Annotated in this window: 51 protein-coding genes (1 of these 51 only partly in view); 28 read left to right on the forward strand and 23 right to left on the reverse strand. The window is 71.3% G+C overall.

The window, feature by feature from the left end:
* Positions 1-139 precede the first annotated feature (139 nt).
* Genes CSC64_RS07535 through CSC64_RS07565 form a run of 7 tightly spaced genes read right to left on the reverse strand, consistent with a single transcriptional unit; the run spans position 140 to position 5,928 of the window.
* A complete protein-coding gene (locus tag CSC64_RS07535) occupies positions 140-556 on the reverse strand; it encodes a hotdog family protein (protein WP_162434751.1) in 417 nt (138 codons plus the stop codon).
* Positions 557-612: 56 nt separating this feature from the next.
* Complete coding sequence (locus CSC64_RS07540; protein ID WP_238389804.1) at positions 613-2,961, reverse strand: MMPL family transporter; 2,349 nt, start codon at positions 2,959-2,961, stop codon at positions 613-615.
* Complete coding sequence (locus CSC64_RS07545) at positions 2,958-3,584, reverse strand: LolA-related protein (RefSeq protein ID WP_338014847.1); 627 nt, start codon at positions 3,582-3,584, stop codon at positions 2,958-2,960. The genes CSC64_RS07540 and CSC64_RS07545 overlap by 4 nt, the downstream gene beginning before the upstream one ends.
* On the reverse strand, positions 3,556-4,581 hold the full coding sequence (locus CSC64_RS07550; RefSeq protein WP_162434710.1) for a lysophospholipid acyltransferase family protein: 1,026 nt from the start codon (positions 4,579-4,581) through the stop codon (positions 3,556-3,558). The genes CSC64_RS07545 and CSC64_RS07550 overlap by 29 nt, the downstream gene beginning before the upstream one ends.
* Positions 4,574-4,894 (reverse strand): ApeI family dehydratase, encoded by a 321-nt coding sequence (locus CSC64_RS07555; RefSeq protein ID WP_162434711.1) that lies wholly within the window; start codon positions 4,892-4,894, stop codon positions 4,574-4,576. Before CSC64_RS07555 ends, CSC64_RS07550 begins: the two co-directional genes overlap by 8 nt.
* A 34-nt stretch (positions 4,895-4,928) precedes the next feature.
* Positions 4,929-5,684: a COG4648 family protein gene (locus tag CSC64_RS07560; RefSeq protein WP_238389814.1), complete on the reverse strand. Its 756-nt coding sequence runs from the start codon at positions 5,682-5,684 to the stop codon at positions 4,929-4,931.
* Positions 5,659-5,928 (reverse strand): phosphopantetheine-binding protein, encoded by a 270-nt coding sequence (locus tag CSC64_RS07565; RefSeq protein WP_162434712.1) that lies wholly within the window; start codon positions 5,926-5,928, stop codon positions 5,659-5,661. Before CSC64_RS07565 ends, CSC64_RS07560 begins: the two co-directional genes overlap by 26 nt.
* Before the next feature lie 280 nt (positions 5,929-6,208).
* Here CSC64_RS07565 and CSC64_RS07570 point away from each other — a divergent pair, with 280 nt between their 5' ends.
* A complete protein-coding gene (locus tag CSC64_RS07570; protein ID WP_425501687.1) occupies positions 6,209-7,231 on the forward strand; it encodes a chorismate transformation FkbO/Hyg5 family protein in 1,023 nt (340 codons plus the stop codon).
* Between the two features lie 18 nt (positions 7,232-7,249).
* On the opposite strand, the gene CSC64_RS07575 is transcribed toward CSC64_RS07570, so the two are convergent.
* On the reverse strand, positions 7,250-8,305 hold the full coding sequence (locus tag CSC64_RS07575) for a patatin-like phospholipase family protein (RefSeq protein WP_162434756.1): 1,056 nt from the start codon (positions 8,303-8,305) through the stop codon (positions 7,250-7,252).
* 147 nt (positions 8,306-8,452) lie between these two features.
* Positions 8,453-9,793: an AMP-binding protein gene (locus tag CSC64_RS07580; RefSeq protein WP_162434713.1), complete on the reverse strand. Its 1,341-nt coding sequence runs from the start codon at positions 9,791-9,793 to the stop codon at positions 8,453-8,455.
* 200 nt (positions 9,794-9,993) lie between these two features.
* On the opposite strand from CSC64_RS07580, the gene CSC64_RS07585 reads away from it, so the two are divergent.
* The 3 genes from CSC64_RS07585 (at position 9,994) to hemF (ending at position 14,083) form a co-directional block, all read left to right on the forward strand.
* Positions 9,994-12,420 carry a S9 family peptidase gene (locus CSC64_RS07585; protein ID WP_162434714.1) on the forward strand — a complete coding sequence of 809 codons (2,427 nt, stop codon included), beginning with the start codon at positions 9,994-9,996 and terminating at the stop codon, positions 12,418-12,420.
* Between the two features lie 77 nt (positions 12,421-12,497).
* Complete coding sequence (locus tag CSC64_RS07590) at positions 12,498-13,058, forward strand: hypothetical protein (RefSeq protein ID WP_162434715.1); 561 nt, start codon at positions 12,498-12,500, stop codon at positions 13,056-13,058.
* A 104-nt stretch (positions 13,059-13,162) separates the two neighbouring features.
* Positions 13,163-14,083, forward strand: a complete 921-nt coding sequence (gene hemF / locus CSC64_RS07595; protein WP_162434716.1) for an oxygen-dependent coproporphyrinogen oxidase — start codon at positions 13,163-13,165, stop codon at positions 14,081-14,083.
* Between the two features lie 294 nt (positions 14,084-14,377).
* Here the strand turns inward: hemF and polA are convergent, their stop codons facing one another.
* On the reverse strand, positions 14,378-17,185 hold the full coding sequence (gene polA / locus CSC64_RS07600; protein ID WP_162434717.1) for a DNA polymerase I: 2,808 nt from the start codon (positions 17,183-17,185) through the stop codon (positions 14,378-14,380).
* Between the two features lie 96 nt (positions 17,186-17,281).
* Between polA and CSC64_RS07605 the strand changes: the two genes are divergently transcribed.
* The 3 genes from CSC64_RS07605 to CSC64_RS07615 all read left to right on the forward strand — a co-directional run bounded on the left by CSC64_RS07605 (position 17,282) and on the right by CSC64_RS07615 (position 19,993).
* The gene (locus tag CSC64_RS07605) at positions 17,282-17,572 is read left to right on the forward strand and encodes a DUF2782 domain-containing protein (protein ID WP_162434718.1); all 291 of its coding nucleotides are present in this window, start codon (positions 17,282-17,284) and stop codon (positions 17,570-17,572) included.
* 7 nt (positions 17,573-17,579) lie between these two features.
* Entirely contained in the window at positions 17,580-18,038 is a 459-nt protein-coding gene (locus CSC64_RS07610; protein ID WP_162434719.1) for a GNAT family N-acetyltransferase, read from the forward strand.
* 101 nt (positions 18,039-18,139) lie between these two features.
* Complete coding sequence (locus CSC64_RS07615) at positions 18,140-19,993, forward strand: ABC transporter ATP-binding protein (RefSeq protein ID WP_162434720.1); 1,854 nt, start codon at positions 18,140-18,142, stop codon at positions 19,991-19,993.
* Between the two features lie 69 nt (positions 19,994-20,062).
* Here the strand turns inward: CSC64_RS07615 and CSC64_RS14020 are convergent, their stop codons facing one another.
* Positions 20,063-21,376 (reverse strand): NTP/NDP exchange transporter, encoded by a 1,314-nt coding sequence (locus CSC64_RS14020; RefSeq protein WP_162434721.1) that lies wholly within the window; start codon positions 21,374-21,376, stop codon positions 20,063-20,065.
* A 37-nt stretch (positions 21,377-21,413) separates the two neighbouring features.
* Complete coding sequence (locus tag CSC64_RS07625) at positions 21,414-22,355, reverse strand: aldo/keto reductase (RefSeq protein WP_162434722.1); 942 nt, start codon at positions 22,353-22,355, stop codon at positions 21,414-21,416.
* 335 nt (positions 22,356-22,690) lie between these two features.
* Between CSC64_RS07625 and CSC64_RS07630 the strand changes: the two genes are divergently transcribed.
* Positions 22,691-23,266, forward strand: coding sequence for a manganese efflux pump MntP (locus tag CSC64_RS07630; RefSeq protein WP_162434723.1), 576 nt, complete (start codon positions 22,691-22,693; stop codon positions 23,264-23,266).
* A gap of 153 nt (positions 23,267-23,419) precedes the next feature.
* Here CSC64_RS07630 and CSC64_RS07635 read toward each other — a convergent pair whose 3' ends face one another.
* The 3 genes from CSC64_RS07635 to CSC64_RS07645 form a co-directional block, all read right to left on the reverse strand.
* Positions 23,420-23,866: a universal stress protein gene (locus CSC64_RS07635; protein ID WP_162434724.1), complete on the reverse strand. Its 447-nt coding sequence runs from the start codon at positions 23,864-23,866 to the stop codon at positions 23,420-23,422.
* 66 nt (positions 23,867-23,932) lie between these two features.
* Positions 23,933-26,110 carry a DNA helicase II gene (gene uvrD / locus CSC64_RS07640; protein ID WP_162434725.1) on the reverse strand — a complete coding sequence of 726 codons (2,178 nt, stop codon included), beginning with the start codon at positions 26,108-26,110 and terminating at the stop codon, positions 23,933-23,935.
* A 47-nt stretch (positions 26,111-26,157) separates the two neighbouring features.
* On the reverse strand, positions 26,158-26,781 hold the full coding sequence (locus CSC64_RS07645) for a TIGR00645 family protein (RefSeq protein ID WP_162434726.1): 624 nt from the start codon (positions 26,779-26,781) through the stop codon (positions 26,158-26,160).
* 207 nt (positions 26,782-26,988) lie between these two features.
* On the opposite strand from CSC64_RS07645, the gene CSC64_RS07650 reads away from it, so the two are divergent.
* Positions 26,989-27,675: a glutathione binding-like protein gene (locus CSC64_RS07650; RefSeq protein ID WP_162434727.1), complete on the forward strand. Its 687-nt coding sequence runs from the start codon at positions 26,989-26,991 to the stop codon at positions 27,673-27,675.
* A 15-nt stretch (positions 27,676-27,690) separates the two neighbouring features.
* Here CSC64_RS07650 and CSC64_RS07655 read toward each other — a convergent pair whose 3' ends face one another.
* Positions 27,691-29,103: a glycoside hydrolase family 30 protein gene (locus tag CSC64_RS07655; RefSeq protein ID WP_162434757.1), complete on the reverse strand. Its 1,413-nt coding sequence runs from the start codon at positions 29,101-29,103 to the stop codon at positions 27,691-27,693.
* 140 nt (positions 29,104-29,243) lie between these two features.
* Positions 29,244-31,985 (reverse strand): TonB-dependent receptor, encoded by a 2,742-nt coding sequence (locus CSC64_RS07660; RefSeq protein WP_162434728.1) that lies wholly within the window; start codon positions 31,983-31,985, stop codon positions 29,244-29,246.
* Positions 31,986-32,198: 213 nt separating this feature from the next.
* Here CSC64_RS07660 and CSC64_RS07665 point away from each other — a divergent pair, with 213 nt between their 5' ends.
* Positions 32,199-33,656 carry a glycoside hydrolase family 30 protein gene (locus CSC64_RS07665; RefSeq protein ID WP_162434729.1) on the forward strand — a complete coding sequence of 486 codons (1,458 nt, stop codon included), beginning with the start codon at positions 32,199-32,201 and terminating at the stop codon, positions 33,654-33,656.
* Between the two features lie 94 nt (positions 33,657-33,750).
* A complete protein-coding gene (locus CSC64_RS07670; protein WP_425501688.1) occupies positions 33,751-36,003 on the forward strand; it encodes a S9 family peptidase in 2,253 nt (750 codons plus the stop codon).
* A gap of 99 nt (positions 36,004-36,102) precedes the next feature.
* Here CSC64_RS07670 and CSC64_RS07675 read toward each other — a convergent pair whose 3' ends face one another.
* The gene (locus CSC64_RS07675; protein ID WP_162434730.1) at positions 36,103-36,591 is read right to left on the reverse strand and encodes a DUF4156 domain-containing protein; all 489 of its coding nucleotides are present in this window, start codon (positions 36,589-36,591) and stop codon (positions 36,103-36,105) included.
* 178 nt (positions 36,592-36,769) lie between these two features.
* Between CSC64_RS07675 and hemB the strand changes: the two genes are divergently transcribed.
* The 4 genes from hemB to CSC64_RS07695 all read left to right on the forward strand — a co-directional run bounded on the left by hemB (position 36,770) and on the right by CSC64_RS07695 (position 40,858).
* Positions 36,770-37,759 (forward strand): porphobilinogen synthase, encoded by a 990-nt coding sequence (hemB, locus tag CSC64_RS07680; protein WP_162434731.1) that lies wholly within the window; start codon positions 36,770-36,772, stop codon positions 37,757-37,759.
* Positions 37,760-37,884: 125 nt separating this feature from the next.
* Complete coding sequence (gene aroE, locus CSC64_RS07685) at positions 37,885-38,736, forward strand: shikimate dehydrogenase (RefSeq protein ID WP_162434732.1); 852 nt, start codon at positions 37,885-37,887, stop codon at positions 38,734-38,736.
* Between the two features lie 52 nt (positions 38,737-38,788).
* Positions 38,789-39,943, forward strand: a complete 1,155-nt coding sequence (locus tag CSC64_RS07690; protein ID WP_162434733.1) for a DmpA family aminopeptidase — start codon at positions 38,789-38,791, stop codon at positions 39,941-39,943.
* A 129-nt stretch (positions 39,944-40,072) separates the two neighbouring features.
* Positions 40,073-40,858 (forward strand): ThuA domain-containing protein, encoded by a 786-nt coding sequence (locus CSC64_RS07695; protein ID WP_162434734.1) that lies wholly within the window; start codon positions 40,073-40,075, stop codon positions 40,856-40,858.
* A gap of 15 nt (positions 40,859-40,873) precedes the next feature.
* On the opposite strand, the gene CSC64_RS07700 is transcribed toward CSC64_RS07695, so the two are convergent.
* On the reverse strand, positions 40,874-41,107 hold the full coding sequence (locus CSC64_RS07700) for a hypothetical protein (RefSeq protein ID WP_162434735.1): 234 nt from the start codon (positions 41,105-41,107) through the stop codon (positions 40,874-40,876).
* Between the two features lie 69 nt (positions 41,108-41,176).
* Here CSC64_RS07700 and CSC64_RS07705 point away from each other — a divergent pair, with 69 nt between their 5' ends.
* Entirely contained in the window at positions 41,177-41,443 is a 267-nt protein-coding gene (locus tag CSC64_RS07705) for a YkgJ family cysteine cluster protein (RefSeq protein ID WP_162434736.1), read from the forward strand.
* A 21-nt stretch (positions 41,444-41,464) separates the two neighbouring features.
* Here the strand turns inward: CSC64_RS07705 and CSC64_RS07710 are convergent, their stop codons facing one another.
* Positions 41,465-42,016 (reverse strand): gamma carbonic anhydrase family protein, encoded by a 552-nt coding sequence (locus CSC64_RS07710; RefSeq protein ID WP_162434737.1) that lies wholly within the window; start codon positions 42,014-42,016, stop codon positions 41,465-41,467.
* Between the two features lie 48 nt (positions 42,017-42,064).
* Here CSC64_RS07710 and CSC64_RS07715 point away from each other — a divergent pair, with 48 nt between their 5' ends.
* Together CSC64_RS07715 and xth are read left to right on the forward strand one after the other, a co-directional pair.
* Entirely contained in the window at positions 42,065-43,633 is a 1,569-nt protein-coding gene (locus CSC64_RS07715; RefSeq protein ID WP_162434738.1) for a coniferyl aldehyde dehydrogenase, read from the forward strand.
* 51 nt (positions 43,634-43,684) lie between these two features.
* Positions 43,685-44,455, forward strand: a complete 771-nt coding sequence (gene xth / locus CSC64_RS07720) for an exodeoxyribonuclease III (protein WP_162434739.1) — start codon at positions 43,685-43,687, stop codon at positions 44,453-44,455.
* Between the two features lie 87 nt (positions 44,456-44,542).
* Here the strand turns inward: xth and CSC64_RS07725 are convergent, their stop codons facing one another.
* Positions 44,543-44,794 carry a GlsB/YeaQ/YmgE family stress response membrane protein gene (locus CSC64_RS07725; protein WP_162434740.1) on the reverse strand — a complete coding sequence of 84 codons (252 nt, stop codon included), beginning with the start codon at positions 44,792-44,794 and terminating at the stop codon, positions 44,543-44,545.
* A gap of 150 nt (positions 44,795-44,944) precedes the next feature.
* Here CSC64_RS07725 and CSC64_RS07730 point away from each other — a divergent pair, with 150 nt between their 5' ends.
* From CSC64_RS07730 to CSC64_RS07775, 10 genes are all read left to right on the forward strand, one after another.
* On the forward strand, positions 44,945-45,556 hold the full coding sequence (locus CSC64_RS07730; RefSeq protein ID WP_162434741.1) for a 4'-phosphopantetheinyl transferase family protein: 612 nt from the start codon (positions 44,945-44,947) through the stop codon (positions 45,554-45,556).
* 7 nt (positions 45,557-45,563) lie between these two features.
* Positions 45,564-46,205: a 16S rRNA (guanine(527)-N(7))-methyltransferase RsmG gene (gene rsmG, locus CSC64_RS07735; RefSeq protein WP_162434742.1), complete on the forward strand. Its 642-nt coding sequence runs from the start codon at positions 45,564-45,566 to the stop codon at positions 46,203-46,205.
* 58 nt (positions 46,206-46,263) lie between these two features.
* Positions 46,264-47,064, forward strand: coding sequence for a ParA family protein (locus CSC64_RS07740; RefSeq protein ID WP_162434743.1), 801 nt, complete (start codon positions 46,264-46,266; stop codon positions 47,062-47,064).
* A complete protein-coding gene (locus CSC64_RS07745; protein WP_162434744.1) occupies positions 47,064-47,984 on the forward strand; it encodes a ParB/RepB/Spo0J family partition protein in 921 nt (306 codons plus the stop codon). The genes CSC64_RS07740 and CSC64_RS07745 overlap by 1 nt, the downstream gene beginning before the upstream one ends.
* Positions 47,985-48,053: 69 nt before the next feature.
* On the forward strand, positions 48,054-48,776 hold the full coding sequence (locus tag CSC64_RS07750; protein ID WP_162434745.1) for a glycosyltransferase family 2 protein: 723 nt from the start codon (positions 48,054-48,056) through the stop codon (positions 48,774-48,776).
* A 1-nt stretch (position 48,777) separates the two neighbouring features.
* The gene (locus CSC64_RS07755) at positions 48,778-49,125 is read left to right on the forward strand and encodes a lipid-A-disaccharide synthase N-terminal domain-containing protein (RefSeq protein WP_162434746.1); all 348 of its coding nucleotides are present in this window, start codon (positions 48,778-48,780) and stop codon (positions 49,123-49,125) included.
* Between the two features lie 99 nt (positions 49,126-49,224).
* Complete coding sequence (locus CSC64_RS07760) at positions 49,225-51,039, forward strand: DUF885 domain-containing protein (protein ID WP_162434747.1); 1,815 nt, start codon at positions 49,225-49,227, stop codon at positions 51,037-51,039.
* Between the two features lie 231 nt (positions 51,040-51,270).
* Positions 51,271-51,507: a 50S ribosomal protein L28 gene (gene rpmB, locus CSC64_RS07765; protein ID WP_019398348.1), complete on the forward strand. Its 237-nt coding sequence runs from the start codon at positions 51,271-51,273 to the stop codon at positions 51,505-51,507.
* 13 nt (positions 51,508-51,520) lie between these two features.
* Complete coding sequence (rpmG, locus tag CSC64_RS07770) at positions 51,521-51,685, forward strand: 50S ribosomal protein L33 (protein ID WP_036191471.1); 165 nt, start codon at positions 51,521-51,523, stop codon at positions 51,683-51,685.
* Between the two features lie 292 nt (positions 51,686-51,977).
* Positions 51,978-53,588: an ArnT family glycosyltransferase gene (locus CSC64_RS07775; RefSeq protein ID WP_425501689.1), complete on the forward strand. Its 1,611-nt coding sequence runs from the start codon at positions 51,978-51,980 to the stop codon at positions 53,586-53,588.
* A 52-nt stretch (positions 53,589-53,640) separates the two neighbouring features.
* Here CSC64_RS07775 and CSC64_RS07780 read toward each other — a convergent pair whose 3' ends face one another.
* Together CSC64_RS07780 and CSC64_RS07785 are read right to left on the reverse strand one after the other, a co-directional pair.
* Positions 53,641-54,924, reverse strand: a complete 1,284-nt coding sequence (locus tag CSC64_RS07780; protein WP_162434749.1) for a sensor histidine kinase — start codon at positions 54,922-54,924, stop codon at positions 53,641-53,643.
* Positions 54,914-55,536 carry the 3' portion of a response regulator transcription factor gene (locus CSC64_RS07785; RefSeq protein WP_162434750.1) on the reverse strand. It continues 76 nt past the right edge of the window, so only the last 623 of its 699 coding nucleotides appear in the window; its start codon lies off the right edge, out of view — the gene reads right to left on this strand; its stop codon occupies positions 54,914-54,916. The genes CSC64_RS07780 and CSC64_RS07785 overlap by 11 nt, the downstream gene beginning before the upstream one ends.

Consider the following 55,536-nt stretch of genomic DNA (forward strand, 5'->3'; position numbering starts at 1 on the left):
CGGATCGCCCAGCCGCTCACGCTTGGCCTTGCGCTCGTCCCCGGCAAACAGGCTGATCATCGGTATGGACCTCGGTGCGATGCGAGGTGCTCAGGATACGGGGTGACGGGGGTTTTTAGAGGTGCCCTGAAGTGGGCTCCTACAGGGGAGCCACGGGCGGTGCGGTGGACTCGGGGGACGCCAGGAGCTTCGCGGTGGCGCGACCGCGGGCGAGCAGGCGGCCTTCGTGGAGGAGGCGGAAGGCGTACTGCTGGCTGGCTTCGCCGGCCGCGAGCAGCTCGGCCTCTCCGTCCAGCGCGCCGTACAGGTCGTCCAGGCGCGCCACCGCCAGTTCGATCCCGCGCAGCGCCACCAGCACGCCCGCAGCCGCGCGGCCACCCTGCGCGGAGGCCAGCAGGCCACCGTGCACGGCCATCGCCTGGGCGCCGTATTCGCACAGCGCCACCGCAGGCAGGCGGCCGCGGACACGCAGCGGATGCGCCGCACCGGTGTGGTTGCGCGCGCGCAGGCGGATGCGCTGCGCGTCCCATTCCAGCACTTCGTCCCACAGGCACATCGGGCCCTGGTGCGGGACCAGGGCGAGGATGCCGGCGCGATCCAGCACCGCCGCGCTCACGCCCCGCGCTCCATCGCCGGCGCACGCGCAACCAGCAGCGCCAGGGCGAAGTTGAACAGCACGCCCAGGGCGACGGTGCCGCCGATCGCGCGCAGCACCGGGATCGAGGACAGCGCCAGCAGGCTGAACACCAGCAGCGTGGTCAGGCTGCATACGATCACCGCGTGCAGGGTCCGCAGCTGTCCATCGCGATCGTCGCCGGCGTGGTCGAAGAACAGTGCGTAGTCCAGGCCAAGACCGGCGGCCAGCACCAGCGAGACCAGGTGGAACAGGTTCAGTTCCACGCCCAGGCCGCGCAGCACCGCCAGGATCAACAAGGTGGATACGGCCATCGGCGCGAGCACGCGCAGCACCCGGCGCGGCGCGCGCAGGGCCAGCCACACGGTGCCGGCCAGCAGCAGCGCGGCCACCGCCAGCGCGGCGAGCGCGCGCAGCCGCCACTGCGCGACCAGCGATTCGGAGGCCTGCTTCAGGTCCAGCAGTTGCGTGCCCAGCGGTTCGACCGCTGCCGCCAGCGCGGCCGGATCGTGCAGCCCGGTGAGCGAGACCAGCGCGGTGGCGTGGCCCTCGCCACGCAGCAGCAGGCCGGAGACCGCCAGTTCCAGCGGCGTGCCTGCGAGGTCGTCGGCGGCAAGCGGCAGCGCCGCGCGTGCGGTGGCCACGTCCTCGACGAACGGCGCGAAGGCATCGTCGCGGAACGGCAGGTCGGCCAGCGCTTCGGCCAGCGCCTGCTGCAACTGCGGCGTGTCCGGCAGCGCGGCCTGGCGCGCGCGCTGGGTGGCGGTGCTGGGCAGGTAGCGCGCGGCCAGGTCGTAGCCGTCGAGCACGCCTTGCGACTGCAACCGCTGCAGCACCGGCGCCAGGCGTTCGGAGGCCCGCAGCACCGCTTCGGCATCGGCGCCCTGCACGGCAAGCAGATAACGCACGTCCGGCGCGCCCAGTTCGGCGCGCAGCTGCGCATCGCGCTGCAGGTCCGCCGGCGGCACCGGGGTCAGCCGCGAGAGATCGTTCTGCCAGAACGCGCCGGGTGCGAAGGCGGCCACCACCAGCGCTGCCAGCGCCAGCGCCACCAGCGCAAGGCGCGGCCGCGGCAGCCGCTCGATGCCGCGCCACAGTCGCGCCAGCCACGGCGAATGCGCCGGGTCGCGGCGCGCCGGCAGCACCACGCGTGGCAGCAACCAGCGCGTGGTCGCGGCGGCCACGCCCAGCCCGGCGATGGTGAACACCGCCAGCTGCTGCAGTCCTTCGACGCCGGAGAGCAGGAAGGTCGCGTAGGCAATACAGGTGGCGACCACGCCGGTCGCCAGGGTCGGCCACAACGCGCGCACCGTCTCGCGCGGCGGCTGGCCCGGGCGCAGGTGGCTGAAGAAATGGATCGGGTAATCCTGGGCGACACCGATGAGGGTGAAGCCGAAGGCGATGGTGATGCCGTGCACGCCGTCGAACAGCAGCGCCACCGCGCCGAGCCCGGCCAGCCCGCCGCTGGCCAGCGGCAGCGCGCCGAACAGCGGCATGCTCCAGCGCCGGTAGGCCAGGCCCAGCAACAGCAGCAGGCCGAGCGTGTCGGCGGTGCCGATCCAGCGCATCTCGCGCTCGGTGCGGTCGCGGATAGCCACGGCGAAGGCACCGGGGCCGGAGATTTCCAGTCGCGCCGCGGTGGCGTCGTCGCGCGCCGTCGCCGCGAACGCCTCCTGGATCGCCGCCAGTGCCGCCTGCTGGCCGGCGCTGTCGAAGCCGGCGGCATGGGTCTGCACCAGCAGCAGCGCCTGCGTGCCGGCGCGGTCGAACCATACGCCATGGCGCCGCTCCGGTGCGTTGGCCGGCTGCCACCGTTCGGCCAGGCGCAGGGTTTCCAGGGTCGGGTCGGAGGGCAGCAGCGGTTCGACCAGTGCCGCGGCCGGCGAGCCCAGGTCCTGCATCCGCTGTTCGAGTTCGTCGCGCAGGAACACGGCGTCCAGCGGCTGCGTGTCCATGGTCGGCGACAGCAGGTAACGGTACGGACGCAGCTGAGCGGGCACCGCGTCGATGCCGCCGTGCCCGCCGTTGGCGGCGAGCGCGATCTCCGGCCGTGCCGCCAGCGCGGAACGCAGCGCCTGCGATCGCGTGGCCAACGCCTCGGGCGGCGCGCCGGACAGCGCCAGCAGCAGCACGCGCGAACCCGGCCCTTCGCCCAGTTCGTCCACCAGCAGCACCTGTGCCGGCGTGCGCGGCGTGGGCAGGAAGCGGCGCAGGTCCTCTTCCATGCGCAGGCCGCGGCCCAGCGCCCACGTGGCGATGGCGAGCACCGCCAGCCACGCCAGCAGCAGCACCAGGCGCATGCGCCGCGGACGCGCGCCTTCGTTCATCGCGTGCCGTCGCCGTGGCACAGCGCGGCCAGCGCAGCGGCATCGGCCACGCCGGCCGCGGCCTCGGCCGCGGTGCCCATCAGCGTGCGCTGCGGCGGACCCTTGGCCGGATGGTTCTCCACGCAGCGCAGCTCGGCATCCCGGCCATGCAGGTCGATGCGCTGCAGCGCGGCGGCCAGGCGCGGATCGCGCGGCAGCAGCCGCAACTGCCATTGCCCGCGCGAGCCGCTGGCCTCCAGCATGTAGGTCTGCCGCAGCAGTTCGGCGTCGCCGGCCAGCAGCGCGCCGAAGCCGGCCTGCACCGCGGCCAGTTCCGGCACCTGGCGCAGGGCGAGGCGGCGCGGCGCGCGGCCGGCGCGCTCTACGACCGCTTCGCCGCCGGCCAGGGTCGTGGTCTCTGCGTAGGGCACGCGCACCTGGCGGACCAGGCGGTCGTCGGCCTCGCGCCGGTACTCGCCTTCCAGCCGCAGCGGCTGCTTGAGCATCGGCGAATCGCGCAGTTCGACGAAACCGGTGCGGCTGGGCGCCGGCCGCGCCACCGCCTGCAGGATCCAGGCCGCGTCGACCGGCACCGCGTCGCCAGCTGCGGCGGCGTCAGGCGCGGCGAGTCCCGGCGCCGTCACCGCGCACAGCAGGATCGCCAGCCGGGACCACGCGCGCGGACCGGCGCTCGAACGGGATCTCATCGCCACTGTCGCTCCAGAAATCGTAGAAGTTGAACCAGTTGCGCGGTGCCTGCCGCGCGTGGTGTTCCAGCCGCCGCGCGTACGCGGCCACCTGCCCGCGCAGCCATTCGGCGCGCGCGCCGCGCGGCGGTGGCGGGCCTTCGACCGCCGGATCGAGGAAGGGTTCGAAGTGCAGGTCGTAGCGCCTGCCGCCGCGGTACAGGCCGAAGCACAGCAGCACCGGTGCGTGCAGCGCCGCGGCCAGCTTCCACGGCGTGAGCGGGAAGTGCGCCGGCTGGCCGAGGAACGGCACCGCGGCGGTGTCCTCGTGCGGCTGCGCGCGGTCGACCAGCAGCGCGACCAGCGCACCGGCCTCCAGCGCCTGCTGGATTTCCAGCGCGATCTCCACGCCCGGCCGGCCGCCATCGATCACCGCGCCGGCCATCGCCGGATCGAGCGAATCGAAGATCCCGGTGAGCACCGGGTTCTGCGCACGGTCGAGCACGATCCGCACCTGCAGGCCCGGGCGCGTGCGCGACAGCGTGCGCAGTGCGTCGAAACTGCCCAGGTGCGATCCGAACAGCAGCGCGCCGCGGCCGGCATCGAGCAGCGCTTCCAGCGGCGCCAGGCCATGCACGCGGATATCGAAGCGCCCGCCCTGCCCGCCGAGCAGATAGATCCGGTCGAGAATGGTCGCGGCGAAGGCGTGGATGTGGCGCGCCGCGGCCCAGTTGCCCGCGCGGCGCCCGTGCACGCGCGACAGCCAGGCCCGCGAAGCACGCCGCTCCGGGCCGCGCACCACCAGGAAATACAGCGTGATCGGATACAGGCACAACCGGGCCAGCCCGCGCCCGCCGTGGCGGGCGATACCGACGATCAGCGCCAGCGAGGCGCGGGTGCCGCCCTCGGGCCGCCGCTTCCACGACGGCTCCGACGGCGCGCGGTTTTCAGCCATGCGCCACCACCTGCGCATCGCCGCCTGCGTCCGCTGCCGATGCCTGCACCTCGCCGCGCGCGAGCACGCCTTCGCGGCCGCGCACCTCGAAGCGCCAGCACGGCGCCGCCCCGGACAGCACCACCTCGGCCTCCTCTCCCGGCAACAGCGGCCGCAGGAATTTCACCTGCGGCAGCCGCAGCGGGCCGAGCGGCCCGTGCCCGGCCTCGACCGCGGCGAGCACGCGCTCCAGCACCACCACCCCGGGCACCAGCGGGCGGCCGGGGAAGTGCCCGTCCAGGCAGGAATCGTCGCTTGGGATCCGGAAACGCATGGGCCAAGGATACGGCGCAGGCCGGACGCGCGCGTCAGCGCAGCAGGCCGCGCCAGAACGCCGGGCCCAGCGCGGCCATGCGCCGCGCGAATTCGAAGGCGTTGCGGTACGGCCGTTGCGGGAAGCGGCGCTTGCGGTACTGGAACTCGGCCAGCATGAAGCCGCCGACCACGCCGTAGTTGAGCAGGTTGGCGAACCACGACCACGCCGCGTGCGGCACCGCCACCCACGGCTCGACGCCGAATGCATGCAGCACCCCGCCCGGCACCGCGCACAGCGCCAGCAGCGCGTTGGCCAGGGCCAGGAACGCCAGCAGCGCCGCCCAGGCCGCGGTCAGGCGGCGGGCGTAGCCGGGCAATCCCGGCGGAACCGGCCAGCCGGCCTGCGCGTACAGCGCGACCACGATCCGCTCCACCAGCGGCGCATGTCCGGCGCGCAGGCTGCGCGCGAACCACCACGCCAGCCAGCCGGTGAACAGCACCGGCGGCGCCAGCAGCAGCAGCTCCAGCCAGGCCGAGCCGGCCGCTGCCGCCAGCCACGCCAGCAGCAGCGCGAGCACGCCCAGCGCCCACCAGCGCCGGTGCAGCAGCGGGCGCAGCAGCAACAGCAGGGCCAGGTCGGCCAGTGCCAGCGCCGCCCAGGGGCCACCCCGCGCGCCGGCCAGGTGGGCCAGGACCGGATAGGCCACGACCAGCAGCACTTCCAGCGGCAGGGCCAGCGCGGCGATGCGGTCGCGGCCGGCCGGGTCTTCCACGGCGCCCGCCTCAGCCGGCGCGCTGCGACTGGACATGCGCCGACAGCGCGCGCAGCGAAGCGAAGATGCGGCTGTTGTCCTCGCCGTCGGCGCGCAACTGCACGCCGTAGCGCTTGCCCACCGCCAGCGCCAGTTCCAGCGCGTCGATCGAATCCAGCCCCAGGCCGTCGTTGAACAGCGGCGCTTCCGGGTCGATCGCCTGCGGCGCCACGCCTTCCAGGTTCAGGCTCTCGACCAGGAGCTGGGCCAGTTCGCGTTCGGCGTCGGTCTGTTGCTGCATCGTTCGGTTCCGGGGGGAGCTTGCAAGGCCGGCCACGATCCGGCATCGGCCGCCGGCGCGCAAGCCCGGATGACGTCGTTGCCCGGTGAAACCGCGCGGGAAGCCCGCGTTATCATTTGTGCACCCCACCCGCGACCCGCAGCTGCCCCCGCATGACCCCGTCCGCACCGCCGTATCCCCCGATCGCGCCCGCCGCGGCGCACCCGGAGACGGCTCACGGCGCGGCCACCGGCGGGACCGGCGGGCGCTCCAGGGGCGACACACTGCAGGGCGGCAACCCGTGAGCCGGCCGCAGCCCTTCGACACCGCCCCGGCCACGCCCGCGCTGGCGTTCTCGTACGCGCCGGCCGACACCCTGGCGCAGCAGCTGGACGATCCGCGCGTTCTGGCGGTGTTCGGCTTCGGCGACGCGGCGCCGGTGCTGGACGATCCGCGCTGGTTGCGGGTGCCGCTGCAGCCGCTGCCCGGTTCGTCGCCGCTGGTCGAGGTCTGGCGCAGCGACGCGCCGGTGGCCAGTGGCCGCGACGACGGCGTGGCGTGGGCCAGCGACGGCCGGCTGCTGTTCGGCGCGATCACCGTCGACGAAGCGGACGCCGGCATCGAGGTGGCCACGGCGCAGGCCTACGCGCGCATCCGCGCCTTCCTCGCCGGCAGCAGCACCCCGCACCTGCTGCGCATCTGGAACTACATGGACGCCATCACCCTGGGTGAAGGCGACGAAGAGCGCTACCGCCGCTTCTGCGTCGGCCGCACCGCGGGCTCGGGCGTGCAAGCGGCGGAAACCCTGCCGGCGGCCACCGCGATCGGCCGCTGCGACGGCCGCCGCCAGCTGCAGGTGTACTGGCTGGCCGCGCGCGTGCCGGGCACGCCGGTGGAGAACCCGCGCCAGGTCAGCGCCTACCGCTATCCGCGCGAATACGGCCCGCAGCCGCCCAGCTTCGCCCGGGCGATGCTGCCGCCGGCGGGCGCGGCGATGCCGCTGCTGCTGTCGGGCACCGCGGCGATCGTCGGCCATGCCTCGCAGCATTCCGGTTCGGTGCAGGCGCAAGTGGACGAGACCCTGGCCAACCTCCGCGGCGTGATCGACGCCGCCCGGCGCACCGTGCCCGCGCTGCCCGCTGCGCTGGGCGCCGGCAGCCTGCTGAAGGTCTACGTGCGCGACGCGGCCGATGCCGGCACGGTCGCGCGGCGCCTGGACGAGCAGCTGGACCCGTCGGTGCCGCGCCTGCTGCTGCACGCCCAGGTCTGCCGGCGCGAACTGCGGATGGAGATCGACGGCGTGCACGGACCGGCCGCGGGCTGACCGGCCGCCCCGCAGCCGTCAGTTGGACGCCGCGCAGCCGTCCTTCTTCTTCAGCGGATTCCAGCTCCAGCCCTCTTCCGCGCACTCCGGCTTCGGTGCCGGCGCCAGCGCGGCCTCGCGCTGCGCGGCGGCGCGGGCCTGCTGCTCGCGCTGTTCGCGCGCCTGGGCGAGCCGCTGCGCCTTCAGCTCCTGCATCGCGGCACGGATCTGCGGCAACGCGGCCAGCGCGGCCTTTTCGCCTTCCAGGATCGCGCGGTTGCGCTGGGTGAAGTCGGCACCGCCGATATCCAGCACCTTGGGCCGGATCACCGCGTCGGCACGCGCCAGCTCCTGCTCGCCCAGCTTCTGGCCCATGATCGCGATCGACTGGTTGACGATGCCGAGCATGCCGTCCGGGCGCTTGCCGCCGGCCTTGCTGGAGATGTCCACGGCGATGACGAAATCGGCGCCGAGCTGGCGCGCGGCATCCACCGGCACCGGGCTGACCACGCCGCCGTCCACGTACTGGAACCTGCCGATGGTCACCGGCTCGAACACGCCCGGCACGCTGCTCGACGCACGCACCGCCTGGCCGGTGTTGCCGCGGATGAAGACCGTGCGCTCGCCGGTTTCCAGCTGCGTGGCGACCGCGGCGAACGGCTTGCGCATGCGTTCGATCGGCCGGTTGTCCACGCTCTGATTGACGTAGTCCTGCAGCTTCAGCCCCTGCACCAGGCCACCGGAGAACAGGCGCACGTCGCGGATGCTGGCCTCGTCCAGCGCCACCGCGCGCTCCTGCAACTTGAATGGGTCCATGCCGCTGGCGTACAGCGCGCCGACCACGCTGCCGGCGCTGGTGCCCGACACCACCACCGGCTGCAGGCCGTTGGCCTCCAGCATCTTGATCACGCCGATGTGGGCGAAGCCCTTGGCCGCGCCACCGCCCAGGGCCAGGCCGATGCGCAGCGGCGGCAGCACCGGGTCGGGCGCCGGCGCGGCGACCGCTGGCGCGACCACGGCCGGCGGCGGTTCCGGGCGCGTGCCGCCGCCGCAGGCGGCCAGCAGCAGCGCGGCCAGCGTCGCCCGTGCGGGCAGGCGGGGGCGGAGGAACGGGCGCGGGGCGGTGAGCGTGGACACGGCGGGGACAGCGGAAGGCACCACGGGATGCGGCCGGGCGATTCTAGGGTGCGCCACGCGCCGCTTCCGCGACGGCCGATGAACGCGGGGGCCAGGTTTGCATCCCTAGGGCGCGGGTGCGTCGGCCAGCAGTGCCAGCAGCTCGTCGCGGCGCAGCTTGCCGGTGGCGTTGCGCGGCAGGCGCGGCAGCAGGCGTATCCGGCGTGGCAGGAACACCGGATCGACCGTGGCGCGCAGCGCGGCGACGATGTCGGCGGCGGCCAGCCCCGGCGCCCCCGCCAGCGCGGCGATGCGGCCGACGCCACCGGCGCGCTCCGGTTCCAGCTGCACGATCACCCCGTCCTCGACCCCGGGCCCGGCGAGCAGGCGCCGGGTGATGTCGCCCAGCGAGGCGCGCTTGCCGCCGATCTCGAGCAGGTCGGCCTGGCGCCCGCGCAGTTGGAAGCAGCCGCCGGCCTCGATTTCGACCAGGTCGGCCAGCGCGACCGGCGCCGGCAGGTGCGGCGCGTGCACCAGGGTGCCGCCCGGCTGCGGCGCCAGGCGCACGCCGGGCAATGGCGTCCACGCCGTCTCCCGCGCCGGGCGGCGGCGCGCGATCACGCAGGTTTCGGTCGAGCCGAAGACCTCGCGCACTTCGGCGCCGAAACGCGCCTCGGCCGCGGCGGCCAGTTCGCGCGGCAACGGCGCGGTGGCGGACACGATCCCGGCCAGCGGCGGCAGCGCCACCCCCGACTGCAGCAGCGCGCGCAGGTGTGCCGGCGTGGTCACCAGCAGCCGCGCGCCGCCGGCCTCCTCCAGTGCGCGCGCCACGTCGGCCGGCAGCAGCGGACGCCCGGCGTGCACCGCCGCGCCGCCGAGCAGCGGCAGCAGCACCGACATCTCCATTCCGTACATGTGCTGCGGCGGCACCGTGGCCACGATCCACGGCTGCGCATCGCCCCACAGGTCGCGCAGCGCCGCCAGGTTCTGCGCGGTGCCGGCGGCGAACGCCGCCCAGGTCTTGGCGTGCGCCTGCGGCTGCCCGGTGCTGCCGGAGGTGTAGCCGATCGCGGCCAGCGCGCCGGCGACCACCTGCGGCATGTCCGGCGCCGGTCCCGGCGCACCGGAAGGCAGCGGCGACGACGCGTCCAGCCGGTAGGCGCCACCGTCGCCGTGCCTACGCAGGATCTCGGCCACCGCGCCCGGGGCGCCGGAAGGCGGCAGCAGGGCGGCCTGGCCGCGCAGCGCGGCCGCGCAGAATCCGAGCAGGAAGCGGTGCCGGTCTTCGGCCAGGTGCGCGACGTGGCGCGCCTCGGGCAGGGTCGCCGCCAGCGCCCGGGCCTCGGCCAGGAATTCGCCGAGCCCCAGCCTGCGGCCGCCACCGAACAGCAGCACCCGGCCGGGGTCGCCGACGGCCAGCGGCAAGCATTCCGGCAGCGGGCCGGGGGATTGGATGACGGCGGACATCGGGTGACTGACCGGTTCCTGCGGCAAGCCCGTTGCCTGCCCTGCGAGGCGGCCAGCATGGCGGCGGCGGCGCAGGCAGGCAAGCCGCACGGCGACCTGCGAGGCCGTGCGCGACGCCTGCTCCGGGCATGACCTTCCACAGTGGCCGGCCGCCACCCGGCTGCTACCCTGCCCGGCTCCATACCTGCCTCGCGCCCGACATGACCCGATCGTTGCTGCACGCCCTGCCCCTGTCGCTGCTGCCGCTGGCCCTTGCCCTGGCGCCGGCCGCGGCCGCCCAGGCGCCGGCGCCCGCCACGTCCACCGCCGCACCGCTGGTGGCGCCGACCGCGCCGCTGACCATCGAGCAGGCGATGGCCGACCCGGACTGGATCGGCCCGCCGGTGGAACGCGCCTGGTGGAGCTGGGACGGCCGCGAGGCGCAGCTGCTGCTGAGGCGCGAAGGCGCCAGCATCCGCGACACCTGGCGCCAGTCCATCGCCGGCGGCGCGCTGCAGAAGGTCGCCGACGCCGAGCGCGGCGCCCTCGACGCGCCCGACCCGGTCTACGACGCACAGCGCCGGCGCGCGGCCTTCGTCCGCAACGGCGACGTGTTCCTGCGCGACCTCGGGACCGGCGCGCTGGCCCAGCTCAGCCGCACCGCCGCGGCCGAGTCGCAGCCGCGCTTCGCCGCCGACGGCGGAGTGATCTGGCGCGCCGGCAACGACGGGTTCAAGTGGAACTCCGGCGCCGGCGTGGCCCAGGTGGTTTCGCTCAAGGCCGAGAAGGACCCGGCCGCGCCGCCCAAGGCCGACACGCTGCACGAGCAGCAGCTGCGCACCCTGGACACCCTGCGCCGCGACCGCGAGCTGCGCGAGGCGCAGCGCGCGCAGGAGGAAATCTGGCGCAAGGCCGACCCGACCCGCGCCCCCGGCCCGGCGTACCTGGGCGACAAGGTCGAGATCGTCGACAGCAGCCTTTCGCCCGACGGCCGCCACCTGCTCGTGGTGACGAAGGAGAAGGGCGCCGACGCCGGCCGCGAAGGCAAGATGCCCAACTACGTGACCGAGTCCGGCTACGAGGAGTTCGAGGAAGTCCGCACCCGCGTCGGCCGCAACGATCCGCTGCCGCACACGCTGTGGCTGGTGGATGCGGCCACCGGCTCGGTGCGCGAGCTCAAGCGTGACCCGCTGCCCGGCATCGGCACCGACCCGCTGGCTGGCCTGCGCAAGGCCGCCGGCAAGGACCCGCTCAAGGGCCTGCGCCCGGTGCAGGTCAACAGCGAGCGCGCCGGCCCCGCCGTGCGCTGGAGCAACGACGGCCGCAGCGTGGCGGTGATGCTGCGCGCGGTCGACAACAAGGACCGCTGGATCGCCGCGGTGGACCTGGAACAGGCGGTGCTGCAGCCGCGCCACCGCCTCACCGACCCGGCCTGGATCAACTGGAACTTCAACGATTTCGGCTGGCTGCCGGACAACCGCACGCTGTGGCTGCTGTCGGAGGAGTCGGGATACTCGCACCTCTACACTCAGGCCGGCGGCGAAAAGCCGCGCCAGCGCACCTCCGGTGCATGGGAGGCGTCCTCGCCGGTGCCCAGCGCCAACGGCAACGGCTTCCTGTTCCTGTGCAACCGCAAGTGGCCAGGCGACTACGAAGTCTGCGCGCTGGACCTGGCCAACGGCCAGGTCCGCGAAGTCACCGCGCTCGACGGCGTGGAAGACTTCAGCCTCTCGCCCGACGGCCGCCAGCTGCTGGTGCGCTACTCGGACAGCTACCTGCCGCCGCAGCTGGCGGTGGTGCCGTTCGAAGGCGGCCCGGCGCGCGTGCTCACCGACACCCGCAGCGCCGCGTTCAAGGCGCGCGAGTGGATCCGCCCGCAGTACGTGCAGGTGCCGTCGAAGCACGGCGCCGGCACGGTCTGGGGCAAGTTCTACGGACCGAAGGACTACGAGCCGGGCCGCAAGTACCCGGTGGCGATGTTCGTGCACGGTGCCGGCTACCTGCAGAACGTGGCCGCGCGCTACCCGAACTACTTCCGCGAGCAGATGTTCCACCAGCTGCTGGTGGAGAAGGGCTACGTGGTGCTGGACCTGGACTATCGCGGCAGCGAGGGCTACGGCCGCGACTGGCGTACCGCGATCTACCGGCAGATGGGCCACCCGGAGCTGGAGGATTACCTGGACGGCCTGGACTGGGTGGTCGCCAACCACCAGGGCGACCGCGACCGCGCCGGCATCTACGGCGGCAGCTACGGCGGCTTCATGACCTTCATGGCCCTGTTCCGTTCGCCGGGCACGTTCAAGGCCGGCGCCGCGCTGCGCCCGGTGGTGGACTGGACCCAGTACAACCACGAGTACACGTCCAACATCCTCAACACGCCCGAGCTCGATCCGGAGGCCTACAGGAAGTCCTCGCCGATCGAGTACGCGCAGGGCCTGCAGGACGAGCTGCTGATCGCCCACGGCATGATCGACGACAACGTGTTCTTCCGCGATTCGGTGATGCTGACCCAGCGCCTGATCGAACTGCACAAGGACGACTGGGAGATCGCGCCCTACCCGCTGGAGCGGCACGGCTTCACCCGTGCCGATTCGTGGCTGGACGAGTACAAGCGGATCCTGAAGCTGTTCGAGCGCAGGCTGAAGTGAGTGCCGCGCCCGGCGCCGGGAAACCGGCCGCCGGGCACGCGGTCCGCCCGCGCCGCGCCATGCCAGGACCCGAACCCATGCACGCTCCGGACCGGAACGCCGCCGTCTTCGTCACCTCGCTGGGCTGGATCTCGCTGGTGCTGGCCGCGCTGGGTTCGGCCTGGGCATTGGCGCAATTTCTGGTGGGCCTGCTGATCCCGGACGCGCTGGTGGCCGACCTGGCCGCGCAGGGGCTGGTGCCGCCGCTGCTGGCCAACCTGTTCGCATGGCGGAACGTGCTGGCGCTGGCGATGCTGGGCCTGTCGCTGGCGCTGCTGGCGTCCGCCTGGGGCCTGTTGCGGCGTCGCGAATGGGCGCGCTTGGCCTTCATCGCCCTGCTGGTGTTCGGCGCGCTGGCCAACTTCGCCGCGCTGGCCGGGATCGATCCGCTGTTCGACAGCGCGCTGGCGATGTTCCCGGCCTCGATGCGGCTCGCGCCCGAAGGCCAGCAGGCGATCGCGCAGCTGCAGTCGAGCCGGCGCCTGGTCTGGGTCACCAGCCTGGGCGGTGCGTTGGCCATTGCCGGCGTGCACGCCTGGATCGCCTGGCAACTGTGCACCGCGCCGGTCCGCGCCCAGTTCGGGCCGCCACGGGACTGAGTCACCGCGGCCCCTGTCCGCGCTCCGGGACCCGCGCCACGCGCCTGGATGCGGTTTGATCGCGATCAAGGGGGCCGGGGCCTCGCCGGCTAGAATCACGCCCCATGGAACCGAACTTCGACGTCGTACGCGACTACCTGACCGGCCTGCAGGACCGGATCTGCGCCGCCATCGAGGCCGCCGACGGCCAGGCCCGCTTCACCGAGGACGCCTGGACGCGCACGCCCGACGGCAACGCCAGCCACGCCGGCGGCGGCCGCACCCGGGTGCTGCGCGAGGGCGCGGTGTTCGAACAGGCCGGGATCGGCTTCTCCGACGTGCGTGGCAGCCGCCTGCCGCCCTCGGCCAGCGCGGCGCGGCCGGAACTGGCCGGCGCCTCCTGGCGCGCGGCGGGGGTATCGCTGGTGTTCCACCCGCGCAATCCCTACCTGCCCACCACCCATGCCAACGTCCGCCACTTCCGCGCCGAGCGCGATGGCGAGACGGTGGCCTGGTGGTTCGGCGGCGGTTTCGACCTGACCCCGTTCTACCCGTTCGACGAGGACGTGGCCCACTGGCACCGCACCGCCGCCGGGCTGTGCGCGCCGTTCGGCCCGGAACGCTACGCCGAGCACAAGCGCTGGTGCGACGACTACTTCTTCCTGCGCCACCGCAACGAGACCCGCGGCGTGGGCGGGCTGTTCTTCGACGACCTGCACGAGGACTTCGAGCGCGACTTCGCCTACCTGCGCGCGGTCGGCGACGGCTTCCTCGACGCCTACCTGCCGATCGTGGAGCGCCGCCGCGATATCCCATACGGCGAGCGCGAGCGCGAGTTCCAGCTGTACCGGCGCGGCCGCTACGTCGAGTTCAACCTGGTCTACGACCGTGGCACCCTGTTCGGCCTGCAGAGCGGCGGCCGCACCGAATCGATCCTGATGAGCCTGCCGCCGCGGGTGCGCTGGGAATACGGCTTCCAGCCTGAACACGGCAGCGACGAGGCGCGACTGCAGGAGTACCTGGTGCCGCGGGACTGGCTGGCCTGAACCGGTGAGCCCGGCGGGGCGCGGACATAAAAAAGCCCCGCCGACCAGGGGGAGGTTGGCGGGGCCGGGAACGGCGACTTGGGGAGGAGCCCCGTTCCGTGTAGATCTGCTCCAGGGGAAGGGAGAGATCCGCGACAGGCGTTGCACCTGTCGAGGGCTATGACACCATTCCGAACATGGATGGATCGTGAAGAACGCGGTTAAGAATCCGCTGGATTTAGCACGGATTCATTTGTCCGGCACTGGAACGGCGATGTAACAAAAAATGCCGCCGCGGAAGTGCCTGATCGGCCGTCAGTGGGCCTCGTCCCAGTTGTCGCCGACGCCACTTTCCACCACCAGCGGAACGCTCAGTTGCGCCGCCGAGGCCATCAGCCGGCCGGCCTCTTCGACCAAAGTCGTAGCGAAGTCCGCATCGGCCTCGAACACCAGTTCGTCGTGGACCTGCAGGATCATCAGCGCCTGCGACGCATGCCCGGCCAGCCAGCCGTCCACCGCGACCATCGCCCGCTTGATGATGTCCGCGGCGGTGCCCTGCATCGGCGCGTTGATCGCCGCGCGCTCGGCGCCGGCGCGCTGGGCCTGGTTGCCGGCGCGGATGTACTCCAGGTACAGGCGGCGACCGGATACGGTCTCCACGTAGCCCTGCTCACGGGCCTGCTCGCGGGTGCGCTCCATGTAGTCGCGCACGCCCGGGTAGCGGCTGAAGTACAGGGCGATGTAGTCCTGCGCCTCGCCGCGGCCGATGCCAAGCTGCCTGGCCAGGCCGAACGCACCCATGCCGTACATCAGGCCGAAGTTGATCGCCTTGGCGGCGCGGCGCTCGTTGCCGGTGACCTCGTCCAGCGACCGCCCGAACACCTCGGCGGCCGTGGCCTTGTGGATGTCCGCGCCGGACTCGAAGGCGCGCACCAGGCCCGGGTCCTGCGACAGGTGGGCCATGATCCGCAGCTCGATCTGCGAGTAGTCGCAGGCCACCAGCTTGCGGCCCGGCGGAGCGACGAAGGCGCGGCGGATGCGGCGGCCGTCGTCGGTGCGGATCGGGATGTTCTGCAGGTTCGGATCGGAGGACGACAGCCGCCCGGTCGCCGCGCCGGCCTGGTGGTAGCTGGTGTGGACTCGGCCGGTATCCGGGTTGACCATCTCCGGCAGCTTGTCGGTGTAGGTGCTGCGCAGTTTCGCCAGGCCGCGGTACTCGAGGATCACCCGCGGCAGTTCGTGCTGGTCGGCGATCGCCTCCAGCGCATCTTCGTTGGTGGACGGCTGGCCCTTGGGCGTCTTCACCAGCGCCGGCAGGCCCAGTTCGTCGAACAGCAGTGCCTGCAGCTGCTTGGGCGAATCCAGGTTGAAGCTGCGCCCGGCCAGCTCGGTGGCCTTCTGCTGCGCGGCCAGCATGCGCCGCGACAGGTCCGCGCTCTGCCGGCGCAGTTCGTCCGCGTCGACCTTCACGCCATTGGCCTCGATCCGCTCCAGCACCGCCACCAGCGGCATCTCGATCTCGCGGTAGACGCGCTCCAGCGCCGGCTCGGCGGCCAGCCGCGGCGCCAGCACGCGGTGCAGGCGCAGGGTGATGTCGGCGTCCTCGGCGGCGTAGCCGGTGGCGTCGTCGACGGCCACCTGCGAGAACGGGATCTGTTTGGCGCCCTTGCCAGCCACGTCCTCGTACTTGGTGGTCTCGTAGCCGAGGTGGCGGCGCGCCAGGCTGTCCATGTCGTGGCGGGCGCTGCCGGATTCGAGCACGAAACTCTCCAGCAGGGTGTCATCGGCGTAGCCGGCCAGCACGATGCCGTGGCGGCGCATCACGTGCAGGTCGTACTTGCCGTGCTGGCCGAGCTTGCGCACCGCAGGGTCCTCGAGCAGCGGGCGCAGCAGGTCCAGCGCCTGCGCGCGGTCCAGCTGCGCCGGCACGCCGGGATAGTCGTGGGCCAGCGGCACGTACGCGGCCTTGCCGGGCTCGCAGGCGAAGCTCAGCCCGACCAGGTTGGCGCGCATGGCGTCCAGGCTGTCGGTCTCGGTGTCGAAGGCGAACTGGCCGGCGGCACGCAGGCGCGCGATCCAGTCCTGCAGCCGCTCCACCGTGGTCACCATTTCGTACTCGCCGGGCACGGCCAGGGCCGGATCCAGCGCGACGGCCGGTGCCGCCGTTGCGGCTGAGACGAAACCGCTGCCGCGTGAACGCCCCGGCTCCTTCTCGGCCACCGCCAGCACCGGGCCGCTGCCGCCCGCCGCGGCGACCGCGCCGGCCTCCAGTTCCTTCAGCGCCTGGTTGAAGCCGTAGCGCTGGTACAGCGCGCGCAGCTGCTCCACCTGCGGCTCGCGCAGGACCAGCGACGACGGCGCCTGCTCCAGCGCCACGTCGGTCTTGATCGTGACCAGTTCACGGTTCAGCGGCAGCCGCTCCAGCGCCGCGCGCAGGTTGTCGCCGATCTTGCCCTTGATCGCTCCGGCCTGGGCGATGACGCCGTCGAGCGAGCCGTATTCGCCCAGCCACTTGGCGGCGGTCTTCGGGCCGCACTTCTCCACGCCCGGCACGTTGTCGACCGCATCGCCCATCAGCGCCAGCAGGTCGACGATCTGGCCGGCGCGCACGCCGAACTTCTCCATCACCGCCGCATCCGAATCCATCCGGCTGCCGCTCATGGTGTTGACCAGCGCGATCGAGCCGCCATCCACGCCGGGCGCGCGCACCAGCTGGGCGAAGTCCTTGTCGCTGGTGGAGATGGTCACTTCCATTCCTTCGCCGGCGCCCTGCACGGCCAGCGTGCCGATCACGTCGTCGGCCTCCACGCCGTCCACGCGCAGGATGTCGATGCCCAGCGCATGCACGATCTCGCACATCGGCTGCACCTGGGCGCGCAGGTCGTCGGGCATCGGCGGGCGGTTGGCCTTGTACGCCGGGTAGAGGTCGTCGCGGAAGGTCTTGCCGGGCGCGTCGACCACGAAGGCGACGTGGTCGGGTTTTTCCTTCAGCGTGGCGCGCAGCATGTTGACCACGCCGAACAGCGCGCCGGTCGGCTCGCCGGCGGTGTTGCTCAGCGGCGGCAGCGCGTGGAAGGCGCGGTAGAGGTAGCTGGAACCGTCGATCAGGACGAGGCGTTTCATGCCGGCATTCTACGGCCACGGCCCGGCCCGGTCCCGCCGGCACGCCATGCCGGCGCGGGCGCGGCATAATGCCGGCACGCACGACAGGGAACCGCCATGCACAGGACGATCCTCTTCGCCGCGGCCTTGGCCGCCACCCTCGCCCTGGCCGGCTGCGCCAGCACCGGCGCACCGGTGGATGTCAGCGGCGCCGAGGTCGCCACGCGTACCCTGGACAACGGCGACGTGTTCGAGGAATACCGCGTCGCCGGCCAGCTGCGCATGGTCAAGATCACCCCGGTGCGCGGCGCGCCGTACTACCTGTACGACCGCGATGGCGACGGCGCGCTGGACCGCGACGACGCCGACAAGCTGCCGCAGACCTACTGGAAACTGTTCTCGTGGTGAGTCCGGCATGGCAGCAGCCGTGAGCGGGGGCACCGCAGCGGACATCCGCGCGGCCGGTGACGAGGCGGCCCTGCGCGCGGCATGGCCGGTGGTCGTGCAGCTGCGCCCGCACCTGGACGAGCACGCTTTCGTCGCCCAGGCGCTGCGCCAGCTGGCCGAGGGCTGGCAGGCTACGGTGCTGTACGACGCCCGCGGGATCCCGCGGGCCTTCGCCGGCTGGCGGGTGCAGGAGATGCTGGCCCACGGCCGCTTCCTGTACGTGGACGACCTGGTCACCGACGCGACCACGCGCAGCAGCGGCCACGGCAAGGCCCTGCTCGACTGGCTGAAGGACCAGGCCCGCGCCCTGGGCTGCGCCAGCCTCCAGCTGGATTCGGGCACCCAGCGCACCGACGCCCACGCGTTCTACCTGCGCGAGCGGCTGCGGATCACCTCGTTCCACTTCGGTATCCCGCTGGACCGCTGAACGGCCGCGTCCACGCGGCGCCCACGCCACCGCGCCGCGATTGACCGACAATGGGCCGGCGCACGGAGGCCGGTCCCGTGCCCCTGCCCAGGACGCCCCCGATGCTGCGCTGGTTCGAAACCCGGCTGGATCCATATCCGGCCGTCCCCGCCTCCCAACCGCCGCGCACGCTGTACGCGTTCTGCCGCCACTACACCCGCGGCGCCGAGCCATGGCTGCTGCTGATGGCGCTGCTGACCACCGCCATCGCGGTCACCGAAGTGTCGCTGTACGCGTTCACCGGCTCGATCGTCGACCGCCTGTCCAGCCATACCCCTGCCACCTTCCTGGCCGAGGAAGGCTGGAACTTCGCACTGATGGCGCTGGTGGTGCTGGTGGTGATGCCGGGCCTGAACCTGCTCAGCGCGATGGTCATCCACCAGACCCTGCTCGGCAATTTCCCGATGCGGATCCGCTGGCGGGTGCACCGCTACCTGCTGCGGCAGTCGATGGACTACTTCCAGGACGAGTTCGCCGGGCGCATCGCCACCAAGCTGATGCAGACCTCGCTGGCGGTACGCGAGACGGTGATCAAGATCCTGGACGTTGGCAACTACGTCATCGTCTATTTCGGCGGCGCGCTGCTGGTGGCCGCCGCGGCCGACTGGCGGCTGATGCTGCCGTTCGCCGGCTGGCTGCTGGCCTACGCGCTGCTGCTGCGCTGGGCGATCCCGCGCCTGAACAAGGTCGCCCAGGCCCAGGCCGACGCGCGCTCGACCATGACCGGGCGGATCGTGGACAGCTACACCAACATCGCCACGGTCAAGCTGTTCTCGCATTCGCACCGCGAGGAGGACTACGCGCGCGAGTCGATGGACGGGTTCCTCGGCACGGTGCACCGGCAGATGCGCCTGGCGACCATCGTCAACGTCAGCAACGACACGCTGAACATGCTGCTGCTGTTCGCGGTGGCGACCACCGGCATCACCCTGTGGATGGACGATGCGGTGAGCGTCGGCGCGATCGCGGTGGCCATCGCCTTCGTGCTGCGGCTGATGGGCATGTCGCAATGGATCATGTGGGAGATGTCGGCGCTGTTCGAGAACATCGGCACGGTGCAGGACGGGATCAACTCGATCGCGCTGCCGGCCACGGTGGACGATGCCGCCGGCGCGAAGGACATCGGCCCGGTGCGCGGCGACATCCGCTTCGAGCACGTCACCTTCCACTACGGCAAGCAGGGCGGCGTGATCGAGGGCCTGGACCTGCACGTGCGCCCCGGCGAGAAGGTCGGGCTGGTCGGCCGCTCCGGCGCCGGCAAGTCGACCCTGGTCAACCTGCTGCTGCGCTTCTACGACCGCGAAGGCGGCGCGATCAGGATCGACGGCACCGACATCGCCACGGTCACCCAGGATTCGCTGCGCGCTTCGATCGGCGTGGTCACCCAGGACACCTCGCTGCTGCACCGCCCGGTGCGCGACAACCTCCTCTACGGCCGGCCCGGCGCCAGCGAGGCGGAGATGGTCGAGGCGGCGCGCCAGGCCGATGCGGACGGCTTCATCCAGGAACTGGTCGATGCCAAGGGGCACCGCGGCTACGACGCCCAGGTCGGCGAGCGCGGGGTGAAGCTGTCGGGCGGGCAGCGCCAGCGAATCGCCATCGCCCGCGTGCTGCTGAAGAACGCGCCGATCCTGGTGCTGGACGAGGCGACCTCGGCGCTGGACTCGGAAGTGGAGGCGGTGATCCAGGAGAACCTGTACCGGCTGATGCAGGGCAAGACGGTAATCGCGATCGCCCACCGCCTGTCCACGATCGCGGCGATGGACCGGCTGGTGGTGATGGACCAGGGCCGGATCGTCGAACAGGGCACGCACGAGCAACTGCTGGCACACGGCGGGCTGTACGCGCAACTGTGGCAGCGGCAGTCCGGTGGCTTCCTGGAGCTGGAGGCCGAGACGGAGGCCACGGAGGATTGAGTAGAGCCGGGCTTGCCCGGCTGCCCCGCTTCCGGAGACGCGGGTAAAAGCAGCGGGGCAAGCCCCGCTCTACGATTCGCGGCGGCGCTGGGCGCGGCCGAGGGCGAAGCCGGTGCCGGCCCAGGCCAGGGCGACGCCCGCGCCGATCACCATCGCCAGCGCCGGATGCTCACCGAGCAGGTCCAGCGCACGCTTGACCCAGGCACTGAGCGCATCGCCGCCGCGGTACACCACCGTGTCGATGAAGTTCTTCGCCTTGTACTTGTCCTCGGCCGGCACGACCGTATAGAGCATCTCCCGGCCGGGACGCACGAACGCGTACTCGCCGGCGCGGCGCGCCACCATCACCACCACGAACACCGCGAACACCGGCGCCAGCGCCAGCCACAGGAATCCCAGCGCCATCACCAGCGGCACCGCGACCAGAAGCACGCCCACGCCCAGCTTCTGCGCGACGCGGCCGGTGATGAACAGCTGGGCGAGGATCGCCAGGGCCTGGACCACGGTGTCGATCAGGCCGAACACCTGGGTCTGCCGGGCCCGCTCGGGGAACAGTTCGGCGACCATCCGCGCCTGTTCGAAGTACAGGAACGTGGTCACCGTGGCCAGCAGCAGCACGAACAATGCGATGCCCGCCAGGTAGGGGGAACGGAACACCGCGGTCGCGCCGGCGAACGGATTGCCGCCCAGCGGCCGCTGCCGCTGCGCAGGAGCGCCGTCGTCCTGGCCACTACGTGCGGCGCGCGCGGACGGATGCCGGTCGCGCCAGCGGTGCAGCCACATCGCCGCGGCAGCGCTGGCGGCGATGAACAGCGACGACAGCAGCAGCAGCCCGCCCTCGCCCAGCAGCCGCACCAGCGCGGTGGCCAGCACCGGGCCGGCGAGCCCGCCCGCGCTGGCACCGGCGGCGATCAGCGCGAACAGGCGCCTGGCCTCGCTGCTGGCGAACACGTCCGCCAGCACGCTCCAGGCCAGCGAGATCAGCAGCAGGTTGATCACCGAGACCCAGATGTAGAACGCGCGCCCGGCCCAGACGTCGTCGGGCTGCAGCATCAGGCTGGCGGCGAAACCCGCAAGGCTGGCCACGACCACCCCGAACACCCACGGCACGATCCGCCGCCGCGACACCTTCGAGGCGATCCAGCCGTACAGCGGCAGCACCGCCACGGTGGCCACGAAAGTCCCGGTGAACAGCCACTGCAGGTTGTCCACGCCGCCGGCCACGCCCATGGTCTCGCGCACCGGCCGCAGCATGAAGTAGCCGGTGAACAGCAGGAAGAACATCGCCAGCCCCGCGCCCACCGCCGGTGCTTCGTGCGGATGCACGCCGAACAGCCGCGACAGCCACGGCAGGCGCGGGTCGGCACCGTGGCCGCCGCTCATGCGGGAATGCCCATGGGCAATGCCCCTTCAGCGAGGTTCAGGCGGAGAACCGGCGGACCAGTTCCTGCTGCTGCGCCGCATCCAGCAGCGGCCCGGTGCCGGCCTTCAGCTGGTCGCGCTGGCGCTCGGGCTTGCCGGTGGCCGGGATCACCACGGTCACCGCCGGATGGCTGATCGCGAACTTGAGGAACATCTGCGCCCATGAGGTCACGCCAGCCTCGCCGGCCCAGGGCGGCAACGGCGCGTCCTTCACTTTCGCGAACAGCTTGCCGTCGTCGAAGGCGCGGTTGACGATCACCGCCACGCCCCTGTCCTGCGCCAGCGGCAGCACGGTGTCGGCGGCACGCGGCGAATTGACCGAATAGTGGATCTGGATGAAGTCCAGCTTCTCGCCGCGCAGGATCTTCTCCAGCTCGGGCAGGCCGGCGTCGGTGTAGTGGGTCACGCCGACGTATTTCGTCTTCCCCTGCTGCCTGAGCTCGCGTGCGTACGCCAGCTGCCGTTGCCAGTCGCGCAGGTTGTGCACCTGCAGCAGCTCGACCCGGTCGGTGCGCAGCCGGCGCAGCGACTCGGCCCACTGCGCCTCGGCGGCCTCGCGGCTGTCGGCGGCGATCTTGGTGGCGATGAAGGCCTTGTCGCGCCAGCCGCCATCGGCCAGCAGCGCGCCGACCACCGTGTCGGAGCGGCCGTAGTTGGGCGAGGTGTCGATCAGGCGGCCGCCGCCCTCGAAGAAGATCTTCACCACTTCCTGCAAGCGGACGTATTCCGGCGAGCCGATGTCCACGTCGTAGCTGCCGGAGGTGCCGGCGCCGATCACCGGCAGTTGTTCACCGCTGGAGGGAACCAGCCGGGTCAGCAGCGGGCCCGGACGTGCAGGGGCGGCGGACAGGGGGCCGCTGCCGGCCATCATGCCCAGCCCGGCGAGGGCCGATGCGATGGCGGTGTTTGCCAGAAACCTGCGGCGCGAGTGCGAGTGCATGGTCGTGACTCCTGGACGCGGCCCGGAAGCGGCCGGGACCCGATCCTAACCCCTGCCCCGCAACGCGCATGTGCCCATCGGCATGGACGGGCTTCGCAGCGGCGGCGCCTGGCCGGGCGATCGGCACCCCCGTGTTATCCTGCACGCCTTCCCTTGGGGAGTAGCCTGCTCCGCGCACACCGCGCGGAGCGTCCGCGTCAACACACTCGGCCCGTTGCGGCCGTGGCGCGGATACCCCGTCCGGACCGGACGGCGCTGGCGAGACCAACGGCCTGTCGGCGCGTCTGTGGTTGGACGCCGGCCGGTCGCGTCCGCCCTCCAGCCCGGTAGTGCCGATGAATCCCTTTTCCATGGTCCTGGTCGGCCTGGCCATGTCCACCGACGCCTTCGCCGCCGCCGTGGGCAAGGGCGCGGCGATGCGGAAGCCACGCTTCGGCGAGGCACTGCGCGCCGGCCTGATCTTCGGCGTGATCGAAGCAGTGACGCCGCTGGTCGGCTGGCTGCTGGGCACCGCCGCTTCGCGCTACATCACCGCCTGGGACCACTGGATCGCGTTCGGCGTGCTCGGCCTGCTCGGCCTGCACATGGTCTGGAACGGGGCGAAGCCGGAAACCGGCGCGGACCATGGCGAAGGCGCGCGCGGGCACGGCTTCTGGAGCCTGGCGGCCACCGGCCTGGGCACCAGCATCGATGCGATGGCGGTGGGCGTGAGCCTGGCCTTCCTCGACGCGCCGATCCTGCAGGTGGCCGCGGTGATCGGCCTGTGCACGCTGGTGATGGTCACCACCGGGATCATGCTCGGCCGCGTGCTCGGCGCACTGGCCGGCAAGCGCGCGGAGGTCATCGGCGGCGTGGTGATGATCGCGGTCGGCGCCGCGATCCTGTACGAGCACCTCAGCGGCGCGGCCTGAGCCCGGCTTTCCTGTAGGAGCTCCCTTCAGGGGCGACCCGAGGCGGTGGGAAGGCACTGCGCTACAACGCAGCCTCTCCGGAAGCGGTGCGTTGAGCACGGTGGTATACCGGCCACGTCGGGTCGCCCCCTGAAGTGGGCTCCTACAAGGGTGTCAGCGGACGACGAGGACCGGCACCGTCGACTTCGCCAGCACCGCCTGGGTCTGGCTGCCAAGCAGGACCCGGCCCAGGCCGCGGCGGCCGTGCGAGGCCATCACCACCAGGCCGGCACCGTGCTCGACGACCGCCTGCACGATCGCCTCGGACGGGAAGCCGTCGGGCACGTGCACGGTCTCGCAGGCCACGCCGGCGGTGCTGGCCTGGGCGATGGCGTCTTCGAGGATGCGTTGCGCCGACAGCGCGCAACCTTCGCGGTACTCCTGCTGCAACGCCGGGTCGGCCGACAGCGCGAGCGCGTCGTCGAAAGCCGGCATCCACGGTTCGGTCACGGTCAGGAACACCACCGGCACGCGCAGCGCGGCAGCCAGGGCCAGGCCATGGCGCAGGCCCTTGCCGGCCAGTTCGGAACCATCGGTGGCGATCAGGATGCGGTCGTACATGGCGGACTCCATGGCTGCACCCGGCCATTGCACACCCGCGGGCGCCGCGGGGCAATGGCGGATCCCCTACATCGGCCTGAGGTTGGCGAAGGCCAGCACCAGCCACTTGCTGCCGGCATCGTCGAAGTTCACCTGCACCCGCGCGTGCGCGCCGCTGCCTTCGTAATCGGTGACCACGCCGCGGCCGAAGCTGGCGTGTTCCACGCCCTGGCCCAGTTTCAGCGCGGGGGTTTCGAGGACCGGATGCGCCGCGCGCGGCGGCGCGGCCATCGGCCTCGCCACCTGCACCCGCGGCCGCACTTCGTTGAGCAGGTGGCCGGGGATCTCGCGCAGGAAGCGCGAGGGCGTGCCGTACATGTCCATGCCGTGGATGCGCCGGCTCTCGGCGTAGGTCAGCACCAGCTTCTGCCGCGCGCGGGTGATGCCGACGTAGGCCAGCCGCCGCTCCTCCTCCAGCCGCCCGCTTTCCTCAAGCGACTTGCTGCTGGGGAACACGCCCTCCTCCACCCCGACCAGGAACACCAGCGGGAACTCCAGGCCCTTGGCCGAATGCAGGGTCATCAGCTGCACGCCGTCCTCGTCGGCCTGGGCCTGGCCTTCGCCGGCCTCCAGCGCCGCGTAGGACAGGAACGCGACCAGCTCGCTCATGCTCTCCTGGTCGTCGTCCAGCTCGGCGCGCGAGAAGCGCGAGGCGACCGAGACCAGTTCGTCCAGGTTCTCCAGCCGCGACTCGGCGTCGAGCTGGCCGCGTGCTTCGCTGGACCAGTGCCCGCGCAGGTTCGAGCGCGCCAGCACGTGGTCGACGCGGTCCTTCAGGTCCAGGTCGGTGGTTTCGGCGTCCAGCGCCTCGACCAGTGACAGGAAGCCGGCCACGGCGTTGCGCGCGCGCGCGGCCAGCGCGTTCTCCGCGACCAGCGCGCTGGCGGCCTGCCACAGCGAGACCGAGGCCTCGCGCGCACGGCGGCGGACCTCGTCCAGGGTGCGGTCGCCGATGCCACGGGCCGGCGTGTTCACCGTGCGCTCGAACGCGGCGTCGTCGGCGCGGCTGGCGACCAGGCGCAGGTAGGCCAGGGTGTCCTTGATCTCGGCGCGCTCGAAGAAGCGCATGCCGCCATACACGCGGTACGGCACCTGCTCGGCCAGCAGCACCTCTTCCAGCGCGCGCGACTGCGCGTTGCTGCGATAGAGCACCGCCGCCTCGCGCCAGCTGCCACCGTCGCGCACCCACTGGCGGATGCGCTCGACCACGAAGCGCGCCTCGTCCATCTCGTTGTAGGCCGCGTACACATCCACTGGCTCGCCCTCGCCGCTGTCGGTCCACAGCTGCTTGCCGATGCGGTCGGGGTTGTGCGAGATCACCGCGTTGGCGGCGTTGAGGATGTTGGCGGACGAGCGGTAGTTCTGCTCCAGGCGGATGGTCTTCGCGCCGGGGAAATCGCGCAGGAACTGCTGCACGTTCTCGACCTTGGCGCCGCGCCAGCCATAGATGGCCTGGTCGTCGTCGCCGACCACGAACACCCGGCCACTGTCGCCGGCGAGCACGCGCACGAACGCGTACTGGATCGCGTTGGTGTCCTGGAATTCGTCGACCAGCACCTCACGGAAGCGGGTGCGGTAGTGCGCCAGCAGCGCCGGGTTGTCGCGCAGCAGTTCGTGCGCGCGCAGCAGCAGTTCGGCGAAATCGACCAGGCCGGCGCGGTCGCAGCGCTCCTGGTACAGCGCGTAGGCGCGGCGCAGCGCATCGGTCCACGGGTCGTCGCCGGGCTGGATGTGCTGCGGGCGCCGGCCCTCGTCCTTCTGCGCGTTGATCCACCAGGCGATCTGCCGCGGCGGGAAGCGGCCGTCGTCCAGCTCCAGCTGCTGGGCCACGCGCTTGACCAGGCGTAGCTGGTCGTCGCTGTCGAGCACCTGGAAGGCCTCGGGCAGCTTCGCCTCGTTCCAGTGCAGGCGCAGCAGGCGGTGGGCGATGCCGTGGAAGGTGCCGATCCACATGCCGCGCGAACCATGGCGCAACTGCAGGTCGGCGCGCGCGCGCATCTCGCCGGCGGCCTTGTTGGTGAAGGTGACCGCGAGGATCCCGTGCGCGGGCACGCCCAGCACTTCGTTCAGCCAGGCGATGCGGTGAGTCAGGACCCGGGTCTTGCCCGAACCGGCGCCGGCCAGGACCAGGTAATGCCCCGGCGGGGCGGACACGGCCTCGCGCTGGGCGGCATTGAGGTCATCGAGCAGGTGGGAGACATCCATGCCGCCATTTTACGGGTTGGCGGGCGCGTGGGCCTGCCACGCCCGGCTCAGTGCGCCGCGTGGCCCCGCTTGCCGCTGCCGTTGCTCATCAGCTTGTCGGTCCAGGCGATGCCGATCGCCGAGAGGATGAACACGCAGTGGATGATGGTCTGCCACAGCACGCCCTGGCTGGTCAGCTGCGAACAGTCGTTGCTGGCGATGATGCCCGCGGCGCGGATCGCCGACAGCTGCTCGGGGGTGCAGAACGGCAGGCCTTCCAGCGCGCCGGAGGCGATGAAGGTCTTGAGCAGGTGGATGGAGGAGATGCCGATGATCGCCATCGCCAGCTTCACCTTCAGCACCGAGGCGTTGACGTGGCTGAGCCACTCCGGCTGGTCCGGGTGGCCTTCCAGGCCCAGGCGCGAGACGAAGGTCTCGTAGCCGCCGACGATCACCATCACCAGCAGGTTGGAGATCATCACCACGTCGATCAGGCCGAGCACGATCAGCATGATTTCCTGCTCGCGCAGGCCCGGCGCGTGGTGGATCAGGTGCCACAGTTCCTTGCCGAACAGGAACACGTAGACGCACTGGGCCGCGATCAGGCCCAGGTACAGCGGCAGCTGCAGCCAGCGCGAGGCGAAGATCAGGGTGGACAGCGGGCTCAGGCGTTGCGGCGCGTGCTGGGACATGATGGTGCGATGCAAAAAGGGAGCGCGCAGGGTAGCGGCCGCGCGACGCGCTGCCAAGCGGATTCCCTGCCCTGCGGCGCCGCTCGCCGCCGGTCCATGCCGCGCAACGCAGCGATCCATCCCCGGCGGCAGCCACGCGCCTAGACTGGGCGTCCCGGGATCGCGCGGCCTCCGCCCCGCGCCATCCGCCCCCACCGGAGCGCCCGCATGATCGACCTGTACTACTGGCCCACCCCCAACGGCCACAAGATCACCCTGTTCCTCGAGGAATCCGGCCTGCCCTACACGATCAAGCCGGTGGACATCGGCAAGGGCGAGCAGTTCCAGCCGGAGTTCCTCGCCTTCTCCCCGAACAACCGCATGCCGGCGATCATCGACCACGCGCCCAACGACCTGGGCGAGCCGATCAGCGTGTTCGAGTCCGGCGCGATCCTGGTGTACCTGGCCAACAAGACCGGGCGCTACTTCGGCGCCGACCTGCGCCGGAAGGTCGAGGTCAACCAGTGGCTGATGTGGCAGATGGCCGGGCTGGGCCCGATGACCGGCCAGTACGGCCATTTCAACGTGTATGCGCCCGAGCCCATTCCGTACGCGATCGAGCGCTACACGCGCGAGGCGCAGCGCCTGCTCGGCGTGCTCGACCGGCGCCTGGCCGGCCGCACGTTCATCGCCGGCGACGAATACACCATCGCCGACATGGCGGCCTATCCGTGGATCAATCCGTACACGAAGGCGCCGCTGGACCTTGGGCCGTATCCGGACCTGCGCCGCTGGCACGCCGCGATCGCCGCCCGCCCGGCCACGCAGCGGGCCTACGCGCTGGCTGCGCAGGTCAATCCGGATGCCGGCAAGCCGATGGGCGAAGAGGAGCGCAGGCAGCTGTTCGGGCGCTGAAAAGCCGCGCTGGTGCTACAGCACCAGGGTCTGGATCGCGTGCGCCGGGATGGTGACGCGCGTTGACGCCGTGCCGACGTAGAAGTTGTAGGTGATCTCCTTGCCGCTGGGGTTCATCACCACCGTCGCCAGCCGGCCGTCATCGTTGAGGAAGGCGGTCGCCAGCAGGTTGCTGCGGCTGCTGGCCGCGCTGACCCGCGTCGCGCCGGGGCGCAGGAACTTCGAGAAGTGGCCGATGTACCAGTAGCTGGGCGTGTACACCAGCTCGCCGGTGGACAGGTCGGCGTGGATCGGCGAGAAGCAGTAGTTGCCGACATGGTTCGGGCCGCCGGTCTGGTCCAGCAGCATGTTCCAGTCGATCCAGCCCGAGGCGCCGTTGTTGAGGTCGTTGATGATCGAGGTGCCGTAGCGCTCGCCGTTGGACCAGCGCTGCACCTGCGCCCAGTCGAACTTCTCCACCGTGGCCTCGGTCAGCAGCAGCACCTTGTCCGGGTAGGACTCGTGCACGCGGCGCACGTTCTCGAACATGGGATCGAACCCGGCCCAGGTCTCGTACCAGTGGAAACCCATGCCCCAGGCGTACTGCGAAGCCTCGGGGTCGCCGAAGATCACGTTGGCGCGGTGGGCCATCATGTCGCGGTTGTGGTCCCAGACCACGATCTTCGTGTCGGCGTGGCTGCTGGCCCTGATCGTCGGGCCGAGGTGGTTCTTGAGGAAGTCGCGCTCCTCCTCGGCGGTGAACAGCATCGACTCCCAGGTCTGGGTCGCCATCGGCTCGTTCTGCACGCTGATCGACCAGATCGGGATGCCCTCGGCCTGGTAGGCGTCGATGAACTTCACGTAGTAGTTGGCCCAGGCCGCCGCATATCCGGGCAGCAGCTTGCCGCCCTTGAGCATGCGCTTGCTGTCCTTCATGAACGCCGGCGCGCTCCACGGGCTGGCCATCATCGGCAGCGTGCCGCCGGCGGCTGCGATCGCGCGCTTGATCATCGGGATGCGGTACTTGCGGTCGTGCTCGACCGAGAAGGTCCTGAGCGCCGCATCGCCTTCCTCGATATAGGTGTAGCTGCCGCTGCTGAAGTCGGAGCTGTGGATCGTGGTGCGGGCCAGGGTATAGCCGATGCCCTTGTCGGTGTCGTAGTAGGCGCGCAGGAACTCCTCCTGCTTCGCCGGGTCGAGCCGGGCGAAGGTCTCGGCGGTGGCGTCGGTAATCGCGCCACCGATGCCGAGCAGGCCTTGGAAGCGGCGCTGCGGCTCGACGAAGATCGAATTCTCCACCTCGGTCAGCGCATGGCCCTCGGCCAGCGGCGCGACGCGGCTGGCGACCATCTGCGCGCTGGCGCCCTGGGCGGTGGTGTAGACCGTCAGCCCCGGCTCCGCGCCCGTGGCCGCGAATGCCGGCACGGCCACGGCGACCATGGCAGTCATCAGGATGGCTTTCACGTAATCACTCCTTAGCTCTCGTGCGGCTCGAACATGGCAGGACACGGACACCGGCCGGCTTGCGCGGCAACGCCCGGGAGACGGATCTCCCGGGCGTTGCGGCCGGTGAGCCGCGCTCCCCTGCGTTACAGCGCGTAGCGGAATCCCACCAGGAACTGGCGGCCGTACTCGGTGAACTCCTCCGGGAAGAACAGCCCCATGCCGTTGGAATCGCTGACCTCGGTGCGGAACGGCTCGTTGTTGAGGTTGTTGACCTGGAACATCAGGGTCAGCCCGGCCAGCGCGCTGGTTTCCTGGAAGTCGTAGCTCAGCTGCAGGTCGACCTGGCGTTCGTTGAGCGTGTAGCGATAGCTGCGCTGGCCGAAGATGTAGCTGTACTCGCCGCGGTACGGGTCGCGGAAGCGCTGGCTCACCCGCGCCGCGAAGCCGTGGTTCTCGTAGTACAGGGTCGCGTTGGCCACCACCTTGGACAGGCCCGGAATCGTGTCCGAATCCGAGCCGCCGGGGCCATCCGGATCGATCGACGATTCGGTATAGGACGCGTTGAGCAGCATGCCGAAGCCGGTCAGCGCCTCGTGGAACTCCTCGCCGCCCAGCACCGTGCTGAACTCGGCGCCACGCATGTAGCCGCCGCTGCCGTTGGACGGGGTGGAGAACGTGCCCCAGTCCGACGCCGGCGGGGTCGGCCCGTCGTAGTCGTAGCCGGCGAAGTTCCACGGCACGGTCTGGGTGTAGATGTACGACTCCAGATCCTTGTAGAACAGCGCCAGGGCCACGTAGCTGGCCTCGCCGAAGTACTTCTCCAGCGACAGGTCGGCCGCGTTGGCGCGGTACGGCTCCAGCTCCGGGTTGCCGCCGCTGCCGGTCCATTCGCCGACGCCGCCGGTCACCGCCACGCCGACGCTGCCGTACGCGCCCATGTCGTTGATCCGCGGCCGCATCATCTGCCTGGCCGCGCCGAAGCGCAGGTTCCAGCCCTGGCCGAACTCGGCCACCAGGTTCAGGCTGGGCAGGATGTCGCCGTAGGTGGCGCCCATCGACTTCACCGCGACCGGGCCGTCGGACTGGATGTTGACGCCGCTGGAGCTCTGGTCGGTGCGCACGTACTGCACGCCGGCGTCGCCGCGCAGGCGCACCTGGCCGATGTCCATGTCCAGGTTGGCCTTGAAGTAGAAGGTGTCGATCTTCTCCTCGATACCGTAGTCCTTCTGCAGGTCGTCGTTGCTTTCGCTCAGGTGGACGTCGTAGACCTGGTACAGGATCGCGCGCGGGTCGTAGCTGAGCACGTTGCCCATGCCGGCGAAGCCCAGCCCGGTGGGCGAGAGCAGGAACGACGGATCGAGCAGCGTCGGCGTGCGCCCCGGCAGGTCGGCGAAGTACACCTGCGCCAGCTTGTCCTTGGTGCGCTTGCTGTGGTTGTAGCCGACGTCGTAGCTGCGCAGGAAGTCGGACGACTCGACCACGCGGTTGAGGTCGACGCGGAACGACTGCAGTTCGTCGTCCTGCCAGGAATCCTCCATGCGCCCGTCATGGCCCCAGCCCTGCGGGTCCCACAGGTACACCGCGGACGGATCGGACAGGTCGGGCAGCGCGTAGTGGCCGTTGCCCGAGGACAGCGGTACGCGGAAATCCACGTCCAGCCCGCCGAGGCGGCCAGCGTAGGTCTCCAGCGTGGACTGCTCGCGCTCGGCCTTGGAGTAGCTGGCGTCGACGCCCAGGGTGTACAGGCCCCAGGCGAACTCGTTGTTCCAGCCGATCGCGCTCAGTTTGTCCTCGCGCAGGTTGTTGTCATTGCGCACCACCGGCTGGATGCCGCTGAGCGTGCCGCTGGTGACCACCGGCACGCCGTGGTGCAGGGTGGTCTGCGCGTCGGTGTAGGTGACCGCGCCGTTGTTCCACCACGGGTCGTTGGTCCACATCGTGCCGCGCATGGTCTCGTCCTGCTCGAACTTCGAGTAGTACATGTCCAGGACGCTGTGCCAGGTGTCGTTGGGCTTGTATTCGAGCACGGCCATGACGCCGTCGCGGGTCATGTCGCGGGTCTTGACCCAGCCTTCGGCGCCCTGCAGCGCGATCGCGTCGGCCGGCTTGGCGCCCTGCGGCGCGCCCCACAGGTCGGTGTTGGCCCACCACCACGACTTGTAGTGGCGTTCCTGGAACGGCGAGTCCAGCCGCGCCACGCCGACCGCCACGCCGAAGGTGTCGTCGGCGAACTGGTCCACGTAGGAGGCGCTGAGCCGGTAGCCCTGGTCGTCGCCACCGGAGGTCAGGTCGCCGAGCGAGTTCTTCTCGGCGCTGCCGCCGAACACGATGCGGCGCTCGCCCAGGGCCAGCGGCCGCACGGTGCGCATGTCGACGGTGCCCGACAGGCCCTGGCCGACCAGTGCGGCGTTGGCGGTCTTGTACACGACCACTTCGCTGATCAGCTCGGCCGGGTACTGGTCGAACTCCACGCCGCGGCTGTCGCCGGTGCTGACCTGCTCGCGACCGTTGAGCAGGGTGCCTGCGAACTGTTCGGACATGCCGCGGATGTTGATCACCTGGGCGCGGCCGTCCACGCGCTGGGTGGCCAGGCCGGGCAGGCGCGAGATCGAGTCGGCGATGCTGATGTCGGGCAGCTTGCCCAGGTCTTCGGCCGAGATCGCCTCGACGATCGAGGTCGATTCGCTCTTGGTCTCCACCGAGGTGGCGATCGCAGCGCGGATGCCGGTGACCCGGACTTCGTCCAGGGTCTTGACCTGGTCCTGGTCCGTGGCGGACGCCGTGGCGGTGTCCTGGGCGCTGGCCAGCGGCGATGCCAAGGCCAGGCAGCAGGCCAGCGCCAGGTGCTGTCGTTGGTACTTGCGGGTGCGATTGCGGGGCTTCATGGTCCTCTCCAGACCGTGGTTGACAACGCTGTCAATAACGCCATGTAATGCATGTGTCAATGAAATGGCATGCCTCGCAGGCGAAAACAAAGCTGGTCAACAAGTTACTTAATCATTAAGAGCCGCCGCTGCTGCAGTGCGGGATGGTTTTCGCGCGAAGATCCCGCATCGGCCGCAGATCGCCGCTATCCTGGGTGGAATCCGGTATCAAACATGAAATGGCTGCGCCTCCCTGAACCCGCCCGCATCGGCCTTGCGGTGTTGCTGGCCTCGCTGCCGGGCCTGGCCGGCGCCTCTGCCACCGGCCAGGTCCAGGCCTGGGTGACCACCTCCGACCACCGCCTGGCGCTGGCCCCCGTCGGCCCGGCCGAACTGGTCGCAGGGACACCCGAAGCGGGCGGCGTGCGCATCGTCGTGGAGCCTCGCCAGCGCCACCAGTCGATGGTCGGCTTCGGCGCCTCGCTGACCGACGCCTCCGCCTGGCTGATCCGCCACCGGCTCGACGAAGCCCAGCGCGACGCGCTGCTGCGCGAGCTGTTCGGCCGCGAGGACGGCGGCCTCGGCCTGGGCTTCACCCGCCTGACCATCGGCGCCTCGGATTTCTCGCGCCACCACTACAGCCTGGACGATCCGCCCGACGGTCGGCCCGACCCGGAGCTGCGCCACTTCAGCCTGGAGCCCAACCGCGACGACGTGATCCCGGTCGCGCGGGCGATGCTGGCGATCAACCCGCAGCTGAAGATCATGGCCTCGCCGTGGAGCGCACCGGCGTGGATGAAGGACAACGGCAGCCTGGTCCAGGGCCGGCTGCTGCCGCAGTACTACGACGCCTTTTCGCGCTACCTGCTGCGCTATGTCGATGCGATGGCCGCCGAGGGCGTGCCCGTCTTCGCCCTGACCGTGCAGAACGAGCCGGATTTCGAGCCTGGGGACTATCCGGGGATGCGCCTCAACGCCGCCCAGCGCGCGCGCCTGGTCGGCGACCACCTCGGCCCGATGATCGAAGCGCGTGGCGGCACCCCGCTGCTGTTCGACTGGGACCACAACTGGGACAAGCCGGAGGAACCGCTGGCGGTGCTGCGCGATCCGGCCGCCGGGCGCCACATCGATGCGGTGGCCTGGCACTGCTACGGCGGCGATCCTTCGGCGCAGGCACCGGTGCACGCGGCCTTCCCCGACCGCGACGTGTACATGACCGAATGCTCCGGTGGCGACTGGGAGCCGTTGCGCAGCGGCGGCCTCGCCCTGCAGACGCGCAGCGCCCTGATCGGCTCGGTCCGCAATGGTGCGCGCGGCGTGTTGTTCTGGAACCTGGCCCTGGACGAAAACAACGGGCCCCACGCCGGCGGCTGCGACACCTGCCGCGGCGTGGTCACCATCGACTCGCGCACGGGCGCGGTCACCCGCACCGACGAGTACTACGCGCTGGCCCACGCCAGCCGCTTCGTCCGCCCGGGCGCATACCGGATCGAATCGAGCGGGCGCACCGGCGGGCTGGACAACGTCGCCTTCCGCAACGACGACGGTTCGCTGGTGCTGCTGGTCAGCAACGATGCCCCGGGCGAGCAGGCCTTCGAGGTCGTCCAGGACGGGCACGCGTTCCGCGCGAGCCTGCCCGGCAGGAGCATCGGCACCTGGGTGTGGACGCCGCCGGCGCACGACGCCGACTGAGCTGGCCGCGCGCCCGACCCTGCCGGATGGGCCATCCCCGTCCGCCGCACGCCCTCTAGAATCGGTGTACCGATCGAACCAGGCCCGATCCCCGATGCGTTTCGCCCTCCCCGTCCTGCTGATGACCATGCTCGCCACCGCCCCGCTGCACGCGGAAAAGCTGACCCTCGAAGCGATCACCGGCCCGGCACCGCTGTCCGGCCCGACGCTGATGAAGCCGCAGGTGTCCCCGGACGGCACCCGCGTCACCTTCCTGCGTGGCAAGGACAGCGACCGCAACCGCCTGGACCTGTGGGAATACGACATCGCCAGCGGCCAGACCCGCCTGCTGGTCGATTCCAGCGTGGTCCTGCCCGGCACCGAGACCCTGAGCGATGCGGAGAAGGCGCGCCGCGAGCGCCAGCGCATCGCCGCGTACTCGGGCATCGTCGACTACCAGTGGGCGCCGGACGGCAAGGCGCTGCTGTTCCCGCTCGGCGGCGAACTGTATTTCTACGACCTGGGCCGTACCGGCGCCGCCGCGGTGCGCCGGCTCACCCGCGGCGAAGGCTTCGCCACCGACCCGCGCATCTCCCCGCGCGGCGGCCATGCCAGCTTCATCCGCGGCCGCAACCTGTGGACGATCGACCTGGCCAGCGGCGAAGAGGTCCAGCTCACCTTCGACGGCAGCGACACCATCGGCAACGGCGTGGCCGAGTTCGTCGCCGACGAGGAAATGGACCGCCACACCGGCTACTGGTGGGCGCCGGACGACAGCGCCATTGCTTTTGCCCGGATCGACGAATCGCCGGTGCCGGTGCAGAAGCGCTACGAGGTCTACGCCGACCGCACCGACGTGGTCGAGCAGCGCTATCCGGCCGCCGGCGACCGCAACGTCCTGGTGCAGCTGGGCGTGGTCGCGCCGAAGGCCGGGGCGAAGCCGCAGTGGATCGACCTGGGCCCGGAGCGCGACATCTACCTGGCCCGCGTCGACTGGCGCGATCCACAGCGGCTGACCTTCCAGCGCCAGTCGCGCGACCAGCAGACGCTGGAACTGGTCGAAACCACGCTGGCCACCGGCGTGCAGCGGGTGCTGGCCACTGAAACCTCGAAGACCTGGGTGCCGTTGCACAACAGCCTGCGCTTCCTGCCCGACGGACGCTTCCTGTGGTCGTCCGAGCGCAGCGGCTTCCAGCACCTGTACCTGGCCTCCGAAGACGCGGCCACGCCGGCTTCGATCAGGTTCGCTCCGCTGACCTCCGGCGAGTGGATCGTGGACGAAGTCGCGGGCCTGGATGCGCAGGCTGGCTGGGTATGGTTCACCGGCACGAAGGACTCGCCGCTGGAAAAGCACGTCTACCGCGTGCCGCTGGCCGGCGGCGCGGTGGAAAAGCTGTCGCAGGCGCCGGGCATGCACGCGGCCAGCTTCGCCCGCAACGCCAGCGTCTACGTCGACAGCTGGTCGGCACCGGAAGTGCCGCCGCAGATCGAACTGTTCCGCAACGACGGCACGAAGCTGGCGACGCTGCTGCGCAACGAGCTGACCGACGCCGACCACCCGTATGCGAAGTTCCGCGATGCGCAGCGGCCGGTCGAATTCGGCACGATCCCCGCCGCCGATGGCACCACCCCGCTGCACTACAGCCTGGTCAAGCCGGAGGGCTTCGATCCGGCGAAGAAGTACCCGGTGGTGGTCTTCGTCTATGGCGGCCCGGCCTCGCAGAAAGTGGCCCGCACCTGGGCCGCGGGCGGCGATGCGCTGTTCAACCAGTACCTGGCCCAGCAGGGCTACCTTGTGTTCTCGATCGACAACCGCGGCACGCCGCGCCGTGGCCGCGATTTCGGCGGCGCACTGTACGGCAGGCAGGGCACGGTGGAAGTGGACGACCAGCTGCGCGGGGTGCAATGGCTGAAGTCGCAGCCGTGGGTCGACCCGGCGCGGATCGGCGTGCACGGCTGGTCCAACGGCGGCTACATGACCCTGATGCTGCTGGCCCGCACCGATGCCTACGCCTGCGGCGTGGCCGGCGCGCCGGTGAGCGACTGGGCGCTGTACGACACCCATTACACCGAGCGCTACATGGGCCTGCCGGCCGCCAACCCGGACGGCTACCGCGACGCGCGCGTGCTGCAGCACATCGACGGCCTGGCCGGTGCGGACGCGCCGAAGCTGCTGCTGGTCCACGGCATGGCCGACGACAACGTACTGTTCACCAACTCCACCGCGGTGATGGCCGCGCTGCAGCAGCGCGGCCAGCCGTTCGAGCTGATGGCCTATCCCGGCGCCAAGCACGGCCTGTCCGGCAAGGACGCGCTGCACCGCTACCGGCTGGCCGGGGATTTCTTCGAGCGTTGCCTGAAGCCGTAAGCCGAGACGGCAGCGCCTGCGTGCCGCTCCCCGCTCCGGAAGGCGGATGAAAGCCGGTGCCGGCCGGCCGACCCAGTCTGCGCAATCGGTGCGACGCGATCAGTGCGGCCGGGTCGGCGTCTCCGGTTCGGCCGCCGCCGGCTCGGCGGCAGGCATCTCCGGCATGGTCGGCACCGCTTCCGGCGGCACCCAGATCGCCACGCCGACGGCCTTGCGCTGCTGGGTGGGGATGCCGATGCCGATGCCGCCGTAGGAGCTGCTGCCCCAGCTGCCGCCGCCCACCGAAACGCCGCCACCGGACGAGCCTGACGTGCCCACGCCCATGAGCACCACGCCGTTGGCGCCGAGCGCGGCCGCCTCGTTCTTCAGCCGGACGATGGCCGCGTCGGTCTGGCCCTGGGTGCCGAAGCCGATCGCGCTGCTGGATTCGATCTGGGCGATTTCCTGCGAGCCCGGCGGTACCGAGGTGTAGATCCGGACCAGGGACGGGTCGATCGGCGGACGGGCCTGGCCGACCATGACCTTGGATGTACCGGCGCAGCCGGCAAGAAGGAGTACTGCGGTCAGGACAGCGGTCTGCAGGCGCATGGCGATCCCCCGGAATGGCTTCGATGTCGGCGGATCATCCGCCTCCTGCGGTGAATCTACCGCTAACAGGACCGGTACGGATACGGGCAGGGGCATCGGCGCGGAAGTGTGCGCTGCGGCCAGGTCCACCGGCATCGCGGCGTATCATGGACCCCGGTTTTTTCCCCCGGAGCCCCCGATGAGCTTCCCCCAGGTCCGCCTGCGGCGCATGCGCCGCGACGACTTCTCCCGCCGGCTGATGCGCGAGCACGTGCTCACCAGCAACGACCTGATCTACCCGGTGTTCGTGCACGAGGAGCAGGGCCGCGCCCCGGTGCCTTCGATGCCGGGGGTGGAGCGGCTGTCGATCGACGAACTGCTGCGCGTGGCCGAGCAGGCGCTGGAGCTGGGCGTGCCGGTGCTGGACCTGTTCGGCGTGCCCGATCCGTCGGCCAAGACCGCCGACGGCCGCATCGCCTGGGACGAGGACGGGATCATCCCGCGCGCGATCCGCGCGCTGAAGTCGCGCTTCCCGGAACTGGGCGTGATGAGCGACCAGGCACTGGACCCCTACACCACCCACGGCCAGGACGGCCTGATCGACGAAAGCGGCTACATCCTCAACGACGACACCATCGAGGCGCTGGTGAAGCAGTCGCTGGCCCACGCCGCCGCCGGCGTCGACATCCTCTCACCCTCGGACATGATGGACGGGCGCATCGGCGCGATCCGCGACGCGCTGGAGGCCGCCGGTTTCATCAACACCCGGATCATGTCGTACGCGGCCAAGTACGCCAGCGCGTTCTACGGCCCGTTCCGCAGCGCGGTCGGCAGCGCCGGCAGCCTGGGCAAGGGCAACAAGTACACCTACCAGATGGACCCGGCCAACGCCGACGAAGCGCTGCGCGAGGTGGAACTGGACATCGCCGAAGGCGCGGACATGGTGATGGTCAAGCCGGGCTTGCCCTACCTGGACGTGATCCGGCGGGTGAAGGACGCGTTCGGCGTGCCGACCTTCGCCTACCAGGTCAGCGGCGAGTACGCGATGCTCAAGGCCGCCTCGGCCAACGGCTGGCTCGACGAGAAGGCCTGCGCGCTGGAAGCGCTGCTGGCGTTCAAGCGCGCCGGTGCCGACGGCGTGCTCACGTACTACGCGCTGGACGCGGCGCGCTGGCTGCGCGACGGCTGAAGTCCGGGGCTGTCGGCGGCGCGGGCGGCGCGGGCGGGAGTAGACTGCAGGTGAAGGCGACACCCGGCGCGTCCGGCTGTGATCGCTCCATGGCTGCGTTCCTTACCGAGGATCCATAACCCGTCATGTCCACCGCCCGCTACGCCGTCTTCGGCCACCCGATCGCCCACTCGCTCTCGCCCCTTATCCACGCCGCTTTCGCGCAACTGCGCGGCATCGCCCTGGAATACACCGCCATCGACGCCACGCCCGCGGACTTCCCCGCGGCACTGGCACGCTTCGCGGCCGAAGGCGGGCGCGGCTGCAACGTGACCCTGCCGCTGAAGGAAGCCGCCTTCGCCCTGAGCGCCACGACCAGCGAGCGCGCGCGCCGCGCCGGCGCCTGCAACACGCTCACCCGCGGCGACGACGGGCGCTGGCTCGGCGACAACACCGACGGCGCCGGCCTTGTCCGCGACCTCACCAGCCGCCACGGCCTGGACCTGCGCGCGCGCCGCACGCTGCTGATCGGTGCCGGCGGCGCCGCCCGCGGCGTGGCGCCGTCGCTGCTGGACGCCGGCATCGGCGAACTGGTGGTGGTCAACCGCACCCCCGAGCGTGCCGACGCGCTGGTCGATGCGCTCGGCGAACCCGGTCGCGCCCATTCGCGCTACTGGAAGGACCTGCGCGACCTGGGCGATTTCGAACTGATCGTCAACGCCACTTCGGCCGGGCGCGGCAACGGCGAAGGCTTCAGCGCGCCGCTGTCGCTGGTCAACAGCCGCACCGCGGCGGTGGACGTGAACTATGGCGAGGCGGCGATCCCCTTCCTCGCCTGGGCGCGCTCGGCCGGCTGCCGCGAGGTGGTCGACGGTTTGGGGATGCTGGTCGAACAGGCCGCCGAGGCCTTCGCCCTGTGGCATGGCGTGCGACCGCAGACCGATCCGGTCTACGCCCAGCTGCGCGAGCGCGACCGGATGCTGGTGACCGCGGACTGAGCCGCCGGCATCCGCGGCCGCAGCCGCGACCACATGGGCTAGCATCGGCGGCATGAGGTTCCTGCCCGCCCTGCTGCTCGCCGCCGCGTTCGTCGCGCCCGCCTTCGCCTCCGACGAGGCGCGCCCACGTGCGCGCGACGCCGGCATCGTGGTCGGCACCCTTCCGACCGGCGCGCACAATGCGATCACCGACGTGGAAGGCGTCGGCGTCGGCCACGCCACCCTGGTGCGCGGCCGCGAACTCAACACCGGCGTCACCGCGATCGTCCCGCATCCTGGCAACCTGTACCGGGAACGGGTGCCGGCGGCGATCGTGGTCGGCAACGGCTACGGCAAGCTGCTCGGCGTCACCCAGGTCGGCGAACTGGGCGAGCTGGAGGCGCCGGTGCTGCTCACCGGCACCCTGAGCGTGTGGAACGCGGCCGATGCGCTGGCCGGCCACCTGCTGGCACAGCCTGGCATGGAGCAGGTGCGTTCGATCAACCCGGTGGTCGGCGAGACCAACGACGGCTGGCTCAGCGACATCCGCGCGCGGCCGGTGGGTCCGGCGCAGGTGCAGCAGGCGCTGTCGCACCTGTCGTACGGCGCCGTGGAGGAAGGTGCGGTCGGTGCCGGCGCCGGCACCGTGGCGTTCGGCTGGAAGGGCGGGATCGGCACCAGCTCGCGCGCGCTGCCCGCCGCCGACGGCGGCTGGACCGTGGGCGTGCTGGTGCAGAGCAATTTCGGCGGCCACCTGACCGTGGCCGGGGTCCCGGTGTGGAAATCGCTGCCCGATCCCGAGGCGATGGCGAAGCTCGCCGCGCGCGAGCCACCGCCCTGGCGCGGCGACGGCAGCATCATGATCGTGGTCGCCACCGATGCCCCGCTGGACCCGTCCGCGCTGCGCAGGCTGGCCACGCGCGCGCTGACCGGCCTGGCGCGCACCGGCTCGGACATGTCCAACGGCTCGGGCGACTACGGGATCGCGTTTTCCACCGCCGCGCCGACCCGCCGCACCGCCGGGCCCGCGGTGCAGCCTGCCGCGAGCGTGGCCAACGACGGCATGACCGCACTGTTCCAGGCCACCGCCGAAGCGACCGAGGAGGCGATCCTCAACTCGCTGCTGCGCGCGCGCACCGTGCACGGCCACCGCGGCACCGCACCGGCGCTGCCGCTGGAACCGCTGCTGCGCGCACTCGACGCGGCGGGCGCCCGCGAGGCGCGCTGACTTCCACGGCGGCGATCGCGCCACAGCGCCGGGCAAGCGCCACCGCCACCGCCGCGAAGGCATACCACGCGGCAAAACCGGAATAGGCGCATGCGCCCGCCATGCGGCCCCAGCCGCTACGATCGGGTCATGAAGCGCTTCCTCCTCGCCTGCCTGCTGCTCGCCGCCGCGTTCGCCGCCCCCGCCTTCGCCGAAGGCCAGTTCCGGGTGCTGGTGGTCGCCATCCCCAACCGCTACCACCACGACTATGCGGTCGTGGCCAGGCCGCAGTTCGAGCGCATGGCGCTGGTGCACGGGTTCGACATGGACTGGAGCTGGAACACCAGCCCGTTCGACGGCGACCTGTCGCGCTACGCCGCCATCGTCCTGCTCAACACGCCCGGCGACGAGCTCGCGGGCGCGCAACGCACGGCACTCGAGGGCTACGTGCGCGCCGGCGGTGGCGTGGTCGCGGTGCACCGGGCGCTGATCTTCAATCCGCCCGGCGACTGGCCCTGGTTCGAGAAACTGGTCGGGCGCACGTTCCGGATCCACCCGATGGTGCAGACCGCGACCGTGCGGGTGGAGGACGCGTCGTTCCCGGCCGCCTTCGGCCTGCCCGCGCGCTGGATCTGGACCGACGAGTGGTACGAATTCAACGAGCCGCTGGTCCCGGGCCTGCGCACGGTGCTGTCGGTCGACGAACGCAGCTACGACCCGGCCCGGATCTGGCCCGGCCAGGTCGCACGCGGGATGGGCGCGGTGCATCCGGTGGCCTGGTACCACGCCTACGACGGCGGCCGGGTCTTCGTCACCGCGCTCGGCCACACGCCCGAGCTGTACGCGGACCGCCAGTACCTGGAACACCTGTACGGCGGCCTGTGGTGGGCCGCCACCGGCAAGGGCATCGAACCTGCGGAGCGCGGCGGCCGCTGAGGCCGCCGGCCCGGGTCAGCCGCGCGGCCCCTTGTAGACCGCCGCGTTGATGCAGGCGAACACGCTGACCACGAACCAGCCGAACGGAAACAGCGACAGGGTGATCAGCCAGGTGACCACGAACGCCAGGCAGGCGGCGAGGAACCACAGGATCGCCGAACCCAGCCGGCCCTGGATCAGCTGCCCCAGGCCGGGCACGAAGAAGCTGCAAAGCGCGGCAATCACGTTGCCGGTCGAACCCTGTGCCATCGTCCTCTCCCGCTCACCGGTGGAATGGCCTACAGGCTACCGCAGCGTCGTCGCGCCTACACTGTGTCGATGGTCACCGCCTTCACCTGCCGCGCCGGTTGCGGCGCCTGCTGCACGGCGCCGTCGATCCGCTCGCCGATCCCGGGCATGCCGCAGGGCAAGCCGGCCGGCGTGCCCTGCGTGCAGCTGGACGAAGCGCTGCGCTGCCGCCTGTTCGGCCGCCCGGAGCGCCCCGCGTTCTGCGCCTCGCTGAAACCGGGCCCGGACATGTGCGGCGCCAGCCGCGCCGAAGCGATGGCGATCCTGGCCGCCCTCGAAGCCGCCACCACCCCGTAGGGCGGGACTTGCCCGCTGGCTTCAGCCAGCCATCCCCAGGTACCGGTCCTTCAAGCGCACGTAGTGCGCCGCCGAGTAGTGCAGGCTCTCGATCTCGCGGTCGCCGAGCCGGCGCACGAACCGCGCCGGGTTGCCCACCCACAACTCCGCCTCGCCGACCACCTTGCCCGGACCGACCACCGCGCCGGCGCCGACGAAGCCGTACTTCTTCACCGTCGCCCCGTCGAGGATGCACGCGCCCATGCCGACCAGGCACAGGTCCTCGATGGTGCAGGCATGGATGATCGTGCCGTGGCCGATGGTCACGTCGGCGCCGATCAGGGTCGGATGGCCGGCCTTGTTGAACGGGCTGTGGTGGCTGACGTGGACGATGGTTCCGTCCTGCACATTGCTGCGCGCGCCGACGCGGATGAAGTTGACGTCGCCGCGCAGCACGCAGCCGGGCCACACCGACACGTCCTCGGCCAGTTCGACGTCGCCGATCACGGTGGCGGCCGGGTCGACGTAGACACGCTCGCCCAGGCGGGGGAGCTGGTCGAGGTAGGGGCGCTGCGAGGGGGGAAATCCGGCCATGGCCCATTGTATTGAATTCCCCTCCATGGCTGGCCGTAGACTGCGGCGATGACTTCGCCTGCCACGACTGCCGCCACGACTGCCGCCACGACTGCCGCCACGACCGCCGCTACGACTGCCGCCACCGCGACGATCACCGCCGCCAGTGCCGCGATCGCCGCCGCCGGCGCAACGCCCCGCGTGGCAACCGCCGCTGGCGGCACGCCGCGGGAGCCGGTGACCACGGTCGCAGGCCTGGAGCCCGCGCTGCGGCAGCTGCGCGATGCCTGGCAGGCGCAGCCTCCCGGCTACCCGCAGCGCCGCGCCGACCTGCAGCGCCTGCGCGCGGCCCTGAAGCGCCGCCTGCCGGACATGGCGGCCGCGATCGCCGCCGATTTCGGCCATCGCTCGCACGACGAAACCCTGCTCGCCGACGGCATGACCGTCCTGGCCGGTATCGACCACCTGCTGCGCCACCTGCGCGGCTGGATGAAACCGCGGCGCGTGGGCGCCGGCTGGCGGCTGTGGCCGGCGCGCGCGCAGCTGCGCCCGATGCCGCTGGGCGTGGTCGGGGTGATCGCGCCCTGGAACTACCCGGTGAACCTGGCGCTGATCCCGCTGGCCACCGCGATCGCCGCCGGCAACCACGTCTTCCTCAAGCCGTCCGAACACACGCCGCGGACCACCCGCTTCCTGTACGAGCTGCTGGCCGAGGTGTTCCCGGCCACGCGCGTGGCGGTCGCCGACGGCGGCGCCGAACTGGCCGGCGCGTTCGCCGCGCTGCCGTTCGACCACCTGGTGTTCACCGGCTCGACCGCGGTCGGCCGCAAGGTCATGGCCGCCGCCGCGGCCAACCTGACGCCGTTGACCCTGGAGCTGGGCGGCAAGTCGCCGCTGGTCCTGTGCGAGGACTATCCGCTCGAGCGCGCCGCCGCGCGGCTGGCCACCGGCAAGTGGTTCAACGCCGGGCAGACCTGCATCGCGCCCGACTATGTGCTCGTGGTTGGCGGCGAACGCGGCGACGCACTGGTGCAGGCGCTGCGCGCGCAGGTCGCCGCGCGCTACGGCGCCCTGTCCGGCGACGCGCCGGACTACACCCGCATCATCAACGACGCCCAGTTCGCGCGGCTGCAGGGCTACCTCGACGAAGCCCGCGCGCGCGGCTGCGAGGTGCTGCCGCTGGCCGCGACGCACGATCCGGCCCGGCGCCTGTTCGCGCCGACGCTGGTACTCGACCCGCCGGACGACCTGGCGCTGATGCGCGAGGAGATCTTCGGCCCGGTGCTGCCGGTGCTGCGGGTGGATTCGCTGGAGCAGGCGATCGGCTTCATCCACGCGCGGCCGCGGCCGCTGGCGCTGTATCCGTTCAGCCACGACCGCGGCCAGGTCGAGGCGATCCTGCGCTCCACCGTGGCCGGCGGCGTCACCGTCAACGACACCCTGCTGCATTTCGCCGCCGAGAACCTGCCGTTCGGCGGCGTCGGCGCCAGCGGCATGGGCGCCTACCACGGCCGCGCCGGCTTCGACGCGCTGTCGCGGATGCTGCCGGTGCTGTGGCAGGCGCGGCGCAGCGCCACCGACCTGCTGCGCCCGCCGTATCCGCGCATCCGGCGGATGATCGACCTGCTGCTGCGCTGAGCACGGCGCCGGGGAGGCTATCCTTGGCTCCCGCCCTTGTGCCGACGCGCCATGAAGATCGCCAGCTGGAACGTCAACTCGCTCAACGTGCGCCTGCCGCACCTGGAACAGTGGCTGCGCGCGTTCGGCCCGGACGTGGTCGGGCTGCAGGAAACCAAGCTGGAAGACCACAGGTTCCCTGACACCGCGCTGGCCGCGCTGGGCTACCGCAGCGTGTTCTCCGGGCAGAAGACCTACAACGGCGTGGCCATCCTCTCCCGTGAGGAACCGCGCGACGTGCTGGTCGGCGTTCCCGGCTTCGAGCACGAGCACCGCCGCGCGATCAGCGCCACCATCGGCGACCTGCGCGTGGTCAACCTGTACGTGGTCAACGGCCAGGACATCGGCACCGAGAAATACGAGCTCAAGCTCGCCTGGCTGGCGGCGGTGCGCGACTGGCTGGAACAGGAGGCGCGCGCGCATCCGCGGCTAGTGGTGCTGGGCGACTTCAACATCGCCCCGGACGAACGCGACGTGCACGACCCGGCGGTGTGGAGCGACAACCACATCCTCACCTCCGCACCCGAGCGCGCCGCACTGCGCGACCTGCTCGCCACCGGCTTGCACGACGGCTACCGCCTGCTGCACCAGGACGGCGGCGTGTTCAGCTGGTGGGACTACCGCCAGGCCGCGTTCCGCCGCAACCTGGGCCTGCGCATCGACCTGACCCTGGTCTCCGACGCGCTGCGCGCCCGGGTCGCCGCCGCCGGCATCGACCGTAAACCACGCACCTGGGAGCGGCCGAGCGACCACGCCCCGGCCTGGATCGAGCTGGCCGGCTGAGCGGCCGCGCCGGAAAAGACGAAGGCCCGGCATGGCCGGGCCTCCGTCCCCTCGTCGTGCCGCGGCCCGGGGCCGCCGGCAACAGCGTCAGCGCACCTTGCCGCGGGTGAACAGGTTCACGATCGCCAGCAGGATGACCGCGCCGATGACCGAGAACAGGAAGGTGCGCAGGGTGATGGCCTGGTTGATGCCGCCCCCGAAGATCCATCCGGCCAGAGCCGCGCCGACGATGCCGACCACGATGTTGAGCAGGATCCCCTGCTGCGCGTCGCGGCGCATGACCAGGCTGGCCAGCCAGCCGACGATGCCGCCTATGATCAACCAGATGATGATGCCCATGCTGTGCTTCTCCTCAGGTCCTCAAGGGTCACCCCGGCAACCGGGGTGGGCCCGGCCATCAGACGCGCGCCGGCGTGAAGCGCCTGTATATCCCCGGCCGCGCCCGCTTGTGCGCCGGTTGCATACGGACCGGCACCGGGCACTGCGGCCATGAGCGACCCACGGCCGCTGGCGCAATGGCGATTCGGCCCGGTGCAGGTACAGGCGCTGGCGCACGTGCCCGGCCAGCGCGGCGAACCGCAGGTGCGCGGCCTGATCGCCGGCTGGCTGGGGGCCGGCGACGAGGACAGCCTGCCGCTGGTGCGCGAGGACAGCGGCCGGCCACGCCTGATCGCGCCCTTCGGCGACCGCGACGCCGGCTGGAGCCACAGCGGCGAACGCCTGCTGCTGGCGCTGGGCCGCGACGTCACCCTGGGCGTGGACCTGGAACGGCGGCGCCCGCGCCCGCGCGCGCTGGAACTGGCGCAGCGCTACTTCGCCCCGGCCGAGGCCGAGTACCTGCACGCACTCGCGCCGGAACCACGCGAGGCCGCGTTCCTGCGCCTGTGGTGCGCCAAGGAGGCGGTGCTGAAAGCGCATGGCCGCGGCCTGGCCTTCGGCCTGCACCGGCTGCAGTTCGACCTCGACGGCGAAAGCGGCGAAGCGCCGCTGCGCCTGCGCGCCAGCGATCCGGAACTGGGCGACCCGGCGGACTGGCAACTGCACGAATGGGCCCCGCAGCCCGGCTACCTCGCCGCCCTCGCCTGGCGCCATCGACGATAATCGGCAGATGGACACCGACTTCTCCCCGGCCCTGCGCCAGCGCCTGGACGACGGCCTGGCCGCGCTCGGGCTGGACCGCGCCCTGGCCGCGCCGCTGCTGGATTACCTGACGCTGCTGCTGCGCTGGAACCGCACCTACAACCTCACCGCCATCCGCGACCCGGACGAGATGGTCACCCGCCACCTGCTCGATTCGCTGGCCATGCACCCGTACGTACAGCCCGGCGCGCTGGCCGACCTTGGCACCGGCCCGGGCCTGCCCGGCATCCCGCTGGCGATCGCGTGCCCGGGCCTGCGCGTGACCCTGGTGGAAAGCAACGGCAAGAAGGCCCGCTTCCTGCGCGAGGCGGTGCGCCAGCTCGGGCTGGGCCAGCGCGCACGGGTGGCCGAGTGCCGCGCCGAGGCGCTGGACGAACCCGGCGCCTACGCCCAGGTCACCGCCCGCGCCTTGGACACCCTGGCCGGGATCCTGGAGGTCGGAGGCCACCTGCTGGCGCCGCAGGGCCGGCTGCTGGCGATGAAGGGCGTGCACCCGGCCGCGGAAATCGCCGCCCTGCCCCCCGGCTGGGCCGCGCTGGCGGTGCATCCGCTCACGGTTCCGGGGCTGGACGCCGAGCGTCACCTGGTCGAGGTGGGCCGGGCGGCGTGAAATTTGCATAATGGCCCGTTCCGGACCTTCGCGGTCCCGCAGTCGAGGCAGTCCCCGCATGGCCCGCATCATCGCCATCGCCAACCAGAAGGGTGGCGTCGGCAAGACCACCACGGCGGTCAACCTGGCCGCCGCGCTGGCGCGCACGCCCAAGCGCGTGCTGCTGGTGGACCTGGACGCCCAGGGCAACGCCACCATGGGCAGCGGCGTGGACAAGCGCGAGCTGGAAGCGTCGACCTGCGACGTGCTGCTGGGCGAAAGCGACGCGCGCCCGGTCGTGGTCACCACCGCCGAGGGCTTCGACCTGCTGCCGGGCAACATCGACCTGACCGCCGCCGAGATCCAGCTGATGGACGTCGACGGCCGCGAGCAGAAGCTCAAGGTGGCGCTGGAACCGCTGCGCGGCGACTACGACTTCATCATCATCGACTGCCCGCCGGCGCTGTCGCTGCTGACCCTCAACGCGCTCACCGCCGCCGACTCGGTGATCGTGCCGATGCAGTGCGAGTACTACGCACTGGAAGGCCTGAGCGCGCTGGTGGAGACCATCGAGGCGCTGCGCCAGCGGCTCAACCCGACGCTGGAGATCGAAGGCGTGCTGCGGACCATGTTCGACGTGCGCAACAACCTGGCCAATGCGGTGTCGGCCGAACTGACCGAACACTTCGGCGACAAGGTGTTCCGCACCATCGTGCCGCGCAACGTGCGCCTGGCCGAGGCGCCCAGCCACGGCCAGAGCATCGTCGGCTACGACCGCGCCTCGCGCGGCGGCGTGGCCTACCTGGGCCTGGCCGGCGAAGTGATCCGCCGCCAGGCCGAACGCGCGCGCGGCCCCGCCCGCCCGGTGGAGGTCGCCTGATGGCCACGGCGAAGAAGCGCGGCCTCGGCCGCGGACTGGAAGCGCTGCTCGGTCCCAAGGGCGCCGCCGCCGCCACCCAGCCCGAACAGGTCGGGCAGCCGCAGCCGGGCGACGTGCTGCGCAGCCTGCCGGTGGCCCAGCTGCAGCCGGGCAGGTACCAGCCGCGCCGCGACATGGACCCGGCCAAGCTCGAGGAGCTGTCGGCCTCGATCCAGGCCCAGGGCGTGATCCAGCCGATCGTCGTCCGCGAACTGGCGCCGGGCCAGTACGAGATCGTCGCCGGCGAACGCCGCTGGCGCGCCTCGCAGCTGGCCGGCCTGGGCGAAGTGCCGGTGGTGGTGCGCGAGCTGGACGACCGCACCGTCATCGCCATGGCGCTGATCGAGAACATCCAGCGCGAGGACCTCAACCCGCTGGAAGAGGCGCAGGCGCTGCAGCGGCTGATCGACGAATTCTCGCTGACCCACGCCGAGGCCGCCGCCGCGGTCGGCCGTTCGCGCGCGGCGGTGTCCAACCTGCTGCGCCTGCTCGACCTGCCGCCGGCGATCCGCGCCCTGCTCGAAGCACGGCGGCTGGAAATGGGCCACGCCCGCGCCCTGCTCACGCTGTCGCCGGAACTGGCCAGCAAGCTGGCCTACGAGGCGGCCGAGCACGGCTGGTCGGTGCGCGAGGTCGAACACCGCGCCCAGCAGTTCGCCGCCGGCAAGCTGCCGGCCGGCGGCAATGCCGCCCGCAAGGCCAAGGCCGCGGCGGCGCAGCAGCCGGACATCGCCTCGCTGGAGAACGAACTGTCCGAAGCGCTCGGCGCCAGGGTGGCGATCGCCCATGGCAAGGGCGGCAAGGGCAGGCTGGTGATCCACTACACCGACCTGGACACCCTCGACGGCGTGCTCGAGCGCCTGCGCACCCGCCAGGCCTGACCCCGCGCCGCGATTCACTGTTCATCCGGCGCTTGCGACAATGCCGGCAGCCGACCAGGGTCCCCCCCCATGACCTCCCCTGAGCTTTCCGTCGTCGTTCCGGTGTTCAACGAACGCGACAACATCCCCCCGCTCGTCGACGAGATCGTGGCCGCCCTGCGCGGCCACGTGCCTTTCGAGATCGTCTACGTCGACGACGATTCGAAGGACGATTCGCTGGCCGTGCTGCAGTCGCTCAAGGCACGGGTGCCGGAGCTGCGCGTACTGCACCATGCCAGCCAGAGCGGGCAGAGCACCGCGGTGCGCAACGGCGCCAAGGCTGCGCGCGGCGCCTGGATCGCCACCCTCGACGGCGACGGCCAGAACGACCCGGCCGACATCCCGAAGCTGCTGGCCGCGCGCGACGCCGCCGCGCCGGAGGTGAAGCTGTTCGCCGGCTGGCGCGTGGCGCGGCAGGACTCCGGTTCCAAGCGCTGGGCCAGCCGCTGGGCCAACCGCATCCGCGCGCGGATGCTGCGCGACGACACGCCCGACACCGGCTGCGGGATCAAGCTGTTCGAACGCGCCGTGTTCCTCGAGCTGCCCTACTTCGACCACATGCACCGCTACCTGCCGGCGCTGGTGCAGCGCGCGGGCTGGAAGACGCAGAGCGTGCCGGTCAACCACCGCCACCGCACCGCCGGCGTGTCCAAGTACAACAACCTGGGCCGCGCCCTGGTCGGCATCCGCGACCTGCGCGGCGTGGCCTGGCTGATCACCCGCAGCCGCCGCACCGCGGTGGAGGAATTCTGAGATGGGCGCCGAACTGCACTGGCTCGACCAGCCGCTGACCTGGCTGTTCTGGACCGGCCTGCACGTCACCGGGTGGAAGCTGATCGGCTATACCGGCGCGCTGATGTTCGGCGCGCGCTGGCTGGTCCAGTTCGTCGCCACCCGCCGCGCCGGCAAGCCGGTGATCCCGCGGCTGTTCTGGTACATGAGCGTCATCGGCAGCCTGATGACGCTGAGCTACTTCCTGTTCTCGGCCAAGCAGGATTCGGTGGGCGTGCTGCAGAACCTGTTCCCCAGCTTCGTGGCCGTCTACAACCTGGTACTGGACATCCGCCACCGCGGCTGGCGGCGCGAACGGGCCACGCACTAGGGGATGACGGCGCGGAGCCGCAGCCCCCACTTCCGGGCCATGACCCCCCGGTGCGGGCGATGGGATGATCGGGCTTTCCCGCCGATGTCCAAGCCCCGCATGATCCGTCCGCTTTCCGCCGCCCTCCTGCTCGCCCTGTCCCTGCACGCCCTGCCGGCACCGGCTGCCGACACGCCCGCCGCCGCAGCCAGCGCCGAAACCGCAGCCGATGCCGCGTTCCGCGCCATCTATACGAAGGAATGGGCCTGGCGACGCGCGCAGGAAGGCGCGGGCGACGAGGACAGCGTCGCCGAGGAGGGCAACCTCAACCCGAAGCTGCCCGACGTGTCGCCGGCCGCGCAGCAGGCGCGGCTGCAGGTGTGGGACGACGTGCTGCGCCAGCTCGAAGCGATCGACCCGGCACGGCTGTCGCCGGCCAACCGGATCAACCTGGCGATCTACCGCGACCAGGTCCGCAACCTGGCCGACGAGACCCGGCTGCGCGGCTACGAGATGCCGTTCAACTCGGACAGCTCGTTCTGGGCCAACCTCAACTTCATGGCGCGGCGGCCGATGCACACCGCCGAGGCGCATCGCGCCTACATCGCCCGGCTCAACGACGTGCCGCGCTATTTCGACCAGCAGGTCGACAACATGCGTGCCGGCCTGGCGCGCGGCTTCAGCGTGCCGCGCGCGGTGCTCGACGGCCGCGAAGGCTCGATCGCCGCGGTCGCCAACCTGCAGGATCCGACCCAGTCGCCGCTGTACGCGCCGTTCAAGCAGTTGCCGGCACGCATCCCCGCCGCCGAGCAGCAGGCGCTGCGCGAGGCCGCGCAGGCGGCGATCCGCGATTCGGTGGTGCCGGCGTTCGCGCGGCTGCAGGTGTTCTTCCGCGAGGAGTACGTGCCGGGCGCGCGGACCACGCTGGCCGCCAGCGCGATGCCCGGCGGCAAGGACTACTACCGCCAGCAGATCCGCGAATACACCACCCTGGACCTGACTCCGGAGGAGATCCACCGCATCGGCCTGGCCGAAGTGGCGCGCATCCAGCGCGAGATGGACGCGATCATCGACCAGGTCGGTTTCAAGGGCGACAGCAAGGCGACCCGCTTCCAGGATTTCCTGCGCTTCCTGCGCAGCGACCCGCAGTTCTACGCCACCACGCCGCAGCAGCTGCTCGACCGTGCCGCCTGGATCTCCAAGCGCGCCGACGGCGAGGTCGGCAAGTTCATCGGCACCCTGCCGCGCGGCCGCTTCACCATCGTGCCGGTGCCCGACGACATCGCCCCGTTCTGGACCGCCGGCCGCGGCGGCCTGGGCACCTACTGGCTGAACACGTACGACCTGCCCTCGCGCCCGCTGTACAACCTGCCGGCGCTGACCCTGCACGAGTCTTCGCCCGGCCATTCGCTGCAGGCCGCGCTGAGCCAGGAGCAGGGCGAACTGCCGGCGTTCCGCCGCGACAGCTACATCTCCGCCTACGGCGAGGGCTGGGCGCTGTATACCGAGAAGCTGGGCAAGGAGATGGGCATCTACGAGACGCCCTACGAGGACTTCGGCCGGCTGACCTACGAGATGTGGCGCGCGGCCCGGCTGGTGATCGACACCGGCCTCCACCACTACGGCTGGAGCCGCGACCAGGCCCTGGCCTACCTGCGCGACCGCACCGCCCTGTCCGAGCACGAGGTCACCACCGAGGTCGACCGCTACATCTCCTGGCCGGGGCAGGCGCTGAGCTACAAGCTGGGCGAGATCGCCATCGTCCGCCTGCGGGCCAGGGCCGAAGCCGAACTGGGCGACCGCTTCGACATCCGCGCCTTCCACGACGCGGTCCTGGCCGAAGGCTCGGTGCCGCTGCCGGTGCTGGAGGAGCGGATCGGCGCCTTCATCGAGCGGTCCCGGGCCGGAACCGGCGGGGCCACCCGGGCGCCCTGAGCCGGGCGGGAACCCGGTTGCAATCAGCCACTTGGGCCGGCATAATTACCGGCTCGCTGCGTCCGGCCTGTCCGGATCGGCGGCCCGGGAACGCGATCCGGGGCCGCCACGGCATCGAACTCCTTCCCGCATCGCGTACGGCCGGCTCGACGCTCCTTCCAGGCGCGGGGACCCGTCCGCAGGGCCGCCGTCTCCCGGGCTATGGGCGACACCAGACCTTTCGAGGTGCGTATGTCCCGCGTTTGCCAAGTTACCGGCAAGGGCGTGCAGACCGGCAACAACGTCTCGCACGCAAACAACAAGACCCGCCGCCGTTTCCTCCCCAACCTGCACGAGCGCCGCTTCTGGGTGGCCTCCGAGAACCGTTGGGTGAAGCTGCGTGTTTCCACCGCTGCCCTGCGCACCATCGACAAGAACGGCATCGACGCCGTCCTGGCCGAGCTGCGTGCGCGCGGCGAGAAGATCTGAGGAGTAATCGACCATGGCATCCAAGCGCGACAAGATCCGCCTGATCTCCTCGGCCAACACCGGCCACTTCTACACCACCGACAAGAACAAGAAGAACACGCCGAACAAGATGGAGATCAAGAAGTACGATCCCGTCGTTCGCAAGCACGTGATCTACAAGGAAGGCAAGATCAAGTAAGCCCGGTCGCCTTCCGGTTCTGGAAAAGCCCGCCTTCTGGCGGGCTTTTTCTTTTCCTACATTCTTCCGACAGGCCATGCGCCAACCTCGCCGGCCACGGCGGTTGCGCCCGGAGCGCGCAGGAGCCTCCAGCGCCCCCGCGGCATCCGCGGCATCCGCGGCATCCGGAAGGGGTACTGGTCGCATGGGCAGCGCAGGAGCAGCGGCCGGGGGAGATTCCGGCAAACGGAGTTCGGCCAGGCATTGGCTGGCCTGGGTGCTGGTGGCCCTGGCCCTGGCGGCGGGTATCGGCATGCGCGCGCCTTCGCCGCCGGACGAACCGCGCTTCGTCCTCGCCGCGAAGGCGATGGAGGCCTCCGGGCAGTGGCTGCTCCCGCATCGCGGCATCGAGCTCTACGCCGAAAAGCCGCCGGTGTTCATGTGGCTGCAGGCGCTGTCGCACCGGCTGCTGGGCGACTGGAACCTGGCCTTCCTGCTGCCTTCGCTGCTGGCGGGCCTGCTCTGCCTGTGGCTGACCCACGACCTCGGGCGCCGGCTGTGGGGCAGGAAGGTGGCCAGGCATGCCGCGCTGGCCCTGTTCTGCACGCTGCAGTTCGGGCTGATGGCCAAGCGCGCGCAAATCGACATGGTCCTGGTGGCGATGACCACGCTTGCGCTGTGGGCGCTGTGCCGGCACCTGCTGCGCGGGCCGTCGTTGCCCTGCCTGGCGCTGGCCGGTTTCGCCGCGGGCCTGGGGACGGTGACCAAGGGCGTGGGCTTCCTGCCCTTGCTGGTGCTGCTGCCGTGGGTGGTGCTGCGGTGGCGGCGCAAGGCTCCCGTGGTCGCGGGTGCGCCACTCGGCTGGGCATGGCTTCCCACGGGATTCCTTGCCGGCGTCGGCATCTGGCTGGTGCCGCTGGGCCTGGCCCTGCTGCGCCCGCATGGCGCCGAACTGGATGTCTACGCACGCGACATCCTGCTGCGCCAGACCGGCACCCGCTACGTCGCCGCCTGGCACCACGTCCAGCCCGCCTGGTACTACCTGCAGGTCATCCTGACCCTGTGGCTGCCGGGCAGCCTGCTGCTGCCCAGGCTCGTGCCTGCCTGGTACAGGCGCCTGCGCCGCTGGGATCCACGCCAGGTACTGCTGCTCGGCTGGGCCGCGCTGGTGCTGGTGTTCTTCAGTGCGACGCCGGGCAAGCGCGAGGTGTACATCCTCCCCGCCCTGCCGGCCCTGTGCGTGGCCGCCGCCCCGTTGCTTCCCGGGCTGCTGCGCATGGCCTGGGCGCGACGCTGCCTGCGGGCCTATGCCATCGTGCTGGCCATCGCCGCGCTGGCGACCGGCGCGATCCTCATGTTCGAACCGGGGCTGTTCCGCGCCAGCCTGTCCGGCCGCGACCTGGACCCGGGCGCGGTGCACGCGCTCGCCACCTGGCTGCTGGTGCTGGGCGTCGCACTGGTGCTGGTGGCCGGCATCTTCCGCGCGCATCCCGGGCGGGCCACGGTGGCGGCCACCGTCCTGCTCTGGACCGTGTACGGGATCGGACTGATGCCCACGCTCGATCCGTTTGCCTCCTCCGCCCGGCTCATGCAGAAGGTGGAGGAGCGGATGGCGCCCGGCGATGCACTGGGCATGGTCGACTGGCGCGAGCAGAACTACCTGCAGGCACGCCGCGCACCGGTGGACTTCGGCTTCAAGGCCCCAGTGGATACGCAGTGGCAGCGCGCGTTCGCATGGCTTGGCGAATGGCCGCGGCAGCGATGGGTCCTTGCGTCGCGGCAATCGCTGCACGCCTGCCTGGACCGCGACCAGGTGCTGGAGGTGGGCCAGTCCAACCGCAATACGTGGCTGCTGGTGCCCGGAACGGCCATGACCGGGGACTGTGCCGTTCCTGTTGCGCGCGAGCCGATGCCCGTCCCGTGATGGCGCCACCGGCGGTGGAATCCGGAGTTGCGCTGGCCGCGATCCCGCGCGGTCACGGATCCGCAGGAGGGGCCGGCAGGACCAGGCGCGCCACCGTGCCCCGGCCGGCATCCGAACGCACTTCCAGCGTCCAGCCCAGGTGTTCGCACAGGCGGGCGATGAGGTCCAGGCCGATACCGCCGCCCATGCGCTCGCCGCCGCCCCGGGCAAGCCTGGCGTAGATCGCGCTGATCTCCTCCGGCGTCATGCCATGCCCCGGATCGGAGATCACCACGGTCGCCGGCGCCTCCACCCGGACTTCGATGGTGCCGCGATCGCTGTTCTCGATCGCGTTGCGCAGCAGGTTCCCGATCGCGGTCTGCAGCACCGGCAGCGGCGCCACCACTTCGGCGCCGGAGTCGCCGGGGAAGGCGATGGACAGGTCCTTGCCCTGGCTCAGGTGGCCATGCTGCTCGATGATTTCCGCGATCAACGGGCCCAGCGGAATCCGTTCCGCCGCCCGCGCCAGGCGCGAGGGATCCTTCGCCAGCACCAGCAGCATGCTGACCAGGCTTTCCACGTCGCGGGCGGTACCGCGGATCCGGCCCAGCTGACGGCGTACCGGGACCGGCATGTCCGCCTGTTCCAGCGCGATCTCGCTGGCCCCGGCGATGACCGCGATCGGGGTGCGCAGCTCGTGGCTGGCCATGTCGATGAAGGCGCGCTCGCGCTCGACGAAGGCATCGTTGCGGCGCAGGTAATCGTTGAGCGCGTCGGTGATCACCACCAGTTCGGTCGTGGCCCGGTCCGGGACATCGATCCGCTGGCCGGGCTGGTCCGGCTTCAACGCGCCGATCCGGCTGGCGACGATGGTCAGCGGGCGGACGAGGCGATCGACGCCCCAGAACACCGCCAGGCTGACCAGCACCATCGTGGTGACCGCCGATCCCATGACGGTGAGCCACATGTCGACCTCGCGCCGCTCCAGGTCGGTGATGTCCAGGGCCAGCGCGATGCGGCCGCCGTCGACTTCGCGGATCAGGGCCACCCGCTCGATCCCGCCGATGAACACCTCGTCATGCACGCCCGGCGGCAGCCCCCGCAGTTCCGCCGGCAGCGGCGCGGTGCGGCCGTCGAGCAGCGCCATGCTCGAAGTGTCGACCCAGCGGTAACCGGGATCCTCCCTGAGCCGCTGCTGGATGTGGTCCATCTCCGAGTCCAGCAGGGTCTGCCACACCAGGGCTTCGGCATGCTCGTTGACCACCACGCCATGGACGATCACCGCCAGGGTCAGCACGAAGGCGTAACCGAGCAGGCCAATCAGGATCCGCCGGCGCAGGCTGCTTCTAGCGGCCATCGGCGGACTCCTTCGCCGTCGCCGCGGCGAGACGGTAGCCGATCCGGGGAATGGTCTGGATCAGCTTCTCCTCGAACGGCCCGTCGACGCTGCGGCGCAGTTCGTAGATGTGGGAACGCAGCATGTCGCCGTCCGGCGGGCTGTCGCCCCACAGCGCGAACTCCAGGCGCTGGCGCGTCACCGCACCCGGGCTGGCCTGCATCAGTTCCTCCAGCAGCCTGCGGCCGGCCGGGAACAGATGCAGCGACTGCCCGCGGCGGGTGGCCTCCAGGGTCGCCATGTCCAGCTTGAGGTCCGCGACCTGCAGGATCCTGCCCTTGCGGCGCCCGCCTGCCCGCGCCAGCAGCGCTTCCAGCCGCACTTCAAGTTCCGGCAGTTCGAACGGCTTGGTCAGGTAGTCGTCGGCACCGGCGCGGAACCCGGCGATCTTGTCGGGAAGTTCGTCGCGCGCGGTGAGCATCAGCACCGGCGCTTCGATGCCCGCTTCGCGCAGCTTCCTGAGCACGTCGGGCCCGTCCATGCGCGGCAGCATCCAGTCGAGCACGATCGCGTCGAACGCATGGGTCACCGCCAGGTGCAGGCCGGTGAGCCCGTCGGGCGCCGCGTCGAGCA

It is taken from the genome of Pseudoxanthomonas koreensis (assembly GCF_010093225.1).
Lineage (GTDB): Bacteria > Pseudomonadota > Gammaproteobacteria > Xanthomonadales > Xanthomonadaceae > Pseudoxanthomonas > Pseudoxanthomonas koreensis.

What these genes read in the sequence shown, in the direction of transcription:
- CSC64_RS07650 (WP_162434727.1), top strand. Translation starts at nt 26,989, where the DNA reads ATGATCGACCTGTACTACTGGCCCACCCCCAACGGCCACAAGATCACC.
- CSC64_RS07585 (WP_162434714.1), top strand. Translation starts at nt 9,994, where the DNA reads ATGACCCGATCGTTGCTGCACGCCCTGCCCCTGTCGCTGCTGCCGCTG.
- CSC64_RS07700 (WP_162434735.1), bottom strand. Translation starts at nt 41,107, where the DNA reads ATGGCACAGGGTTCGACCGGCAACGTGATTGCCGCGCTTTGCAGCTTC.
- CSC64_RS07705 (WP_162434736.1), top strand. Translation starts at nt 41,177, where the DNA reads ATGGTCACCGCCTTCACCTGCCGCGCCGGTTGCGGCGCCTGCTGCACG.
- CSC64_RS07760 (WP_162434747.1), top strand. Translation starts at nt 49,225, where the DNA reads ATGATCCGTCCGCTTTCCGCCGCCCTCCTGCTCGCCCTGTCCCTGCAC.
- uvrD (WP_162434725.1), bottom strand. Translation starts at nt 26,110, where the DNA reads ATGGATGTCTCCCACCTGCTCGATGACCTCAATGCCGCCCAGCGCGAG.
- polA (WP_162434717.1), bottom strand. Translation starts at nt 17,185, where the DNA reads ATGAAACGCCTCGTCCTGATCGACGGTTCCAGCTACCTCTACCGCGCC.
- CSC64_RS07710 (WP_162434737.1), bottom strand. Translation starts at nt 42,016, where the DNA reads ATGGCCGGATTTCCCCCCTCGCAGCGCCCCTACCTCGACCAGCTCCCC.
- rsmG (WP_162434742.1), top strand. Translation starts at nt 45,564, where the DNA reads ATGGACACCGACTTCTCCCCGGCCCTGCGCCAGCGCCTGGACGACGGC.
- CSC64_RS07625 (WP_162434722.1), bottom strand. Translation starts at nt 22,355, where the DNA reads ATGCACTCGCACTCGCGCCGCAGGTTTCTGGCAAACACCGCCATCGCA.
- CSC64_RS07660 (WP_162434728.1), bottom strand. Translation starts at nt 31,985, where the DNA reads ATGAAGCCCCGCAATCGCACCCGCAAGTACCAACGACAGCACCTGGCG.
- CSC64_RS07550 (WP_162434710.1), bottom strand. Translation starts at nt 4,581, where the DNA reads ATGGCTGAAAACCGCGCGCCGTCGGAGCCGTCGTGGAAGCGGCGGCCC.
- CSC64_RS07560 (WP_238389814.1), bottom strand. Translation starts at nt 5,684, where the DNA reads ATGTCCAGTCGCAGCGCGCCGGCTGAGGCGGGCGCCGTGGAAGACCCG.
- CSC64_RS07535 (WP_162434751.1), bottom strand. Translation starts at nt 556, where the DNA reads ATGTGCCTGTGGGACGAAGTGCTGGAATGGGACGCGCAGCGCATCCGC.
- CSC64_RS07780 (WP_162434749.1), bottom strand. Translation starts at nt 54,924, where the DNA reads ATGGCCGCTAGAAGCAGCCTGCGCCGGCGGATCCTGATTGGCCTGCTC.
- CSC64_RS07565 (WP_162434712.1), bottom strand. Translation starts at nt 5,928, where the DNA reads ATGCAGCAACAGACCGACGCCGAACGCGAACTGGCCCAGCTCCTGGTC.
- CSC64_RS07665 (WP_162434729.1), top strand. Translation starts at nt 32,199, where the DNA reads ATGAAATGGCTGCGCCTCCCTGAACCCGCCCGCATCGGCCTTGCGGTG.
- aroE (WP_162434732.1), top strand. Translation starts at nt 37,885, where the DNA reads ATGTCCACCGCCCGCTACGCCGTCTTCGGCCACCCGATCGCCCACTCG.
- CSC64_RS07610 (WP_162434719.1), top strand. Translation starts at nt 17,580, where the DNA reads ATGGCAGCAGCCGTGAGCGGGGGCACCGCAGCGGACATCCGCGCGGCC.
- CSC64_RS07555 (WP_162434711.1), bottom strand. Translation starts at nt 4,894, where the DNA reads ATGCGTTTCCGGATCCCAAGCGACGATTCCTGCCTGGACGGGCACTTC.
- CSC64_RS07675 (WP_162434730.1), bottom strand. Translation starts at nt 36,591, where the DNA reads ATGCGCCTGCAGACCGCTGTCCTGACCGCAGTACTCCTTCTTGCCGGC.
- CSC64_RS07695 (WP_162434734.1), top strand. Translation starts at nt 40,073, where the DNA reads ATGAAGCGCTTCCTCCTCGCCTGCCTGCTGCTCGCCGCCGCGTTCGCC.
- CSC64_RS07715 (WP_162434738.1), top strand. Translation starts at nt 42,065, where the DNA reads ATGACTTCGCCTGCCACGACTGCCGCCACGACTGCCGCCACGACTGCC.
- xth (WP_162434739.1), top strand. Translation starts at nt 43,685, where the DNA reads ATGAAGATCGCCAGCTGGAACGTCAACTCGCTCAACGTGCGCCTGCCG.
- CSC64_RS07590 (WP_162434715.1), top strand. Translation starts at nt 12,498, where the DNA reads ATGCACGCTCCGGACCGGAACGCCGCCGTCTTCGTCACCTCGCTGGGC.
- CSC64_RS07730 (WP_162434741.1), top strand. Translation starts at nt 44,945, where the DNA reads ATGAGCGACCCACGGCCGCTGGCGCAATGGCGATTCGGCCCGGTGCAG.
- CSC64_RS07755 (WP_162434746.1), top strand. Translation starts at nt 48,778, where the DNA reads ATGGGCGCCGAACTGCACTGGCTCGACCAGCCGCTGACCTGGCTGTTC.
- CSC64_RS07725 (WP_162434740.1), bottom strand. Translation starts at nt 44,794, where the DNA reads ATGGGCATCATCATCTGGTTGATCATAGGCGGCATCGTCGGCTGGCTG.
- CSC64_RS07690 (WP_162434733.1), top strand. Translation starts at nt 38,789, where the DNA reads ATGAGGTTCCTGCCCGCCCTGCTGCTCGCCGCCGCGTTCGTCGCGCCC.
- CSC64_RS07540 (WP_238389804.1), bottom strand. Translation starts at nt 2,961, where the DNA reads ATGAACGAAGGCGCGCGTCCGCGGCGCATGCGCCTGGTGCTGCTGCTG.
- CSC64_RS07750 (WP_162434745.1), top strand. Translation starts at nt 48,054, where the DNA reads ATGACCTCCCCTGAGCTTTCCGTCGTCGTTCCGGTGTTCAACGAACGC.
- rpmB (WP_019398348.1), top strand. Translation starts at nt 51,271, where the DNA reads ATGTCCCGCGTTTGCCAAGTTACCGGCAAGGGCGTGCAGACCGGCAAC.
- CSC64_RS07645 (WP_162434726.1), bottom strand. Translation starts at nt 26,781, where the DNA reads ATGTCCCAGCACGCGCCGCAACGCCTGAGCCCGCTGTCCACCCTGATC.
- hemB (WP_162434731.1), top strand. Translation starts at nt 36,770, where the DNA reads ATGAGCTTCCCCCAGGTCCGCCTGCGGCGCATGCGCCGCGACGACTTC.
- CSC64_RS07745 (WP_162434744.1), top strand. Translation starts at nt 47,064, where the DNA reads ATGGCCACGGCGAAGAAGCGCGGCCTCGGCCGCGGACTGGAAGCGCTG.
- rpmG (WP_036191471.1), top strand. Translation starts at nt 51,521, where the DNA reads ATGGCATCCAAGCGCGACAAGATCCGCCTGATCTCCTCGGCCAACACC.
- CSC64_RS07670 (WP_425501688.1), top strand. Translation starts at nt 33,751, where the DNA reads ATGCGTTTCGCCCTCCCCGTCCTGCTGATGACCATGCTCGCCACCGCC.
- CSC64_RS07655 (WP_162434757.1), bottom strand. Translation starts at nt 29,103, where the DNA reads ATGACTGCCATGGTCGCCGTGGCCGTGCCGGCATTCGCGGCCACGGGC.
- hemF (WP_162434716.1), top strand. Translation starts at nt 13,163, where the DNA reads ATGGAACCGAACTTCGACGTCGTACGCGACTACCTGACCGGCCTGCAG.
- CSC64_RS07630 (WP_162434723.1), top strand. Translation starts at nt 22,691, where the DNA reads ATGAATCCCTTTTCCATGGTCCTGGTCGGCCTGGCCATGTCCACCGAC.
- CSC64_RS07605 (WP_162434718.1), top strand. Translation starts at nt 17,282, where the DNA reads ATGCACAGGACGATCCTCTTCGCCGCGGCCTTGGCCGCCACCCTCGCC.
- CSC64_RS07775 (WP_425501689.1), top strand. Translation starts at nt 51,978, where the DNA reads ATGCGCGCGCCTTCGCCGCCGGACGAACCGCGCTTCGTCCTCGCCGCG.
- CSC64_RS14020 (WP_162434721.1), bottom strand. Translation starts at nt 21,376, where the DNA reads ATGAGCGGCGGCCACGGTGCCGACCCGCGCCTGCCGTGGCTGTCGCGG.
- CSC64_RS07615 (WP_162434720.1), top strand. Translation starts at nt 18,140, where the DNA reads ATGCTGCGCTGGTTCGAAACCCGGCTGGATCCATATCCGGCCGTCCCC.
- CSC64_RS07580 (WP_162434713.1), bottom strand. Translation starts at nt 9,793, where the DNA reads ATGTCCGCCGTCATCCAATCCCCCGGCCCGCTGCCGGAATGCTTGCCG.
- CSC64_RS07740 (WP_162434743.1), top strand. Translation starts at nt 46,264, where the DNA reads ATGGCCCGCATCATCGCCATCGCCAACCAGAAGGGTGGCGTCGGCAAG.
- CSC64_RS07635 (WP_162434724.1), bottom strand. Translation starts at nt 23,866, where the DNA reads ATGTACGACCGCATCCTGATCGCCACCGATGGTTCCGAACTGGCCGGC.